The organism is Paenibacillus thiaminolyticus, assembly GCF_003591545.1.
GTDB lineage: Bacteria > Bacillota > Bacilli > Paenibacillales > Paenibacillaceae > Paenibacillus_B > Paenibacillus_B thiaminolyticus_A.
In genome coordinates, this window is the sequence record NZ_QYZD01000012.1 from 115,343 (window position 1) to 165,099 (window position 49,757).

The 49,757-nt window shown below is 56.3% G+C and carries 53 protein-coding genes and 1 pseudogene (1 of these 54 cut by a window edge); 38 read left to right on the plus strand and 16 right to left on the minus strand.

All coding sequences use genetic code 11. From position 1 onward, the window contains the following. The 3 genes from DQX05_RS14845 to arcC all read left to right on the plus strand — a co-directional run. Nucleotides 1-1,013, plus strand: the 3' portion of a protein-coding gene (locus tag DQX05_RS14845) for a YlbE family protein (RefSeq protein WP_119794346.1). The gene continues 247 nt to the left of window position 1, outside the view; only the last 1,013 of its 1,260 coding nucleotides appear in the window; its start codon lies beyond the left edge, outside the window; its stop codon occupies nt 1,011-1,013. A gap of 234 nt (nt 1,014-1,247) precedes the next feature. Next, complete coding sequence (locus DQX05_RS14850; RefSeq protein WP_182914759.1) at nt 1,248-1,901, plus strand: oxamate carbamoyltransferase subunit AllH family protein; 654 nt, start codon at nt 1,248-1,250, stop codon at nt 1,899-1,901. After that, nucleotides 1,901-2,848 (plus strand): carbamate kinase, encoded by a 948-nt coding sequence (gene arcC, locus DQX05_RS14855; protein WP_220483181.1) that lies wholly within the window; start codon nt 1,901-1,903, stop codon nt 2,846-2,848. Before DQX05_RS14850 ends, arcC begins: the two co-directional genes overlap by 1 nt. A 117-nt stretch (nt 2,849-2,965) precedes the next feature. Here the strand turns inward: arcC and pruA are convergent, their stop codons facing one another. Further along, nucleotides 2,966-4,513, minus strand: a complete 1,548-nt coding sequence (pruA, locus tag DQX05_RS14860) for an L-glutamate gamma-semialdehyde dehydrogenase (RefSeq protein ID WP_119794349.1) — start codon at nt 4,511-4,513, stop codon at nt 2,966-2,968. 40 nt (nt 4,514-4,553) lie between these two features. Continuing rightward, nucleotides 4,554-5,474 carry a proline dehydrogenase family protein gene (locus DQX05_RS14865; protein ID WP_119794350.1) on the minus strand — a complete coding sequence of 307 codons (921 nt, stop codon included), beginning with the start codon at nt 5,472-5,474 and terminating at the stop codon, nt 4,554-4,556. 219 nt (nt 5,475-5,693) lie between these two features. On the opposite strand from DQX05_RS14865, the gene DQX05_RS14870 reads away from it, so the two are divergent. From DQX05_RS14870 to DQX05_RS14985, 24 genes are all read left to right on the plus strand, one after another. Further along, nucleotides 5,694-6,980 carry a sigma 54-interacting transcriptional regulator gene (locus DQX05_RS14870; protein WP_259392003.1) on the plus strand — a complete coding sequence of 429 codons (1,287 nt, stop codon included), beginning with the start codon at nt 5,694-5,696 and terminating at the stop codon, nt 6,978-6,980. Nucleotides 6,981-7,034: 54 nt separating this feature from the next. After that, a complete protein-coding gene (locus DQX05_RS14875; RefSeq protein WP_119794352.1) occupies nt 7,035-7,562 on the plus strand; it encodes a DUF2569 domain-containing protein in 528 nt (175 codons plus the stop codon). 29 nt (nt 7,563-7,591) lie between these two features. Beyond that, nucleotides 7,592-8,764: a GNAT family N-acetyltransferase gene (locus DQX05_RS14880; protein ID WP_119794353.1), complete on the plus strand. Its 1,173-nt coding sequence runs from the start codon at nt 7,592-7,594 to the stop codon at nt 8,762-8,764. 159 nt (nt 8,765-8,923) lie between these two features. Next, entirely contained in the window at nt 8,924-9,301 is a 378-nt protein-coding gene (locus DQX05_RS14885) for a DUF2500 domain-containing protein (RefSeq protein WP_182914760.1), read from the plus strand. Nucleotides 9,302-9,365: 64 nt separating this feature from the next. Further along, the gene (locus DQX05_RS14890; RefSeq protein ID WP_119794355.1) at nt 9,366-10,331 is read left to right on the plus strand and encodes an alpha/beta hydrolase; all 966 of its coding nucleotides are present in this window, start codon (nt 9,366-9,368) and stop codon (nt 10,329-10,331) included. A gap of 181 nt (nt 10,332-10,512) precedes the next feature. Next, nucleotides 10,513-11,829 carry a GNAT family N-acetyltransferase gene (locus DQX05_RS32850; protein WP_310735670.1) on the plus strand — a complete coding sequence of 439 codons (1,317 nt, stop codon included), beginning with the start codon at nt 10,513-10,515 and terminating at the stop codon, nt 11,827-11,829. Nucleotides 11,830-11,933: 104 nt separating this feature from the next. Beyond that, entirely contained in the window at nt 11,934-12,533 is a 600-nt protein-coding gene (locus DQX05_RS14905) for an HD domain-containing protein (protein ID WP_119794356.1), read from the plus strand. 42 nt (nt 12,534-12,575) lie between these two features. After that, on the plus strand, nt 12,576-12,884 hold the full coding sequence (locus DQX05_RS32120) for a hypothetical protein (protein ID WP_259392004.1): 309 nt from the start codon (nt 12,576-12,578) through the stop codon (nt 12,882-12,884). Nucleotides 12,885-12,930: 46 nt separating this feature from the next. After that, nucleotides 12,931-13,578 carry a hypothetical protein gene (locus DQX05_RS32125; protein WP_259392005.1) on the plus strand — a complete coding sequence of 216 codons (648 nt, stop codon included), beginning with the start codon at nt 12,931-12,933 and terminating at the stop codon, nt 13,576-13,578. 90 nt (nt 13,579-13,668) lie between these two features. Continuing rightward, nucleotides 13,669-14,637: a phosphotransferase enzyme family protein gene (locus DQX05_RS14915; protein WP_182914761.1), complete on the plus strand. Its 969-nt coding sequence runs from the start codon at nt 13,669-13,671 to the stop codon at nt 14,635-14,637. A gap of 85 nt (nt 14,638-14,722) precedes the next feature. Further along, complete coding sequence (locus DQX05_RS32130; RefSeq protein WP_259392006.1) at nt 14,723-14,857, plus strand: hypothetical protein; 135 nt, start codon at nt 14,723-14,725, stop codon at nt 14,855-14,857. Further along, complete coding sequence (locus tag DQX05_RS14920; RefSeq protein WP_259392007.1) at nt 14,824-15,087, plus strand: DUF1992 domain-containing protein; 264 nt, start codon at nt 14,824-14,826, stop codon at nt 15,085-15,087. Before DQX05_RS32130 ends, DQX05_RS14920 begins: the two co-directional genes overlap by 34 nt. A 1,424-nt stretch (nt 15,088-16,511) precedes the next feature. Then, nucleotides 16,512-16,844 (plus strand): hypothetical protein, encoded by a 333-nt coding sequence (locus tag DQX05_RS14930; protein WP_119794359.1) that lies wholly within the window; start codon nt 16,512-16,514, stop codon nt 16,842-16,844. Between the two features lie 25 nt (nt 16,845-16,869). After that, a complete protein-coding gene (essC, locus tag DQX05_RS14935; protein ID WP_119794360.1) occupies nt 16,870-20,880 on the plus strand; it encodes a type VII secretion protein EssC in 4,011 nt (1,336 codons plus the stop codon). Between the two features lie 18 nt (nt 20,881-20,898). Then, entirely contained in the window at nt 20,899-21,744 is an 846-nt protein-coding gene (locus DQX05_RS14940) for a hypothetical protein (protein ID WP_119794361.1), read from the plus strand. Nucleotides 21,745-21,749: 5 nt separating this feature from the next. Continuing rightward, entirely contained in the window at nt 21,750-22,961 is a 1,212-nt protein-coding gene (locus DQX05_RS14945; protein ID WP_119794362.1) for a WXG100 family type VII secretion target, read from the plus strand. Between the two features lie 22 nt (nt 22,962-22,983). After that, on the plus strand, nt 22,984-23,286 hold the full coding sequence (locus DQX05_RS14950) for a DUF4176 domain-containing protein (RefSeq protein ID WP_119794363.1): 303 nt from the start codon (nt 22,984-22,986) through the stop codon (nt 23,284-23,286). Between the two features lie 107 nt (nt 23,287-23,393). Then, nucleotides 23,394-23,669 carry a WXG100 family type VII secretion target gene (locus tag DQX05_RS14955; RefSeq protein ID WP_119794364.1) on the plus strand — a complete coding sequence of 92 codons (276 nt, stop codon included), beginning with the start codon at nt 23,394-23,396 and terminating at the stop codon, nt 23,667-23,669. 127 nt (nt 23,670-23,796) lie between these two features. Next, complete coding sequence (locus tag DQX05_RS14960) at nt 23,797-25,752, plus strand: hypothetical protein (RefSeq protein WP_119794365.1); 1,956 nt, start codon at nt 23,797-23,799, stop codon at nt 25,750-25,752. 47 nt (nt 25,753-25,799) lie between these two features. Next, nucleotides 25,800-26,552 (plus strand): vWA domain-containing protein, encoded by a 753-nt coding sequence (locus DQX05_RS14965; RefSeq protein WP_119794366.1) that lies wholly within the window; start codon nt 25,800-25,802, stop codon nt 26,550-26,552. A 17-nt stretch (nt 26,553-26,569) separates the two neighbouring features. Then, nucleotides 26,570-27,394, plus strand: coding sequence for a hypothetical protein (locus tag DQX05_RS14970; protein ID WP_119794367.1), 825 nt, complete (start codon nt 26,570-26,572; stop codon nt 27,392-27,394). Between the two features lie 136 nt (nt 27,395-27,530). Beyond that, nucleotides 27,531-28,082, plus strand: a complete 552-nt coding sequence (locus tag DQX05_RS14975) for a ribonuclease FAU-1 family protein (protein ID WP_119794399.1) — start codon at nt 27,531-27,533, stop codon at nt 28,080-28,082. 75 nt (nt 28,083-28,157) lie between these two features. Beyond that, nucleotides 28,158-28,343, plus strand: coding sequence for a hypothetical protein (locus DQX05_RS14980; RefSeq protein ID WP_119794368.1), 186 nt, complete (start codon nt 28,158-28,160; stop codon nt 28,341-28,343). Between the two features lie 55 nt (nt 28,344-28,398). Continuing rightward, nucleotides 28,399-28,653 carry a DUF2164 domain-containing protein gene (locus tag DQX05_RS14985; protein WP_119794369.1) on the plus strand — a complete coding sequence of 85 codons (255 nt, stop codon included), beginning with the start codon at nt 28,399-28,401 and terminating at the stop codon, nt 28,651-28,653. 113 nt (nt 28,654-28,766) lie between these two features. On the opposite strand, the gene DQX05_RS14990 is transcribed toward DQX05_RS14985, so the two are convergent. Genes DQX05_RS14990 through DQX05_RS15005 form a run of 4 tightly spaced genes read right to left on the minus strand, consistent with a single transcriptional unit; the run spans nt 28,767 to nt 30,350 of the window. Beyond that, entirely contained in the window at nt 28,767-28,973 is a 207-nt protein-coding gene (locus DQX05_RS14990; protein WP_119794370.1) for a hypothetical protein, read from the minus strand. A 26-nt stretch (nt 28,974-28,999) separates the two neighbouring features. Beyond that, complete coding sequence (locus tag DQX05_RS14995) at nt 29,000-29,287, minus strand: hypothetical protein (protein WP_119794371.1); 288 nt, start codon at nt 29,285-29,287, stop codon at nt 29,000-29,002. A 32-nt stretch (nt 29,288-29,319) separates the two neighbouring features. Then, the gene (locus DQX05_RS15000) at nt 29,320-29,922 is read right to left on the minus strand and encodes a hypothetical protein (RefSeq protein ID WP_119794372.1); all 603 of its coding nucleotides are present in this window, start codon (nt 29,920-29,922) and stop codon (nt 29,320-29,322) included. Next, on the minus strand, nt 29,919-30,350 hold the full coding sequence (locus DQX05_RS15005; RefSeq protein WP_119794373.1) for a hypothetical protein: 432 nt from the start codon (nt 30,348-30,350) through the stop codon (nt 29,919-29,921). Before DQX05_RS15005 ends, DQX05_RS15000 begins: the two co-directional genes overlap by 4 nt. A gap of 528 nt (nt 30,351-30,878) precedes the next feature. Between DQX05_RS15005 and DQX05_RS15010 the strand changes: the two genes are divergently transcribed. Then, a complete protein-coding gene (locus DQX05_RS15010; RefSeq protein WP_259392012.1) occupies nt 30,879-31,490 on the plus strand; it encodes an HAD family hydrolase in 612 nt (203 codons plus the stop codon). Here the strand turns inward: DQX05_RS15010 and DQX05_RS30325 are convergent. The 7 genes from DQX05_RS30325 to DQX05_RS15040 form a co-directional block, all read right to left on the minus strand. Continuing rightward, nucleotides 31,472-31,684: a hypothetical protein gene (locus DQX05_RS30325; protein ID WP_147385191.1), complete on the minus strand. Its 213-nt coding sequence runs from the start codon at nt 31,682-31,684 to the stop codon at nt 31,472-31,474. The two genes, DQX05_RS15010 and DQX05_RS30325, sit on opposite strands and share 19 nt — an antisense overlap. 136 nt (nt 31,685-31,820) lie before the next feature. Then, nucleotides 31,821-32,780: an ABC transporter ATP-binding protein gene (locus tag DQX05_RS15015; protein WP_119794375.1), complete on the minus strand. Its 960-nt coding sequence runs from the start codon at nt 32,778-32,780 to the stop codon at nt 31,821-31,823. Then, nucleotides 32,777-33,769, minus strand: a complete 993-nt coding sequence (locus tag DQX05_RS15020) for an ABC transporter ATP-binding protein (RefSeq protein ID WP_119794376.1) — start codon at nt 33,767-33,769, stop codon at nt 32,777-32,779. The genes DQX05_RS15015 and DQX05_RS15020 overlap by 4 nt, the downstream gene beginning before the upstream one ends. Before the next feature lie 19 nt (nt 33,770-33,788). Further along, a complete protein-coding gene (locus tag DQX05_RS15025; protein WP_119794377.1) occupies nt 33,789-34,736 on the minus strand; it encodes an ABC transporter permease in 948 nt (315 codons plus the stop codon). Further along, the gene (locus tag DQX05_RS15030; RefSeq protein ID WP_119794378.1) at nt 34,733-35,671 is read right to left on the minus strand and encodes an ABC transporter permease; all 939 of its coding nucleotides are present in this window, start codon (nt 35,669-35,671) and stop codon (nt 34,733-34,735) included. Before DQX05_RS15030 ends, DQX05_RS15025 begins: the two co-directional genes overlap by 4 nt. Before the next feature lie 124 nt (nt 35,672-35,795). Further along, nucleotides 35,796-37,502 (minus strand): peptide ABC transporter substrate-binding protein, encoded by a 1,707-nt coding sequence (locus tag DQX05_RS15035; RefSeq protein WP_182914763.1) that lies wholly within the window; start codon nt 37,500-37,502, stop codon nt 35,796-35,798. 310 nt (nt 37,503-37,812) lie between these two features. Continuing rightward, the gene (locus DQX05_RS15040) at nt 37,813-38,310 is read right to left on the minus strand and encodes a stalk domain-containing protein (RefSeq protein ID WP_119794380.1); all 498 of its coding nucleotides are present in this window, start codon (nt 38,308-38,310) and stop codon (nt 37,813-37,815) included. Nucleotides 38,311-38,463: 153 nt separating this feature from the next. Here DQX05_RS15040 and DQX05_RS32135 point away from each other — a divergent pair, with 153 nt between their 5' ends. Next, the gene (locus DQX05_RS32135; RefSeq protein WP_259392008.1) at nt 38,464-38,595 is read left to right on the plus strand and encodes a hypothetical protein; all 132 of its coding nucleotides are present in this window, start codon (nt 38,464-38,466) and stop codon (nt 38,593-38,595) included. A 19-nt stretch (nt 38,596-38,614) separates the two neighbouring features. Continuing rightward, on the plus strand, nt 38,615-38,818 hold the full coding sequence (locus DQX05_RS15045; RefSeq protein ID WP_259392009.1) for an MFS transporter: 204 nt from the start codon (nt 38,615-38,617) through the stop codon (nt 38,816-38,818). Here the strand turns inward: DQX05_RS15045 and DQX05_RS33175 are convergent. Continuing rightward, complete coding sequence (locus tag DQX05_RS33175) at nt 38,804-38,998, minus strand: AraC family transcriptional regulator (protein WP_397335502.1); 195 nt, start codon at nt 38,996-38,998, stop codon at nt 38,804-38,806. The genes DQX05_RS15045 and DQX05_RS33175 overlap by 15 nt on opposite strands. Nucleotides 38,999-39,035: 37 nt before the next feature. Next, on the minus strand, nt 39,036-39,446 hold the full coding sequence (locus DQX05_RS33180; RefSeq protein ID WP_119794382.1) for an AraC family ligand binding domain-containing protein: 411 nt from the start codon (nt 39,444-39,446) through the stop codon (nt 39,036-39,038). A 267-nt stretch (nt 39,447-39,713) separates the two neighbouring features. Here DQX05_RS33180 and DQX05_RS15060 point away from each other — a divergent pair, with 267 nt between their 5' ends. Further along, entirely contained in the window at nt 39,714-41,357 is a 1,644-nt protein-coding gene (locus tag DQX05_RS15060) for a hydroxysqualene dehydroxylase (RefSeq protein ID WP_119794383.1), read from the plus strand. Nucleotides 41,358-41,412: 55 nt separating this feature from the next. Further along, nucleotides 41,413-42,675, plus strand: coding sequence for a sensor histidine kinase (locus DQX05_RS15065; protein WP_182914765.1), 1,263 nt, complete (start codon nt 41,413-41,415; stop codon nt 42,673-42,675). Nucleotides 42,676-42,847: 172 nt separating this feature from the next. Here DQX05_RS15065 and DQX05_RS15070 read toward each other — a convergent pair whose 3' ends face one another. Further along, nucleotides 42,848-45,022, minus strand: coding sequence for a HelD family protein (locus DQX05_RS15070; protein ID WP_119794384.1), 2,175 nt, complete (start codon nt 45,020-45,022; stop codon nt 42,848-42,850). Nucleotides 45,023-45,369: 347 nt separating this feature from the next. Between DQX05_RS15070 and DQX05_RS15075 the strand changes: the two genes are divergently transcribed. The 6 genes and pseudogenes from DQX05_RS15075 to DQX05_RS15100 all read left to right on the plus strand — a co-directional run. Beyond that, on the plus strand, nt 45,370-45,969 hold the full coding sequence (locus DQX05_RS15075; RefSeq protein ID WP_119794385.1) for a hypothetical protein: 600 nt from the start codon (nt 45,370-45,372) through the stop codon (nt 45,967-45,969). After that, a complete protein-coding gene (locus DQX05_RS15080) occupies nt 45,966-47,363 on the plus strand; it encodes a contractile injection system protein, VgrG/Pvc8 family (protein WP_119794386.1) in 1,398 nt (465 codons plus the stop codon). Before DQX05_RS15075 ends, DQX05_RS15080 begins: the two co-directional genes overlap by 4 nt. Beyond that, nucleotides 47,360-48,010 carry a hypothetical protein gene (locus DQX05_RS15085; RefSeq protein WP_119794387.1) on the plus strand — a complete coding sequence of 217 codons (651 nt, stop codon included), beginning with the start codon at nt 47,360-47,362 and terminating at the stop codon, nt 48,008-48,010. Before DQX05_RS15080 ends, DQX05_RS15085 begins: the two co-directional genes overlap by 4 nt. A 1-nt stretch (nt 48,011) precedes the next feature. Next, entirely contained in the window at nt 48,012-48,545 is a 534-nt protein-coding gene (locus DQX05_RS15090; protein ID WP_119794388.1) for a hypothetical protein, read from the plus strand. A gap of 23 nt (nt 48,546-48,568) precedes the next feature. Continuing rightward, a complete protein-coding gene (locus DQX05_RS15095) occupies nt 48,569-49,000 on the plus strand; it encodes a DUF4280 domain-containing protein (RefSeq protein WP_259392010.1) in 432 nt (143 codons plus the stop codon). Nucleotides 49,001-49,018: 18 nt separating this feature from the next. After that, a pseudogene (locus DQX05_RS15100) lies at nt 49,019-49,757 on the plus strand (contractile injection system protein, VgrG/Pvc8 family); the annotation flags it as partial.

The window sequence follows — 49,757 nt, forward strand, 5'->3', positions numbered from 1 at the left end:
GCGGGGAAATCCGATTCGTCCCCTGTCACCACGTCAACGCTGTCGGCCCGATGGGCGGAATTACATCGGCTAATATGCCTGTCCTCGTGGTAGAGAATCGCACGGAAGGCAACCGCGCCTATTGCAACCTGAACGAAGGGATCGGCAAGGTGCTGCGCTTCGGCGCCTATAGTGAAGAGGTGATCAGCCGTCTCCGCTGGATTCGCGACGTCCTTGGTCCTGGCATGTCACAAGCTTTGAAAGCTTCAGACGGAGGCATCAATCTGAATGTGCTCGTCGCCAAGGCGATTACGATGGGCGACGAATTTCATCAACGCAACATCGCTGCTTCGCTTCTGCTGCTCAAAGAACTGGCGCCGCTCTTATTGGCGACCGATGTGCCCGAGACGGACAAACGAACAATCATTAAATTTTTGGCGGATACCGACCAATTCTTTCTCAACGTGATGATGGCGTCCTGCAAGGCAATCATGGATGGCGCGCGCACCATTCAAGCCGGCACGATCGTCACCGCCATGACCCGCAACGGCAAAGATTTCGGCATACGGGTGAGCGGACTGGGCGATCAATGGTTTACCGCGCCGGTCAATACGCCGCAAGGATTGTTCTTTACCGGCTATTCGCAAGAGGATGCCAACCCGGATATCGGGGATAGCGCCATCACGGAGACGTTCGGGGTCGGCGCCATGGCTATGATTGCCGCACCGGGGGTCACCCGCTTCGTCGGCGCCGGCGGATTCGATGACGCATTGGCTATCAGCAACGAAATGGCGGAAATCTGCTTCGACCGGAACAGCAATCTCACTGTCCCTACATGGAATTTCCAAGGAATCTGCCTGGGCATCGACATCCGCAAAGTGATTGAGACGGGGATCACGCCGGTCATAAATACGGGCATCGCCCATAAAGAAGCAGGGATCGGTCAGGTTGGGGCCGGCACGGTCAACGCGCCGCTCGCCTGCTTCGAGAAGGCGCTGATCGCTCTGGCCGAAGCTATGGGCATTGCAGACTGACCTATGCTGGTCGTCCAAGGGGAGGCATACAGTTCGAATATCCCTGGGCTTGTCCGGGAGAGTCGATGCGGAACGGTACATAGCAGCTTTCGGAACGGAATGAACATTCGAATAGGACGGCGGCTTTTATTTATAGGTACCGCTCAGAATGGTTATTTGCCCTTTGCAGTTCATGTTGACCGCGAATCCGTCGAGCGAATCGGTTGCCGCATTCGTCCCGGAGACAGGATGGTTGTGGAGATACGCCCAGGCGCATTATGGCTAGGCGAACGGAATGCCGCAGTGCGTCTGGACAACGCCTCGGTGTTCTGCAGCTTGCTGAGCGGCTCTCCGGCCGGCTCTGGAATACTGTCCGCCAATTTCCGGCGGTTCGCTGCCTTGCTGCGCATGTATTCCGGGATCACGGGATTTGGCATGAGCGCCGTTGAGGTCATGGACATTTTGCGCAAAGAAACCGATCAGACTGAATTGGGGCGGGCATTGATTGCCTGCCGGACATATCCGTCTCTCCAGTGGCAGGCCGTCCGGCCCCTAATCGGTTACGGTTCGGGGCTGACGCCGGCAGGCGACGACTTTCTGATTGGGGCTTTAGGCGCCGGGATGTATACCGGCCAAGTATCTGCGCTCGTTCTGTCCAAGCTGGCTGAGCGCTTGGCGCAGCATCAAGATCTGACGACCGATGTTAGCCTGGAGTATCTTCATTACGCTGTGAGCGGACAATTCGGAAGCCGCATTCTGGAGGTGCTGAATGCACTCTGTTGCCAGATGCCAACCGATGTGGCCAGAGCCGTGTGGTCGCTAATCGGCACAGGCCGCACGTCGGGGATTGATACCGCTCTTGGCATATACTGCATGATTGCCGAACTAGAAAAGGAGGTATCGCCTTGATGAAGACCGTGCTGATTGCGCTCGGCGGCAACGCGATTTTGCAGGCTAATCAAACCGCAACTTACGAGACACAACTGCAAAATATCCGGATGTGCTGCACTACCATTTCGAATATCGTCAACAAAGGTTATCGTGTTTTACTTACTCACGGCAACGGTCCGCAAGTAGGGCATATTTTGCTGCAGAACGAAATGGCCAAGGATTCAGTGCCTATGCTGCCGCTGCATGTATGCAGCGCCGAGAGCCAGGGATTTATCGGCTATATGATTCAACAATCGTTACTGAACGAATTCACGAGGCAGGGGATCGAGCGGCAGGTCGTCTGTCTTGTGACATCCGTGGAGGTGTCCCCGGACGACGATGCTTTCGAGCGGCCTAGTAAGCCTATTGGTTCGTTCTACAATAAGGAAGAAGCCGAACGGCTCGCTGCAGAGAAGGGATGGAGCGTGAAGGAGGATTCCAACCGCGGCTGGCGCCGTGTCGTTCCCTCTCCTTCTCCGCGCCGCATTATCGGCAGTCAGGTTATGCGGCAATTGCTTGATGCGAACCACATCGTTATCGCGGCGGGCGGGGGAGGCATACCGGTTGTACGGACTGCGGACGGGACGCTGGAAGGCGTGGATGCGGTAATTGATAAGGATCGTACCGGCAGCCTGCTCGCCAAGGAGATCGGCGCGGATACGTTCATTATGTTAACCGATGTGGAACAGGTGTACATTAACTTCGGCGAACCGGAGCAGCAAGCCCTTGGCGTGGTTTCTATCGAGGACGCGACACGCTATTTGTCCGCGGGACAATTCGGCAAAGGCAGCATGGAACCTAAAATGAATGCAGCCGTCAATTTTGCCGAAAGCGGGGGGACGGCCATTATCGCGTCGCTTCGCAATGCCGATCTCGCCTTGGAAGGCAAGGCGGGAACCCGGATCAGCAAGGGAACTGGCGGATAACGTCCGCGCGGATGGTCCACTTTCATTGATTATTTGCCGACTGTCTATATACTAACTGCCGATATGCCAACGCAAAGCAACGGCTTTTCCGCAGAGGCGGAAAAGCCGTTGTTCATTTTACCATTTCTCCGATACGAGCTTCGCTTGCGTGAACAAGAGCAAATAATCGCGTCCGCCCGCCTTGGAGTCGGTGCCCGACATATTGAAGCCGCCGAACGGGTGCACCCCGACGAGCGCGCCGGTGCATTTGCGGTTGAAGTACAGATTGCCGCAGTGCATATGGCGGCGGGCATACTCCAGATGCTCGCGGTTCCGGCTGAATACCGAGCCGGTCAGCCCGTATTCGGTGTTGTTGAAAATATCGATTCCCTGCTTGAAATTTTCCGCCTTGCAGACGGCAAGCACCGGGCCGAATATCTCCTCGAGCATGATGCGGGCGTCCGGCATTACATCCGCGAATACCGTCGGCTGCAAATAATAGCCGTCTCCCTCGGCGATTTCTCCTCCGGCCACGAGGCGTCCTTCTGACGCGCCGATCGCCATATACTCCCGAATTTTGTTGTAGGCGTTCTCATCGATTACCGGTCCGATCGGGTCGTTCTCTTCCGGTAGGCCGACAGTCAACTGCTTCGTCTTCTCAATGATGTGGCCGAGCACTTCTTCATAGATATCCTGATGAATGATGGCACGGGAGCCGGCGGAGCATTTCTGCCCCTGGAAGCCGAAGGCGGACGCGACAATCGCATCTGCTGCCTCGGCCGGATCGGCGCTGTTGTCCACGACGATGCCGTCCTTGCCGCCCATCTCGGCGATGAGACGCTTCATCCAGATCTGTCCTGCCGCCGGACGCGCGATCCGCTCGTTAATCCGCAGGCCGACATCACGGGAGCCCGTGAACGAGATGAAGCGGGTGCGCGGATGATCGACGAGCAGGTCGCCGATCTCGCTGCCTGAGCCGGGTACGAAGTTGAGCACACCGGCCGGCAGTCCGGCTTCTTCCATTAGCTCGACGAATCGCGCGGCGATGACCGGTGAAGTCGATGCCGGCTTGAGCACGACCGTGTTGCCCGCGACGAGGGCAGCGCAGGTCATGCCGGCCATGATGGCGAACGGGAAGTTCCATGGCGGGATGACGACGCCGACGCCAAGCGGAATATACGTCAGCCGGTTGTCTTCGCCAGGCAGCGGAGTTAACGGCTGCGGTCCCGCGAGCCGGATCATTTCCCGGCCATAGAATTCAAGGAAGTCAATTGCCTCGGCGACATCGGCATCCGCTTCGGCCCAGTTCTTCCCGACTTCATAGACGAGCCAGGCGGAGAACTCGAACTTGCGCCGGCGGATAATGGCCGCCGCCTTGAACAGGTAGCCCGCCCGGACCTCGGGATCGACATGCTGCCAATCCCGGAAGGCGGCATCCGCAGCGGCAATCGCTTGATGGGCCAGATTGGCATCGGCCTGGGCGACGTAGCCGACAACCTGCTTCAGTTGCCCGGGATTTATAGAAGCGGAGCGCCTGTCGGTTGCGATCTCCTGACCGTTGATCTTGAGCGGGTAGGTGCGCCCCAGTTGGGCGCGGACGCGCTCCAGCGCGCCGAGCATCGCTTCTCGGTTATGCTCCTGCTTGAAATCGGTAAACGGCTCATTGCGGTAATCCACCATCGTCATAATAATGCCTCCTATATATGAATATGAAATGAGATAACTCCTACGACTTGAAAAGAGACTTCAGCACAAATCCGACGTTCGCTGGCCGTTCCGCCAGGCGGCGCATGAAGTAGCCGTACCAATCATTGCCGAACGGGACATAGATCCGCATCGTATAGCCTTCATGGGCCAGAGCGCGCTGCGCCTGGTTGCGAATGCCGTAGAGCATCTGGAATTCGAACTGGCTGCGCGGGATATTATGCTCGATTACGAATTGCTTGACATGCTGGATGATTTTATCGTCATGGGTGGCAATGGCGGCATAGTCGCCATTTCTGAGGTGTTGTTCGATGATGTGAAGGAAGTTGCGGTCCACGTCTTCCTTATTCGGGTAAGCGACGTCGGGCGATTCCTTGTAGGCGCCCTTCACGAGCCGCAGATTCGGCTGGAACCGGTGCAGGTTGTCGATATCGTCGGCGCTCTTGTACAGATAAGCTTGAATGACGAGGCCGACCGTATCGCCGTATTCCTCACGCAGCTCGCTGAAAATATCGAGGGAGGCTTCGTTGTGCGCATAATCCTCCATGTCGATGCGGACGAAATTGCCGCAAGCGGCGGCGGTGTCCAGGATGGCTCTCATGTTGCGCATGCACAGCTCACGGGATAGATCCAGTCCGAGCTGGGTCATCTTCAGCGAGAGATTCGAGCGGACGCCGCTCTTCTCTATCTCTTGAAGCGTGCGTATGCAGAATTGGGTTGATTCCTGGGCCTCTTCCTCGGTAAGAATGAATTCGCCCAGATGATCCAAGGTCGCCACGATGCCGGCTTCATTCAGTTCCCGGACGGCTGCGATGGCATCCGCAATCTGCTCGCCGGCGACGAAGCGGCGGGCGCCGAAGCGCAGTCCGTATTTCTTCGCGGCGCGGTTGGCCATGCGATTCTTCGACAGAAATAATAGACCATTTCTCATTAAGCTTTCCATCCGCGACTCTTCCCTTCTTCTGACGAAAAAGTGTTCAAAAAACAGACACATATTCTATTTATGATTAAATATAATCACAAAGGACTGGGAATGTAAACACTTTCTTTTCAATGGAATGGAAATTAGGCCGGACGGAAGCTTGGGAATGAATGCTTTTTCATTGCAATCTGATTGAGGTTTTGCCATAATCTAATAAAATTGATTGCTTGGAGATGAACGATGAGTCAGTCAGGAGTAATGGAAGCCGTGCTGAGCGTCCTGCTCGGCGCGATGAATGACGCCGTTACCGTCATTGACAACGAGGGAACGGTACTGTACTGGAATCGGGTGGCGGAAGAGACCTACGGAATCAACGGCGCCGATATAATCGGTCATAAAATAGGAGATTTTTTTCAGAGGGAATCGATTATGCTCTTTCAGGTGATGGACAGCGGCAGCGCGGTCCATCAGGTCTATCATGAGCCGCGGCCGGGGATGCACGTCATGATCAACGCGGCCCCGATCACGGATGAGGCGGGGAACCCGCTTGGCGCCTTGTCTATCGAGCGGGATGTATCGTCCTATGTGAAATTAAGCGCGGAGATGTATCATCATCCGGCAGGCCAGCCGCTGCTGCCAGCCGTCTTCCCTTCCGCCTTGCTTCAGCGGCTGCAGACGGCATTTTCCATCGGACAGCCGCTGTTGCTCGCAGGCGAGGGGGGAGTCGGCCGCACTTCGATGGCCGAATGGCTCCATCGGAGCGCCGACCGTTCCGGGCGGTTCGTGGTGGTCAGCTGCAGCACCATTCCGGAAGGGATGCTGGAAGCCGAATTATTCGGCTATCAGGGAGGAGAAGAGCGGCCAGGGAAGCTGGATCTGGCGGCCGACGGCACGCTCTATCTGAGAGATATCGACGCGCTTTCTCCGTCGATGCAGGCAAAGGTGGCGGCCATGCTGCGCCTGTCCCGCTTCGAACGGCTGGGCGGCACGGCATCCGTCCCGCTGCAGTGCCGAATCTGCGGCTCCGTCGGCCCCGAAGCCGCCGCAGAGGAGTCGGACCGCCTGCTGCCTTCCTTGCGGTACGCCTTCCAGCTCTATACGGTTCCGCCGCTGCGCGAGCGGAAGCAGGACCTGCCGGAGCTGTGCCGGGTCTTCCTGCACCAGGTGGCCGCCAAGGCAGGCATCACCGCTCCGGAGCTCGCGCCTGACGCGCTGGCGGCGGTATTTGCCTGCGATTGGCCGGGCAATCTGTCGCAGCTGAGGAACGCGATGGAATACGCCGCGGCGGCCGCGGCCGGATCCGGCGCGGTGACGTCCGCCCAACTGCCGGAATATGCTCGTTTAACCACCTTGAATGAATTAACCGAGCCGGATCTTCCCCTCAGCGTCCATTCTGGGGAGTGGGAGCGCGCCCGCATCGCCGAGACGCTCGAGCGGACGAACGGGAACAAGGCCAAGGCGGCCCGAATGCTGCGGATATCCCGCGGCGCGCTCTACTATAAAATGAAGCAGTACGGATTGGACTAGACAAGGCTGAACTGCTGGTCCAGCCCCTATTCAAGAACGAAAGGAAGGAATGGAATGAACGCAAATCCTCCCGCCGGGTCTCCCGGCGAACCGCCGCGCCCGCTTCAGCCGCTGGGGTCCTCCTATCAAGGGCTGTCGGGCTGGCTGATTGTCGTTCAGATCGGGCTGTGGTTGTTGTTCATCATGATTCTCAACTTGCTGTTTTCAGAAATTTTTCCAATCTACCAATCAAATACATGGAGTCTGCTCACGACGCCTGAATCGGAATACTATCACTCGATGTGGTCGGTGCTTATTATTTTCGAGACGGTAGCCAATCTATTGACATTGATGCTGCTGCTTATGGTGCTAACCCTGTTCTATCGGAAAAAGAAGCTGCTGCCGACGATGATTATCGTCTTATACATATGGAACATTTTATCGTCCTTTGCCGACTATTCTTTGGCCAGTCTGGTTCCGGGGGGACAGGACGCTGATAGCCTGGAAGCGCTCAAACCTCTGGTGCGGAGCTCCATCTTCAGCGTCATCTGGATCATCTATTTCATCCGATCGAAGCGCGTCAAGGCGACCTTCGTGAATTAAAACATGCTGCGGCTAAGGGGGGACGGACGATGCCTATCCTGATGGAGGAGCCTCTCCATATCGAAGCGCTAACGTTCAATCAACCGTTCTGCGCCGGTGTCATCCTCGTCCGGGAGGAGCGCGTCGTCATGACGCTCAATACGGACATGGATGCCGGGGATGGCCAGGCTGCGATGTCCGATCAGGTCCTGCGCATCGGGGGCATCGGAGGCGGTCAGGAGCCGGGCGAGACGATGCCCGCCTGCGCGCTGCGGGAAGCGAGGGAGGAGCTGGCAACCGACCGGGTGCGGTTGAGGTCCTCGCCAGTAACGTATTTTCATGACATGGACACTGGTGTAATACGCCCGGTGACAGTGCGCGACGAGTTGGCGCCGTTCCTGCTTCAGCGCGCAACGAATCCGGCGCCGGATCAGCCGTATAAGCCGGGTCTGCCTGTCGGTCCCTACATCTATTACGGCATCTATGCGGCCGAAGCGGATGAATCCGAGCCGCTCGCCCCTGGGGATGATGTCGCGGCGCTGCTGTCTATCCCGATCGGGAGCTGGGGTGAGATAGAGCAGGGAGTGACGCTGTCCGAAGCGCTGGCGCACGGCTGCACCATAACGGAAGCGATCCCGCTGCAGCGGGATACCCGACTGTATGTGCCAGACTCCGAATCGATGCGGATCATCATGCGGTTGTATCCTCAGTTCATGGAAGCTTCGGGCATTGTGCTCCGGCCGCTGGCGCTGACGGACGGCAGCGATATTTACGAGATGCTGCAGAAGATGGGGCCGGGGGAGAACGGATTCTCCAACAGCGGATACGGCATTCGCCCGACACAGTTCCGATCCTATCTGAAATCCTACCTACAGATGTCGCAAGGGCGCCGCCTCCCCGCGCATTTCGTTCCCCAGAACGTGTATTGGCTGTATGTCCAAGGCTGGCCGGTCGGCATCGGCAAGCTTCGGCATGCGCTGACTGATGCGCTGCGGGAGCGGGGCGGCCATATCGGGTACGCGATTCGTCCCGAAGCGCGCCGGCGGGGATACGGCACGGTCATGCTGCGTCTGCTGCTCGCCGAGGCGAGACGTATTGGCCTGAGGGAAGTGCTCCTTACCTGCGACGAAGACAATACGGCTTCGAGGCGAGTCATGGAGAAGAACGGCGGCCGCTTGGCCGGGACTGCAGACGGCATCTGCAAATATTGGATTGCACTCTAAAGAGAGATTAACCTGGCGTCGGCAAGGACGGTATTTTCCACTTTAACCTGGGCATAAGTGGAAAAACAGGTTGCTCATAGCCACCGTGCTCCGGTTATAATATGGAGTAAAGGTAATCCGTCATGAATGAGATTTACATTATGCAAGCGGGGGGAGAAGATGAACACCTTATCCCTAATTCCGGCCGATGGCTTCATCGGTCCCTTTTTCCGGCTGCTGCTGTTCCTGGCCGTCGGCATTATCGCTTACGCCGTGCTGCGGGGGACCGTGCAGTGGCTTCATCATTGCTGCCAGCCGGTTCGTTCGGCAGCTTCTGCCGTCGCGGGCAAGCGGATGGAGCTGCGCCACGAACGCATGCATCATGACGGGTATGTTCATCATCATTCGCTGGCTGTCCATTACGTCGCATTTCGCCTGGAAGACGGAGAGTGCGTAGAGTACAAGGTAAGCCGCGGTGAATTCCACCGGCTGGAGGAAGGGGAGGCCGGGCGGTTGTTGGTGCGGGGAGCCCGCTATGTCCGTTTCGAACGGCAGTAACGGCGCTCCGCATGGTATTGTAGCAAGTTCATCATGATATCGTTGCAGAAAAAGGGATGATTGTATGTGGAGTTATGTAGTAGCGGGATGCATCTTGTTCATCGTTATCGTAAGTGCGAATCTGCTGGGAAGCCATGTGTTCCGGCGCATGATCCTGGGCAAGCGCTCGCTTCCCGAAGATGCGTTCGCCATGGTGGAAGGCATGGGATTGATGTCAAGGGCCGACTTCGAAGCGCTGCCGAAGGAGGAAGCCTCCATCTTATCGAAGGACGGGTTCCGGCTGCGGGGATATTATATCGAGCCGCATCCCGGCGGCCGGAAGGTTGTCATTATCGTGCACGGGTATACGGCGAGCCACGGCTTTTCGTCCCAATTCATCCCGTTGTTCGCAGACGAAGGCTTCAATGTGCTGCTTATCGACCAGCGCAGTCACGGACGGAGCGAAGGGCGTTACGCAACCTATGGCTTCTATGAACGGGAAGATCTTGACGCCTGGATCGAATGGGTCCGGCACCGTGTAGGCGAGGACGCCTATATCGGCCTGCACGGGCAATCCATGGGCGGGGGCACCGTGCTGATGCATGCCGGGATGGACCCGGGAATCCGCTTCATCATTGCCGATTGTCCATACTCGGATCTGGAGAGGCTGATTAGATACCAACTGAAGGATTTGAACCGGGTGCCGATTTTTCCTTTTATGGGCATGCTAGAACGGAGGCTGCGGCGCAGGGCGGCCTTCTCCATGCGCGACGTCAAGCCTGTAGAACGGATTCGGGAGCAGGAAGTTCCGCTGCTGCTCATCCATGGCGGCAAGGACGATTTCGTGCCCACCTCGATGAGCGTAGAATTGTATCACGCGAAGACGAAGGGCATCCGGCGGCTGCATATCGTCGATGACGCGGTGCATGCGGGAGCCTATCCCACTGATCCGGAAGGGTATCGTGAGGCTGTGCGCGAATTCCTCGCCGAGGTGCGGGAGCAAGAGCGCCGGGAACGGCTGCCGGAAAGCGCGGCCGCGGTTGAGGGTTGAGATTGTCGGCCGCATGGATCCGTCCGGCAGCGGAGCGGCGATGACCATTCAGATGAGGAGAGGATAACGAATGGTTATTCAATACAAAGACACGAAGCGGGTCGCGGCGGCTGATGTCGAACGCGTGTTCTAGAACTCGGGAATTCGCAGACCGTTCCACGATCTCCCGCGGATACAGAGGATGATCGATCACAGCGGTCCGCTGATTACGGCCTGGGCGGGGCAGGAGATGGTCGGCGTCGCCAGAGCGGTGTCCGATTTCTCCTATTGCTGTTATTTGTCCGACCTGGCCGTTGACCGCTCGTACCAGAAGCAGGGCGTCGGGAAGACACTGCTGGAACGGCTGAAGCGGAAGCTGAGCGATGAAGTATCCCTTATTCTCATCTCTGTTCCCGAAGCCGAAGCCTTCTTCCTGAAGGCCGGATTCATCCCTTCAGATCGGCTATATCATTCCGCGCTTACGGTAAGGCCTAGCCTTGCCGCTCGAGTCTCGGCCCGGACTTCACCGCAGCGGCCGGCTCCGAACGGCCATCTGCCGCTTCAATCGCATTGGCTTGCGATGCGCCTTAGACCGCTGCCGCTTCCCGCTCATGCCTATCGGAGCGAGGAATCTACCCTTCTCATCTCTTCTCGTTCCCTGTTATCGCCTTGTTCCGCTTTGCCGCCGTTTGCCCTTTCCGACTCACCTCAGCGAACGGCAGCAGGGCGTCAGTTGACGCCGAGGGATGAAATATGCGATGCTTCTTGTCAAGAAAAGATACATTGTCCGTCGTACAGGTTGGGCGGCTGCTCCTTATCCGGCCATTATGGATCTATGCGAGGCGCAGCCGCCATTATTTTAATTAGAGGAGGACTGCATATGCCCTACAGAGCGATTCCCGAAGAATTGGAGCAATGGTGCGAGCAAGTGAAGTTGGATACCGAAACGGCTTATTTGTCATACGGTACGGATGAACCTTGGAAGCAATCGGGTATGTCAGGACCGGAACAGCGCTGGAAGGTGCTGCGCAAGCCGCTAGCCGATGCCGTCGAGCATTCCGGATCCTTCCTGGATATCGGGTGCGCCAACGGTTATTTGCTGGAGTCTGTCATCGAATGGACGAACGAGCGCGGCATTGCAATCGATCCTTACGGGCTCGATATTTCCGAGAAGCTGATTGAACTGGCGAAGGAACGTCTGCCCGCCTACGCGGATCATTTCTATGTCGGTAACGCCTTCGCCTGGATACCGGAGCGGCAGTTCGATTATGTGGCGACGATGCTCGATATTATACCGGAGAAATACGAAGAGGAGTATATTCATTTCCTGTTGGAGCATCATGTGGCACCGCAAGGCAAACTGCTTCTGCTGAAGACCGGAGCTTACGAAGAGCCGGAAGTGTGGCTGCATCGGCGTCTGGACCGATACGGCATCATTCATGGCCGCATACTGAACGGCTATGATCCGTTCAATAACCGCCAGACCAGCGTCGCTGTCATTCATCGGGAGGAACGGTAAGCGCGCTGCGGAGCACTGACGGGGGCTAACCGATCCCAAGGGGCGGATCGCGGACGTGAACCGCTCTTTAGGGGAAATACAGGCTGGAAGGAGACTGGACGATCATGGCATCCATGCAGGATAGACTGGAAATGCATATCGAGTTCATCAAAGAAGTGGATAAATTGAAATCGGTCTTCCGGCAATCGTATCTGCTGGATCGGAGCCGGCACGAGAATGACGCCGAGCACACGTGGCATCTGACAGTGATGGCGATACTGCTGCACGAGTACGCCAACGAACGGAATCTGAACCTGCTGCGCGTGCTCAAGATGCTTATCATTCACGATATCGTGGAGATTGATGCCGGAGACACGTTCGCCTATGATGCGCAGGGGCATGAAGACAAATTCGCCAGGGAGTCGAATGCTGCGAAGCGGCTGTTCGGCATGCTGCCGGAGGAACAGAAAAATGAGATGATGCAGCTCTGGATGGAATTCGAGCAGCGCCAGACGCCGGAGGCTCAATATGCGGCAGCGCTGGACCGGCTGCAGCCACTGATTCATAACTATACGACTGAAGGGAAATCATGGCAGGAGCATGGCGTCACCAGCGATCGGGTTGTGGCCCGCATCGGCGGAATCAAGGAAGGATCGCAGCAGTTGGGCAGGTTCGCGGAAAAGCTGGTCCAGCAGGCGGTCGAGCGTGGCTATTTGGCCAAATAAGCGGTCCTGCCGCTTCATCATTTGAATATGGGGGATGCATGAATGGGCAACATCGTCATCGGCATCGATGGTGGGGGAACGACGACGCGGGTTATGATGGCTTCCTTGGATGGCACGGTCATCGCTTATGCCGAGACCGGCTGCTGCAATCCGAACAAGGATGTCCAGGCGAAGCAGCATGTCAGAGATGCGCTGCAGGAGGCGGCGGCACGTTCCGGCCGCGCCCCGAATTGCCGCTCTGTGCGCCGGCCTGGCCGGTCTCGAATTGGAGCAAGATATGGCATGGGCCGAGGAATTCACCGACGCATTCGGCGCTGCAACCGCTTCAATCGTGTGACGGCATCTCAATGACGGGATGACAGCGCATGCGGGAGCTTTTCTCGGAGAGCCGGGAATTATGGCTGTGGCCGGAACCGGTTCCGTCGTGTTCGGGGTGAATGAGGCGGGCCGCATCGTGCGCAATCAGGATTTTCATCACTATGCGACGGCCGCCCGATTTTTATCCTATGAAGCGGTGTACAAAATCATTGCCGGCTACGCGTCTGAGGCGGATCAGGCTTGGGTAGGCGAGATCCTCCGTTACTGGGGTGCCGCGAGCGTTGATGAACTGAGCGAGATGGGAGCCCGCGGCTTCGTCCGCGACGAGCATGAACGAATGCGGCGCTTTGGCGAGATGGCGCCTTATGTTACGAGAGCAGCAGGGGCCGGTGTCCCGCTGGCCCGGCTCGTCTGCGACGAGGCTGCCTCAGCGCTCGAAGTAGGGATTCGCATCGTCGGCTCGCGCTTCAGCGAGGAAACCCTGTCCGTCGCGTTCGTAGGCAGTGTCATTCGGGATCCGTATATCCGCCGAATCGTCGCCGAACGACTGCAGCAGGCGGCCGCGTCCACGCCCGCGTGCGGTCGAAAGCGCTTCCGGGTCATCGAGCCGGCGCTGTCCCCCGTGGCTGGGGCAATCGTCTTGGCGCTGCAATCGATAGGCGTAGCCATTACGCCTGATATCCTTGCCCGATTACAGCGGCATCCGCGTTCAAAATCGTCGGATTAGCCGGATAGGTATCGTTGGATGCTCAGACTCGATGGGCGACGGGCGATTATTGACCATAAAATTGAGGTTGGGGGAAGGGAGAGTGGGGCGTTGATACAAAGTTTGCTGTCCGCTATTGAAGAGGCTTACGGCATCGATGCCCGAGGCTCAAGATTGCTCGGAGGGTACTATAACCATGTCTTCGAAACGTCAGACGGAGCTATGGTCATCAAATGCTGCCGGTTCGATCGCGAAGACCCGTCCTTCGTGGAGGCCGAGCTTGCCTGGATGAAGAAGGCGATGGAAGCCGGCCTGCTGGTGCCGGATCCGGTGCCGGCGAAGGACGGGGGACTGACGGCCAGGCTGGATGGGGAATGCTTCGCCGTCGTTACGAAGAAGCTGAATGGGGCTTCCATTCATCCGAGGGATCCGGAGCAGTGGAACGAACGGCTTTTCCGCCAATGGGGGGAAGCGATGGGAACGCTGCGCCGGGCGGCACGGCACTATACGGCCGCTTGGACCCCGCCGTTCCTGGATTGGACGGACGACCGGCTCGTCCGGGAAGCGATAGCTCCTGCCGGAACGCTGGCTCCTGCCGGAAGCGGACGCCTTGATGGAGATGCGCCCGTCTGGGATCTGTGGCTCGAGTGTGTGCAGGAGGCGCAGCGCTTCCCTAAGGATACCGAACGCTACGGCCTCATCCATCACGATCTTCATCCGGGCAACCTGTTGCGGGTTGGAGACAGGTTGGCGGTGTTGGACTTCGGTGACAGCATGCGCCACTGGTACGCGTATGATATCGCGATTGCCGCGCAAGCGGCGTCAATGAGTGTGTGGAACCGGGAGGAACGGCCAGCCTTCGTATCCCGTTTTTTGGACGCTTTTGGGGCCGGGTATGCGGAGGCGGACAAGCTGCCTGCTGAGGAATGGGGCCGGATTCCCTTTTTCCTCCGTTATCGAACCATCTATTCGTATCTGTACCACCGGACGAGCAAGCGGCCGGAGGAATGGAGCGATCAGGAGCAGGCCATTCTGGCACACATGCGGGAGGATATCCTGAGCGGAGCAGCATATGTATGAGATGCTTGTCTGGCTAGGCCCTTGGCTTCGGCAGTGAAGCCGGAGCGGCATAGCGGATCGGAAGCAGAGCAGTGGAGGAACGGGCATGAGTGAGCGGCATGGAGACTGGATGGATGAGATTTTCTCGAATTACGTGAAGTCGGGCGGCATGGACGAACTGCCCGGCAAGGGGAAGGGCCGCTGGATGTGGCAAGCGGGGATGCTCTCCAGAGCGTCATGAAGGAAGCGCATGTGCTCCCTTCCTGGCTAGAGCTTCAAAAAAAGATTCGAAGCCAGCTTGAACAGCTGCTGCATCAGATGGAGGAGCTTGGAAGCGAGCCCGTGGACCAGGCCCTCGAGGAACTGAACCGCAGCATCCGGACGTACAACTCGATGGTGCCGAATGCGCTGCTGCAAAAAGGCATCGGCACGAAAGAAAACAATCGGGCGCAATGGATGAAATGGGAATAATCGCTGCTTGGGCTTCCGCGAGGCGGGGGCTTTTTGAGCTTGTCCAATATCCCAACTCGTAAGGAAGAGTATGGAGCGGTAAGTTCTTTTGTCCAATCTCCCAACTCCTCAGGAGGAGTATGGAATGGTAGCTCCTTTTTTCCAATCTCCCAACCCGTCAGGAAGCGTATGGAGTAGTAACTCCTTTGTCCAATCTCCCAACTTGTCAGGAAGAGTATGGAGTGGTAACTCCTTTTGTCCAATCTGCCAACTCGTCAGGAAGAGTATGAATGGCAACTCCTTTGTCCAATATCCCAAAGCGTCAGAAGAGTAGGAATGGAAACTTCTTTTGCGCAGTCTCCCATCTAGTCAGTAAGCCGATGTTGCACTTTATTCATGCCCCGGTTCAAGGAGAAGGAAAGGACGAGACTCCTGTGCGATTTAGGAGGAAATCGAATGGTGGAATAGTAAATTGTTATATATTAGGGCTAATGAAGTGAGAAGCGTTCTGAACGACGGGGAGAGTGAAGAAGAAGGACTGCTGCTAAACTGACCGAATGGGATAGTAATGATAAGGTAGGAATGGACTGATTGATTGGGATAGTGAAGATAGGAAGTGGCCGACAAACCGATTGGGATAGCGGAACAAAAGAAGTGGCGAGCTGACCGATTGGGATACCGGAACAAAAGAAGTGGCGGACTGACGTACTGGGATAGCGGAACATAAGAAGTGACAGATTGACGGATTGGGATAGCGAACATAAGAAGTGACGTACTGATTCATTGGGATAGCGAAGATAAGAAGTGAAATACTGATTGATTGGGATAGTGAAGATAAGAAGTGATGAACTGATTGATCGGGAGAGCGAACATAAGAAGGAACGAACTGAGTTAGCGTGAGAAGGAATAAGAGATATGGAGGAGTCGATTGACCATTCCGGGGAATGAAAATAAGAAGTGATCCGGTTTAGTCAATTGGAAGGACGATGACAAGAAGCGGTCTGGCCTTGCAAGTCGAAGAGTCTGAACCAGAACAAAGAACCTGACTTGTTGGGATAGCGAACCTAAGCAGGCTTGGGCGGGAACCTGAAAGGATTGAGTAGGAACCCGGAATCTGCATAGGACCGGTTCCAGCCTAGTCAGTCAGATTATTCCAGAAATTAGCAAAGGTTAGACCCGGGTGGCGCTGGCATTCTTTTTGGAACTCTGGGACGAATTCCGTTCTTATGGCTCATTACAACTGGGCAATTCCAATATATACTAAGTACGGATATGGTATTATCATGTATACTAGTCTGTCGTAGAAGCAGTGCTGTCCGGTCCCCCGCAATCGGCGCCGCATCGTCCCGGATTGACCGCTCTCCCCCTGCGGGTGTAGAGTGAAATGAGACGACAGGTAGAGCCGGAGCGGCTCGAATCCGCATGGGAAGAGGAGGGCGCTTGCGATGATGCTGACCGTATCTTCAGGAAGGCAGGGCCAGGAGTGGTTCGACATTGATGTGTCGGAGGATTGCACGGGACTGCAGCTGAAAGCTATTCTCCGATTGAAATTGTTCGGCGAGCCGCCGCGCAATGATGTGCAATATATACTCGAAGCGAAGCAACCGGAAGGGTTGTGGTTCGTAGTACAGGAACAACATCGGCTTGCGGAAGCCGGGCTGCGCGAAGGCGCGCATATCCGCATCCAACGGGCTTACTCCACGACAACCGATTCGCTTCCTTCATACGGCAGACGAATGCTGTTTCAACCAGAGAAGGACAGGGTAGCGAATAAGTAGCGATTCAGACGAGGAGTTGTTCGCCGTGAACGTACTGTACCAGAGATCACCTAGAATCAAGCCGACGCTGCGCAGGGACAAGCTTGAGATTTTGCGCCCGCCAGCGGAACCGACCCGTCCTACATTTTCGATTATTACGATTATCATTCCGATTATTATGACGTTGGTCAGTGTCGGTTTTTACATATATATGTCAATGTCAGGCAAGATGGGCAACAGCAATTATATGATGTTCCAGATGTTGACCATTTTTATGATGCTGACGTCGTATACTCTTCCATTTTTTATGTATTTGAACAATAAGAAGGTGTACGAGCGCCGCAAGGTGGAACGCGATCGGATGTATCGCACCCAATTGGATAAGCATCGGGAAGAACTGCAGGAGAAGACAAGGGAGCAATTGGAGGCCATGCAGGCGATCCATGGCGATCCTGAAGTATGCTATCAGATCGTCAAGAACCGGAGCAGCAATCTGTGGGAGCGCGGTCCGGCGGATGACGATTTCATGCATGTGCGAATCGGCACCGGCATGGTGCCATTCTATATGGATATTGAAGTGCCGCGCGTGGACGGCTATGAGCGCGATCCGTTGATTGACGCTGCCCGCGAAGTCGCGGAAGAGTTCAAGCGGGTGGAGCATGCGCCTATCGCGCTCCCCTTGTACCCAGCCAAGGTCATCGGCATCGTCGGCGGCCGGGAAGCGGTAATGAATGCGATCCGCGTCATCACGGCGCAGCTGTCCACCCGGCATTCCCCGGATGAAGTGAAGCTGGCCGCCTTCTATGACGAGCGTGAAGCCGAGGAATGGAGCTGGCTGCGATGGCTGCCGCATACGTGGGATGACGAACGGACGCAGCGGTATTTGGCGGATCGACGCAGCGGTGCGCATCAGTTGGCGGACCAGCTGTTCAGCCTGCTGAACCGGAGGAAGAGCTTCCAGACATCCGGTCATAAGAAGCAGCATCTTCCTTGTTATGTCGTCCTGCTGTCCGATACGCAGCTGGTGGAAGAGGAGCCGCTGTATCCGCTTCTTTTGGAGGATGCTGGCCGAATCGACGCCTGCACGATTGTGCTCTCGGAGAGCAGGGAGCGCCTGCCGATGCAGTGCCAGCTTATCGTGGAAGTGGGCGAATCCCAAGAAACCTATACACATAAGACGGAAGAAGAAGGCATCGTTCGGCATGCCTTTTCCGCCGATCTTATGTCTCTGGAAGGGATGGACACGTTGGCCCGCTATATGGCGCCAATCCGCCTGAAGCGTTCGGCCGCGTCTGACATTCCTATCGTGCTGACGCTGTTCGAGATGCTGGGCGTGAAGGAGATCGGCCAACTGGACGCAGCTTCGCGCTGGCGGAAGAACCGCTATCCCGATACGCTGCCGGTTCCGGTCGGTGTACGCGCGGGAAGCAAGAAGATCATGCTCAATCTTCATGACAAGATCGAGCGTAAGGGACATGGGCCGCACGGCCTGATCGCGGGAACGACCGGTTCGGGGAAGAGCGAAGTCATCCAGTCGCTCATCGCTTCGCTTGCGGCCGAGTTCCATCCTCATGAGCTTGCGTTCATGCTGATTGACTACAAGGGTGGCGGCATGTCGAACACGTTCGTCGATCTGCCGCATGTCGTAGGCACGATAACGAATCTGGATGACAGCTTGATCGAGCGGGCCAAGGTGTCGCTCCGGGCGGAGCTGATCCGCCGGCAGCGCATCTTGAATGATGCCGGGAATCTGCAGCATATCGATGAATATTACCGATCGGACCGGCGGGCGGAGCATCCGCTTCCGCATTTGGTCATCATTATCGATGAATTCGCTCAATTGAAGAAGGATCAGCCGGAGTTCATGGATGAGCTGATCAGCATCGCCACGATCGGCCGGACACTCGGTGTCCACCTCATTCTGGCAACGCAGAAGCCGGCAGGCGTCGTTGACGAGAAAATATGGAGCAATACCCGCTTCCGCATCTGCCTGCGGGTTCAGAGTGAAGGGGACAGCCGGGATATGCTCAAAATACCGAATGCCGCCTGGATTACCAATCCCGGGAGAGGCTACTTCCAGGTTGGCAGTGATGAAGTGTTCGAGGAGATGCAGTTCGCCTGGAGCGGGGCGCCCTATCTGGAGAAGCGCCAGGATGAAGAGGCCTCGCCTGTCCAGATTTATGAGGTCCGGCTGAATGGCAAGCGGGAACCGCTGCTGACCGGAGAGGAACTCTCCTCCGCGCTGATGGAGAAGGAACCGCCGAAGCAGCTTCAAGTATTCATCGACCATGTGGCCAAGACGGCCCGCCGCGAGGGGATTGAGCGGCTTCCGGGCCCTTGGCTCCCGCCGCTCCCGGAGCATCTGGAATTGGATGAGGTTCTGGCGCTGCGCCGGGAAGAACCGGCAGGACCATGGCAAGGGGAGCAGCCGGAGACCGAACTCCGTGCTGCGATAGGCTTGGTCGATGATCTGATGCAGCAGCGGCAGGAGCCGCTCCATATGAGCATGGAGCAGGGACATCTTGCCGTATACGGCATGCCGGGCACAGGGAAGACGACCTTCGTCCAGTCCTTGCTGATGTCGCTTGCGAAGCAATTCACGCCGGAGCGGTGGCATGGCTATGTCGTGGATATGGGGCGGATGATGAAGAATGTCGCCCAATTGCCTCAGATCGGTTCGGTCATGCTGGCGGAGGAGGAAGACCGCATCGAGCGGCTGTTCCGTTACCTGGGGCAGCAGTTGGCCGAGCGCAAAGAAAGGATATCGGAAGCGGGAGTCAAGACGATCGCCTCCTACCGGAGAGCGGCCAACGAACAGGTGCCGCACATCGTCGTCGTCATTGACGGATACTTGAACTTCCGGACGACCTATCCGGAGGAGAATGAACTGCTGGAGTATTTGCTGCGCGAGGGCGGAAGTCTCGCCATCACTTTCGTGATAACGGCGAACCGCGTAACCGATATTTTCGAGAAGGTGCGCAGCAATATTCCGCAGGCGGTGTCGTTCGAGCTTGCCGATCCGAGCGACTACTATTTCGCGGTCGGACGGCCGACGAGGGCGCCGGCGCAGCTTCCGCCGGGGCGCGGGCTGGTAAAGGGGGCGGTGCCGCCGCTTGAATTCCAGACGGCGCTGCCGTCCAGCGGGTTGGACGAGACCGAGCGGAGCCTGCGGCTTCGCGTCGAGATGAAATCGATTAAGGAGGCGTGGAACGGGAAGGAAGCACCGCCGATCCGGCCGCTTCCGGAGCTGATCCGGCTGCCGGAGCTGCTCCAGGAGCCGGGAAGATGTGCTCAGGACGGCGGCGAAGGCTTGTACCGGGTGCCGGTCGGCCTCCGTTCGGACGATCTGGAGCCGTTCCTGATCGATTTGAAGGAAGGGCCTCATTTCTTGGTAGCCAGTCCGATGGAGTGCGGCAAGACGTCATTCCTGTCGAGCTGGATGCTGTCGTTGGCTTATCATGTCTCGCCGGAGCGGCTTCATATCTATACGGTCGATACCCGGTTCGGCGGGGAAGGAATCAGCCGATTGTTCGGTCTTCCTCATGTCAAAGGAGTCGCTGTGCGAGAAGAAGAGATTCCATTCCTCGTGCAGATGATATATGATCAAGTACAGAACCGGACGAAGGAAGCGCATGAACCGGCCCTCTTGCTCGTGATGGACGATGCCGATGATTTATGCAAACAGTTGACTGATTTTTCTGTAAAGGATCAGCTGTCTGCCATCGTGCGGCAGGGCCGGGACCGGAACGTCCATGTCGTGCTGGCGGGAGTTCCATCGGAATTCCCGACCTTCGGCGTCGATTGGTTCAACGATGTGAAGGCATCCCAATCGGGATTCCTGTTCGGAACGATTGACGCGAACGACCTGTCTTTCCTGCGCTTGCCGATCGCCGAATCGAACAGCGGCAGCTCCGGAACGAAGATGCTGCCGCCAGGACAAGGATATTTTATGCGACGCAAATTTACCAAACTGAAAGCCGCTTTTCCATATACCGAGTCGTGGACTCCAAATGAATGGTCAGAACGAATTCGCGAACGATGGAATGTACCGGTCTGATGGGGGGTGCATGAATTGATGACGACAGATGACGTTGACAAAGAAGAGAACAAGTTGAGAGATAGCATTACGCTGGATGCGAAGGAGTTGTACTTTCTGACCGGTATTATCGGTTCTGACCGTTTATTGGGCATCGAAGATCCGTTTCGCGGATATTTGACGGACGAGATTGCGGAAGAATGGGACCGGGCCAAGTCAGCTCTGCTGAAAAAGGGATATTTGATGGAAGAGCCGAACGGGGTGGAGCTGTCCATGCCCCCGCATGTGTTTTCGAGCGTTGCCGTTACCGGGCTGGCCAAGCGATCATGCTGGGTCAGGTACTCCCATGCGAGCGAAGCGTTCGAAGGGTACCTCCACATGACGGATGAGATGGTCATCCAGCGCGTGCGGTGCAATGAAGATCCGAATCGGTATACGCTCTATGAGATCGGATCGGTAGAAGAGGCATGCCGTGAGCTTATCGAGAGGATGCGCTGGGCCGACCAGCCGGAGACGGAGATGACCTCGGTGATCTTGTCCAAAAGGCATTTTCACAAGCTGTATGAGCAGGCGCACCAGTTGACGGTCGAGCAAATGACATGCCAATTGATGACGTTCGACGGAGAGGAAGAAGGGGCACTCGCCCTAGCCTGCTCGATGAAAAATAAGGTTGCGGAAGGAGAATTCCTATTCCTGGTCTGGAATGAGCAGGACTGGGACGTTCAGGGGCTGGCGTTCATCATTGGCGATTCATGCAACTGGCTGATCCGCAAAAGCTCTAAAGGTGACGAAGATTGGTTGACGGCCACGCCGACGACAAAGGAGCAATTTGCCCAAATGTTCGTGCAGTGGAACCGGCAGCTCGCAAAAGATGAGGGAAGGTGACAACGATGCGTATTCTCGTATATCCGGATGCGCTCCGTGATTTGGGCCGTCAGCTTCAAATTGCGGCGGAACAAATACAAACTATTCAATCGTCTCTTAGTCAGGCGCTGCATACGTTGACGTTGGAGTCTTCGATAAGGACATCCGTCATGGAAGAATGGCAGCAGGCATCGCGTCTGTCTTCCCAGATTCACGAGTTGTTGTTCGAGCTAGGCAAGCAAATCAGTACGAAAGCGGAGCAATTCCAGACGGCTGATCAGCAGACGAACAGCATTTTGCCGCCTGGGGCAAAGATCGGATCGGCAACGGCCATATTCAGCGGCATTATGATGGGGGGGACGTCTCTTATCCTTCCCGGAGTCGCACCGGGGCTCGGGACGATCTCGAATCCGAATTCAGCCGTTCGCGCGATGAACGGTGGGGGACCCAGCATCGGACTAAGCTGGAAGCCGACGGAGGCCCAGTTATATGGCTTCGGCAAGGGCGGCTATGATATGCTGCGCATGCACCGTGACAAATTCAACGTCAATGTGCGGGGAGACGGTTACGTCACCATTAGCGGGGCCCGCTCCGAGTACGCGCTGTCGGAAGGGATTCGCGGCACACGGTATGCCGCTTCGAACGGGTCCGATCACCGCAATGTATGGAAGTTCGTCGACCCGAGCATCGCGATGAAGGAAGCCTTCTCGCTCAATGGATGGAGCGCGAAGCTGGGATATGCCGGCCTCGCCTACGACACGGGAACGGCTGTGATGACGGATTATGAAGCAGGGGGAGCCAGCCGCGCGGTGGCAAGCGGCGTCGTGAACGGCTCGCTCGGCTTGGGCACGATGGCGGCCAGTGCTGCGGTCGGCGCATATGTCGGCTCCGTCGTTCCGGTAGGAGGGACCATCGTCGGGGCCGGCGTCGGATTGGCCGCGGGTGCCGTCATGTCCATGGCTTCGGAAGTCACGGTTAACGGCAAGTCATTGAAAACCTGCGCGGTGGACGCGGTAGACAGCGCCGTGGACGGCGTATCCGACTCGGTGACGGAAGGGACGAAGTCGCTCTCAACGAAAGTGCAATCCGTCTCGGACACGGTGGCTGATGGAGTAAAGGCGGTCAAGAGCGGAACGACGAAGACAGCGAAGCGCATCGCCGATTCCGTCTCGGACACGTCCGGGGGCTTGGAAAATGGTTCCCCTGGACTGGATCTTAACGGTCAGAGGCGTAATTGAACAGAGAAGGGAAGGGTGCGATTTGAAGAATCAAGCAGAACAACTCCGTCCTACACATGAAAAGACGTTACTTCCGCTGGGCTCGGTCGTATTGCTGCGCGACGGAAGTAAGAAATTGATGATATATGGCCGCAAGCAGCTTCAAATCAAGACAAATCGCCTGTTTGATTATTTGGGCGTCGTCTATCCGGAAGGATACATAGATGAGAACTTTTCCTTTTTATTCAATCATGAGGATATCGACGTTGTCGCCCATGTAGGTTTTTCGAACTATGAAGAAGAAGCCTTTCAAAAAGTTCTTCAAGAAGTTTCAATAGCTAAGTAAAAGGTTATATGGAAATTAGGACCAGGGCCTCTTACCGAGTAGGAATGGATTTCATGTACAATTGACCTAGCATTTATCCTATCCATTTCCAAAGGAGGAAGTTAATAATGGCAGGCCGTATTTTAATTACACCTGAACAAGTGGACCAGGTCGCGAATCAATTCAAGCAGGGTGGAGAGCAAAGCCAACAGGTGGTCTCCGGCCTGACGCAAGCGATTCAAGGCATGGAAGGACAATGGGAAGGGATGACGAAACAACGCTTTTTCCAGGAGTTCCAGGAAGCGAGCAGACAGATGCAGGCTTTCGTTCAGACGGTGAACGGCATCAGCGAAGAACTGCGCGCGATTGCGAACAAGTTCCGCACAATCGACCAACAGCGCTAATATCTGAATGCAGGGCTGTGCTGCCGCTGCGCATGAACCTGATAAGAAAACCGGGCGTTGTAGCGACTCCCGGTTTTCTTGCAGTATGCCGCATTAGGTAACCTGAATCACCACGGGGGGATGGGGAATGTCATTTCAGCCGAATCCGGGAGATTCGATCCGGCTGTATGGAGCCGATTATCTCATTGGAGAGCACCCGGCTGCTCCCGGTCTGGCTTACGCGCAGGCCGGAAGGCAAGGAATCGTATACCAATTGATCCCGCATGACGGCGACGTGCAGGAGATGAAGGCGCTCAAGGTGTTCTTTCCAAAATACCGCATACCGGCCATGGTCTACCAGTCGGATCAACTGGATGCGTACAGCGCCTTGCCCGGGCTTAGCGTATGCAAGCGGCACATCTTGACTCCTGAAAAAAACGGAGGAATCATCCAGGCGCATACCGACCTGTTATATGCGGTGCTGATGCCATGGGTACATGGCCCTACCTGGTTGGATATTATCGCAGCCCAGCGGGCTCTTACCCGTCGGGAAAGCCTCGAGCTGGCAACATCCCTTGCGCAGATCTGCTCGGGGATGGAGCAAAAAGGATTGGCTCACTGCGATTTGTCTGCGCCGAACGTATTGCTTCCGTTTTTTTCGGAAGTTAACAAGCATCGCAACGGATCCAAGATCGAGCTCGTCGACGTGGAGCAGATGTACAGTCCGAAGCTGGATCGGCCGGACGTGCTTCTCGCCGGTTCGCCGGGGTATGCGGCCCACCGCACCGTTCAAAGCGGATTATGGAGCGCGTATGCGGATCGGTTCGCCGGAGCGGTGATTCTAGCCGAGATGCTCGGCTGGTCCGATGACAGAGTCATCGGGCGCGCATGGGGCGAAAGTTATTTCGATCAGCATGAAATGCAGACCGCCTGCGAGCGGTACGGATTGATGAAGCGCTCGCTGGAGGAGCGCTGGGGGACGAAGATTGCCGAGCTGTTCGTCCGGGCATGGGAGAGCCAGGACTTGAGCAGCTGCCCGACCTTCGGCGAATGGCTCATTATTTTGTCTGGCGTGTCCGCTGACGAGCCGATCACGGTGCAGCCCCAGCCTGAGCCTGCTGGCGGGACGCCGGAGGGCAGGCTGGAGTCCGAACCGGCCGGGCAAGACCCGGTTACGCCGTCTGCCGCTTCCGGCGCGGCAGACCCTTCCGATCCGAGCGTGGTGGATCGTCTGTTCAACCAGGCCAGGGAGCTCGAGAAGAAGGGGCAATGGCAGAGCGCGCTTGATGTATACCGTTCGGCGCATCATTTCGTCTCTGCCGGAAGCCCGATGGAGGTTGAACTGGCGGCCGCTATCGCAGGCTTGCAGGAACGGCTGCGCGCGGAGAAGGCTCCGTCCGGGAAGCTCCCGTGGAGGCGCCGCAGAACTACCGCGCTGCTCGCGGCCGGCATCGTCGTGCTGCTGCTGCTGGGAGCGAGTCCGCTTGTGTATAATATGCTGCAAGCCGATGCGCTGAAGGCGAAGGAGCAGCAGGAGGCGTTGGCCGCGAAGCAGCGGGAAGAGGCGGAGCTGGCCCAGAAGCAGGCGGAGGAGGAAGCCCGCCGCAAGCAGGAAGAAGAGGCGCGGCTGGCGGCCCAGCGGGAGGAAGAAGCGAAGAAGGAGCAGGAGCGGAAGAAGCTGGAGCAGCAGAAGCTGGCTGAGCAGAAGCGGGCCGAACAGAAGAAGAAGGAAGAAGAGCGGAAGAAGCTTCAGGAGAAGTATGACAAGCAAGCGAAATACGAGAAGTACCTCCAGTGGAAGCAGCAGCAGGCCGAGGCGCAGAAGCGCAAGCAGGAGGAAGAGGCCCGCAAGCGGAAGGAGCAGGAGGAAGAACTGAAGCGGATTCGGGAGCGGGATGCGGTCCTGCTCGTGGCCTCCTATAACAAGGCCTACAATTCCGCCAAGCGGGATAACCATGACAACGCCCGCGAGAGTGCGCTGGAATTCGCCAAGCGCTATGAGAAGGATCCCGATTACTTCAATAAGAAGCCTGACATGTCCGCCCGGGCGGGACATATTTATAAATATTTGAAAGATCGGGAGCATGAGCTTCCCGATATTTAATCATTTAATCCGGAAAGCATGACAGAACTGAGGTGACACCGAAGCGGATGAATTATACCATTCAAGCTTCCCAACGGACGCCGGCGCTCATTATTTATCTCATTGACATCAGCGCTTCGATGAATATGCTGATGGACGGGAAGCGCCGGATAGACATTGTATACGAAGCGCTATCCTTGGCAATTCGGCAGATGGTGTTCCGGTCCACCAAGGGGAATCGGCTGATGCCCAGGTACCGCCTGGCTATACTGGCCTACAGTGACGATGTATACGATCTGCTGAACGGCATCAAGGGCATCGACGAGATCGCCAGTCTTGGCTCGCTGCCAGATCTGACGCCGGTCCGGTTCTCCGATTCGGCCAAGGCGTTCCGGCAGGCGGAACGGATCCTTGAGGCGGAGCTTCCGAATATGCAGGACTGCCCGGCTCCGCTTGTGTGCCATATGACCGATGGGGTCGCGACCGGGGAGGACCCGGAGCCGATCGCGAAGCGGATTATGCAAATGAGCGTGCCGGACGGCAATGTGCTGGTGGAGAATATTTTCATATCCGATCATATTATGGGGTCGCCGATCGCGGAGCCGCGCCGCTGGAAAGGGATTATGGCGGACACGCAATTCAAGGATGAGCATGCCGAGAAGCTGCGCAACATGTCCTCCATCTTGCCGGAGAGTTACCGGGAGATGCTGGTCGAGGCGGATTATCAGCTCGCTCCCGGCGCGCGCATGATGCTCCCCGGAAGCTGCGCGGAGCTCGTGTCCATCGGGTTCCAGATGTCGGCGGCGACGCCGGTTCGGTAGAGATGGGGAGATTGCGCATGCGAATTGGCCGAAAAAAGTCGTCCCGACATGATACGGCGGTACAGCGAATCCTGTGCTCCCAGCATATGGAGCATCCCGTAACGATCATTGACCACCCGTACCGGTGCAGGTACGGCTATGCACGGGCGGAGGAGACGGTCCAGCAGCGCGAGAACGGGCAGGACTTCCTCGGACTGCATTTGCAGGGCCAAGGCTGCAGCTTCGTGCTGTGCGACGGGGTAAGCATGAGCTATCAGGGCGACTTCGCTGCCCGGTTCCTCGGCGAGCGGCTGCTCGGCTGGCTGGCAGACCTGGGAGCGCCGCCAAGCGAGCAGGCCTTTCATGCCTATATCGGAGGACTGACCGGCCCGGCGACGAAGGCGGTAGAAGGTCTGCCGATACCTCATGGCACGCCGCGGCTGCTGAGGGAAGTACTCGAAGAGAAGCGGCGCCGCGGCAGCGAATCGATGTTCATCTGCGGCCGCATCGAACGCGCCAGCTGCAGCGTGCTTCGCAAGAGCAAGCTGTGGCTCGCGTGGCAGGGAGATTGCCGTCTGCGACTGTGGGTGAACGGCACGGAAGTGAAGGCGCCGTTCCAGGACAAAACACGCATCGGCGAGCGTTGGTCTACGTTAACCGGCCCGGTCGGCGGTGCGCCGCATCTGTTCACGATGGAGCTGCCCCGCTCCGGGATGTACCGGCTGCTCTGTTATACGGATGGGTTGCGCGAGCTGGACGGTTGCAGCGGAACGCCATCGGATGCGGAGCTGCAGCGGATGCTGGATCAGCTTCAGGGCGGGGCGCTGACGGATGACGCCTCATTTATTGAGGTGTCGTGGTGAGCATGCTGCTCTGATATTCATACGCCAAGATAGGACATCGGGAGCGATGTTCTTTTGCAGATTTTCCGGCTGATTAACGGTATAATGGAAGAGATTTACGGAGATCGTGTATTTGGAGAGAAGAAAGGTTGACTTCATGAAACGAAAAAATGCTGACCGCAGTGACTGGAAACGGATCGAATCGCGTGATTTTGCTATCATGCATCAGGAAACCGAAGATTTTTCAGGCTATGTGACGCTGCTCCATTTCCATGCCGTGCGTGCGCCGCTTATCAAAAAAATGGACGGACGGAAGCTCGTGCTGGCGGATACCGGCTACTATTGGATGCAGCATTTCCCGCAAGGGAAGCGTTATTCCGTGACGACGATGCTGAACGACAAGGAAGAAGTGGTCCAGTGGTATGTGGATGTCTGCGAGCCTCCCGTATTGGATGAGCGCGGAATTCCGTATTATGACGATCTGTACCTGGACGTCGTCCTGCTGCCGTCAGGGAAGAGTTTTTTGCTGGATGAAGTGGAATTAGACGAGGCGCTGCGCTTGGGGCGCATTTCGGAGGAACAATACCGGCTGGCGTCCGAGGAAGCGCATCATTTGATGGAACATATAACAGAGCTGCCTGCCGTGCGCAACGGGATGGATGATTTCCGCCAGCTGAAGCTGCTGCTGCGTCCTTACCCGAACGGATAGGGTTGTGGAGCAGCTTGCCGGCTGTGGCTGGCGGGGTAGGTGCAGTGCGAATCATGGCAGAGGGAGGCAGGTTCGATGGATATCATTTCATTTTTCGGATTTATCCCGCTTCTTATTTATACGATAGTGTTCGTCCTTGGGGTCTACATCTGTATTCTGGTCATCCGTGCGCTGCACAGGACAATTCGATGGCTGGACTTGTCTATTCATGAGAAGGAGAGCCGAATCGGACAGCACTCGGTCTATCCGCCGGAGTGCTGATGCGCTCCCTATGACTTTGATTGTAGTTCAACGTAAGCAACGAAGGAGGAACGGTATGAATCCGATTAAGCTGCCCAGAGAACGGAAGGAATATATTATGGAGCAGGTGAAGCAGTACTTTGCGGAAGAACGCGCGGAGGAGCTTGGTGATATCGGAGCGGAGCAGCTCATTGATTTTATGATCAAGGAATTAGGCCCGCATCTGTATAATCAGGCGGTTCAGGATGCAAGGAAGCTGCTTCTCGAGCGGATGGCCGCTCTGGAAGACGATCTGTACGCACTGGAGCGTCCCGTGCAAGGACATCGTTAAGCAACGGCTTGGCTCCGCACCCGGGGGCCGGGCAACCGCTGGGCTGGGGGGAATGGCCGAACGATTACCGGCAGTGCCGGGGCGTACGTTCCCTTCCGTACGCCCCAGCGCCATCATCCGTCTGCAGGAATGCGGACGAATTCGATCGCTTGCAGCGGAATCGCGGCGAGTTGCCCGGAAGGCCCGTCCAGAATTGGCGGAACTTTGATGGTGAGGGTGGAACTGCCGACGGATTGCAATCTGCCCGTCGTCAAGCCATGAGCGGTAATGATCTCGACCACCGTCCCGATATACCCCCGCAGCAGCTGGCGAAAGTTCATTGCGAAATCTCCTCTCTTCTTGCCGATTATTGGATATACGTCACTTTGGAAAACGGAATGATCGCGCGGGCGCCGGCAGTCTCCCTTAGCTGCAGCACGCCGGAGCCTACGCAGAGGAGCACGCCCCGTACTTCAGCGCTTGGGGTGTAGACCACGCTCTCTCTCCCCACCTTGAACTCCAGGAACCGTCTTAATTCTTGATTAGGCACGACGCCCGAAGCCGCTTCGTCTACTCCGCGAGCCAATTCCTCTATTTTTTCCTCCAGATGGCGAACCTTTCTGTCAAGCCGGCCGCACCCGAACCATAACCACATCTTTGCTTCCTCCTCTCCCATGATCATCATGTTCAGACAGCCATCAGCACCGGCGATGCTGCCGGCATTGCTGCTCTATATCCGTCTTCAGCCGGTGAAGCTGGCGAACGCTCTCGGGTTCGTACTGGCGAATGCGGGGCAGCGCCGCCTGCGCCTTGGTCTGGCCATATTCGAGGAAGTCCTCGATTTCGCGGCCAATAGACTTCCTCCGGCTCCTGATAGGAGCAGACATATTCCTCCATGCCGCACTGCCTAAGCAGACTGCGGACCTTGTTCATCATGCTGAAGGCGAATACGGGCTTCCCGGCGCGGAGCGCGGCGAGCGACGGATGCAGCTTATAGGAGATCAGCATATCGATGGACTGGATGATGCTGTAGGTGACATCCAGCTCCATGAGCAGCGGCAGCGATTCGACGGAGGCGCGGGGATCGCGTGCCTTCATGGCTTGATACAGCCGATTGCACATGCCGAACTCGGAGAAGCGGTTGGTCGGATGATTGATGACCGGGGTGAGGGCGAGATGGTAGCCTTGGCTCGACAACCGGAGGAAGAGACGGAGCATCGCTTCGAAAGGGAAGGAGGAATAGGCGAATATGACGATGCCGATCGTGCGCCTGTCGGAGAACCGCTTCACGGGGAAGCGGGGGCTTGATAGCCGAAAGCGATGTCCGGCGCATCGTCGGATACGGATGAAATTCGGCCCGGGAAGCGATAGCGAGCGAATGGGCATCGCGGAATATAGCCTTTTGGGCCCGCCGTATCCGTTCCCGGTACCGATTGACCTGATCCTCCGGCCAGGATTCTTCCGGACGCGCCGACAATGCCGACGCTGTACACCCAGGTCGAATGATGGCGCAGCGCCGCCGGGAAGTAATAAGGGTTGAAGGAATACGGCGTAATCAGATCCCCGCCGCCGATGATGACGGCATCGGTATCATCTGGGCTCATCTGCGGCAGCCAGGGGTAGACGGCATGTCCGTCCAACCGCTTCTGCAGCGTCCGCAAGTATACATCGTCGCCGAAGTTCCCCATTCCGTAATATCCGCATACCGCAATATGCATCCTTGCACCTCCTCTACTTCAAAATGAACCGGCCGGCTCAGCCCGGATAATGATCGCGGTTGAACTGGCTGTTGCTTGCCTCTTCCCTCTCTACCATATGCGCGATTACTAGAATCGAGGTTCCGCTTCCGCCTTTTGTTTCGCAAAATCATTATTTGTCATGCCGCTTGCTTGCCGCTCCTGCTCATCTTCACGGTGAGGCGGAAGGATCTGAATGAAGATCCGCCCCGCATTCCTAGTTCAGTCAGCCTATCCGGGAGGCCCCAAGTCCCTTTTTCAGGAAATGACTCTCTTCTTGCAAAACAGGTTTGTTATACTGAAGGTATTCTCGACACTTCTCGACGGGATTCTGCAGCGCAGGCAGCCCGGCCCGGAACATGCGGGAGGTACAGGCGAGGCGCATTCATACGGAATATCGGCCGGAAGTCATACGGATAAGGGGATGGGACGTTCCTGGCGAAGTACAAGGCCCTATTTATTAACTTCTATGGAACGTTGGCATGGGAAGATGAGAACATTTTGCAGATTGTGTTCCGCAATATCCAGGTGAATTCCCGCCGGGCATGCAGCCTGCAGGAGATTGGCACTTACTGGTGGCAGAGCTTGTCCAGGCTGCTTCTCGAGAGCTACGGCAGCGCTTACCAGAGCCAGCGCCAGCTTGCGTGGGAATGCCTGGCCGAGACGCTGATTTATTTCGATTCGTTCAGCCGGCCGGACGATCTGCTGGCGCTGCAATACGCTAACTGGGAGCAGCCGAACCTGTACGAGGATGCGAGACGGTTCGTGGAACAGGCGCGTCAAGCCTATCCGGTCTATATTTTGTCGAATACGGACCGGGCCGATATTGAGGCGGCTCTGCGCTTGCATGCTTTACAGGTGGACGGGGTCGTTACGAGCGAGGATGTCCGCGCCTACAAGCCGCGGCCGGAGATGTTCCGCTGCGCTCTAGAGCAGTTCGGCGTAAAGCGGGAAGAGGTGCTGCATATCGGAGATTCCTTGAGCGGCGATGTGGGGGGCGCAACGAATGTCGGAATCGATACAGTCTGGCTGAACCGGAAGAACAAGCTGGGCAGCTTCCCCCATACCCGGTTCATCTGCAGCGATCTGTTGCAGTTGACTTCTTATTTGTTCCAAGCATGAACGTGGCGGGCGGGGAGGAGGTCTGGTTCGACGAAGATGCCGATCATTGGCTTGTCCGCTGGACGCAGCGCGGAACGAAGCGTATCAGCCGATGATGGGCAGGGCGGAGCAGACGGCTTCGCAAGCCGGAACGGGATGATGCGGATCGCGCAGCAGGGGAGGCTGAACGGAACGCGTTCGGCCTCCTGTCGCATCTTCTGCTGTATCTTGTGTCGTATCCGTGTATCTTCTATCGCATCTTCTGTCGTAACTTGTGTCGTATCCGTGTCTTCTATTAATTTCTTCTACTTGTATCTTCTGCTCTGTCTCCTGCGGCGGCTCGCGCTCGGCTTAGGCCTGATGACAGGCGACAAAATGTCCCGGTTTCGCTTCCTGGAAGTCAGGCTTCCGCTCGGCGCAGGTCCCGTTAGCATATGGGCATCGCGTCCGGAAGGAGCAGCCGCTCGGCGGATGCAGCGGACTCGGCAGCTCGTCGCTCAGCACGATCCGCTCCTTGCCGGCCTCGATGTCGGGATCGGGGACGGGAATGGCGGACATGAGCGCACGCGTATACGGGTGAAGCGGCTCGGCGTACAGCGTCCCGCTGTCGGCCAGCTCCACGATCTGGCCCAAGTACATGACGGCCACCCGATCGCTGATATGCTTGATCATGGACAGATCATGCGCGATGAACAGATAAGTCAGGCCGAGACGCTTCTGCAGATCCTGCAGCAGATTGACGACCTGGGCCTGTATCGATACGTCCAGCGCCGAGATCGGCTCGTCGCAAATGATGAACTTCGGATCGACCGCCAGCGCGCGGGCGATTCCGATGCGCTGGCGCTGGCCACCCGAGAACTCATGTGGATATCGGGTGGCATGATCCGGATTGAGCCCGACCAGGTGAAGCAGCTCCTCGACCCGCTTCCTGCGGGCCGAACGGCTGTCGGCCAGCCGGTGAATATCCAGCGCCTCCCCGATAATGTCCATGATGGTCATGCGCGGATTCAGCGATGCGTACGGGTCCTGGAAGATCATCTGCATCTCGCGGCGGAACGCCTTCAGCTGCCGCGGCTTCAGCCGGTATATATTCGTCCCCCCGTACCAGGCTTCCCCGCCCGTCGGCTCGTACAAGCGGAGGATCGTCCGTCCCGCCGTCGATTTGCCGCACCCCGATTCGCCTACCATTCCGAGCGCCTCTCCTCTGCGAACGGTGAAGCTGATATTATGGACGGCCTTCAGCGTCTGGCCTCGCCCAAGGTGGAAATGCTTGCTCAGCCGGTTGATCCGGAGCAATGGCTCAGTGCTCATCTGGCCACCTCCCGTGCAAGCGGATGCAGCAGCCAGCAGCTCGCGCTGTGGGTTCCGCTGATGGCGGTCGCTTCTGGCTGCCGTTCCTGGCAGACGCGCATCGCGTCGTTGCAGCGGGCCCAGAACGGGCAACCGTCCGGCGGCTTGGCGAGATCGGGCGGAGTGCCGTAAATCGGCACGAGCGGCTCCTCCTTGCTCTGATCGATCCGCGGCAGGGAACGAAGCAGCCCTCGGGTATACGGATGCCGCGGCTGCTTGAATATGTCCCGCTTCGTGCCGGTCTCGACGATCTGTCCCGCATACATGACGATGACGCGATCGCACAGATCCGCCACGATGCCAAGATCATGCGTGATCAGAATGATCGATGTCCCGAAGTCGCGCTGGAGCTGCTTGAGCACGCGCAGAATCTGGGCCTGAATCGTTACGTCGAGCGCCGTCGTCGGCTCGTCTGCGATGAGCAGCGCCGGGCGGCAGGCCAAGGCAATGGCGATCATGGCCCGCTGCCTCATGCCGCCGGAGAACTCATGCGGATATTGGGAGAAGCGCGTAGCCGGGTGGGGGATGCCGACCATCTCCAGCATCTCTATGGCCCGCCGCTTGGCAGCCTGCGGTGCCATGCGCTGATGCTTCGTCAGCACTTCGGTAATCTGGCGTCCGATCGTCATCGTCGGATTGAGCGATGTCATCGGATCCTGGAAGATCATCCCGATATCTTTGCCCCGGATGGATTGCATTTCCCGCTCCTTCACGCGGAGCAGATCTTTCCCCTGGAACCGGATTACCCCTTGATGAATGCGGGCGGGGGGATGCGGCAGAAGACGCATGATCGCTTGGGCGGTCACGCTCTTGCCGCAGCCGGATTCGCCGACGATGGCGACGGCCTCGCCGGGCTGGACATGGAATCCGATGCCGCGCACGGCTTGCACCTCGCCGCCGCGGACATGGAAGGAGACATGGAGATCTTGGACTTCTAACAAGCGCTGCATGGGCGAACCCTCCTTGTCCTTATTTTTTCATCTTCGGATCGAGCGCATCGCGCAGCCCGTCGCCGAACAGATTGAAGCACAGCATCATCAAGCTGATGAACAGCGCAGGGAAGGCAAGGCGCCAAGGATGAATGATCATGGCCTTGAGCGCGTCATTAATCATCGTCCCCCATGATGCGGCCGGAGATTGCACGCCCAGCCCGAGGAAGCTCAGTACCGCTTCGCTGAAGATCGCTGCCGGCACCGCCAAGGTCAAGGTGACGATAATCGGGCCCATGGCGTTCGGCAGGAGGTGCCGGAATAGAATGCGCATGCCCGATGAGCCCAAGGAACGGGAGGCGAGGGCATATTCCTGGTTTTTGAGCTGCATCATCTGCCCGCGTACAATCCAGGACATATTGATCCAACCGGTCACGCACAGCGCCAAAATAATGGTGCTCAGGCTCGGTTCGAAGACGACAACGAGCAGAATCGCAACCAGCAGATCCGGGATGGAATAAATGATTTCGGAAATTTTGTTCATCACCTCGTCGAGCCGGCCGCCGATATATCCCATAATGCCGCCGTAGATGACGCCGATGACGAGATTGATAGCCGCGGCGGAGAAGCCGACGGTAAGAGAGATGCGGGCCCCCATCCACGTGCGGGCGAACATGTCGCGGCCGAGATCGTCCGTGCCGAACCAATGCTCGGCGGAAGGCGGCAGGTTCGTCTTCTCCAGATTATTGGAATAGTAATCGTAAGGCGTAAGCACAGGACCGATGATGGCCATGAGGATGATGAGCAGCAAGAAGACAAGGCCCGTCATGGCAACCCGGTTGCTGCGCAGGCGCAGCCAGGCGTCGCGCCATGCGGATATGCTCTCCTGTTCGATCGCTTCCGCCGCATGTTCGCTGACGTCCGCCTTCCGGAAGTCTTCCGGGGCGAGAGGTCGTTCATCGGCAGAGGAGGAATGGAACGTGATCATGCGGCCTTCTCCTTTCTCGTGGCAAGAGTGATGCGGGGATCGATCAATCCGTACGCGATGTCGGTGATGAAGCGGGCGCACATCAGAATAAGTCCGTAGAATAGGGTAATGCCCATAATGAGCGAGTAGTCGCGGTTGCTGATGCTCGTGACGAATATTTTGCCGAGTCCCCCGATTCCGAAAATTTGTTCAATGATAAAGGAGCCCGTCACGACGTTGGCTGTGAGCGGTCCGAGATAGGTGACGACGGGCAGAATGCCGTTGCGCAGCACATGCCGGCGGATGATGGCGCCGCGGGACAAGCCTTTGGCCTTGGCGGTCTTAATATAATCGGCCGTCAAGACTTCCAGCATGTTCGAGCGCGTCAGGCGCGCAATGAAGGCGATAGGCAGGGCGGAGAGCGCCAGGGTCGGCATGATGTAGTCAAGCGGAGTGTTCAGGCCGACGACGTGCAGCCATTTCAGCTTCACGCCGAAAATATATTGGAAGAAGGAGGCCAGCACGAAGCTGGGGACCGATACGCCCAGAATGGCGATGACCATCGAGGCGGAGTCGAGCAGCTTGCGATGCCGCAGCGCCGCTATCATGCCCAGGCTGACGCCGAGGACGACGGAGACGATAATCGAGACAACGCCAAGCTTCAGGGAGTAGGGGAAGGCATCGCGGATCGTTTGGACGACTTCGCGGTCCTGCATTTTCATCGAAATCCCCAGATCGCCTTTCGCCAAGTTGGACAAGTATACGAAATATTGCTCATACAGCGGTTTATCCAGTCCGTATTGGGCCATCAGACGGGCGCGAATTTCCGGAGGAACCGCTTTTTCCGACATAAATGGATCGCCGGGAATGGCCTTCATGAGCAAAAATGTGACGGATGCCAGCACCCACAGCGATAGGATGAGATAGAACAGCTTGGTCAGGGAGTACCGAGTCATGGATGCATCCTCCTCCTTGTCAGGTTCATTCATTCCGCACGGGATATGAAGAAGCGGGACGCACCGGCAATTGGCCAAGTGCATCCCGGACGGACTTCATACCGGGTGAGCGCGAGCGGCGCCGTTATTCGAAATAACCCCGGCTGTAGTTGATCATTCCTTGATAGTCGATAAACACGTTTTTGAGGTACGGCTTCTTTAACCCGACGCTCGTGTAGTAGTACAGCGGAAGAATGGCCTGATCCTGCTCGATCATCATGCGCTCCGCCTTCGCCATCAATTCCATCCGTTCCTTGTTATCCAATGATTGCTTCGCCTCCCGGACGAGCTTGTCGAATTCCGGATTGCTGTAACCAATGTCGTTGTTGCCGCTTCCGGTCATGTAGAGATCGATAAAGGACATCGGATCGTTGTAGTCGGTCGACCATCCGGACCGGGCCATCTGATAGTTGAGCGCGGTGCGGTTCTTCAGGAAGACGCCCCATTCCTGATTCTCGATTTTCACTTTGACGCCGAGATTTTTGCTCCACATGTCAGCGACCGCCTCGGCCACCTTTTTGTGGTTCTCATCGGTATTGTAAGCGAGCGTAAATTCAGGCATGGAGGACAATCCCAGCTCGCTGAGTCCCTTTTGCAGCAACGCCTTCGCTTCCTCAATATTTTCTGTGAAATAATCGTCCTTGTGCTCGTTGCGGAATTCGTCCTTCAAGCCGGTGATACCGGGAGGTACGATGCCAAACGCGGGCAGCTCTCCGCCGAGAGTCACCTTATCGACAATCAACTGGCGGTCGATCGCCATTGACAGCGCTTTGCGGATGTTGACGTTGTTGAACGGCTCTTGTTGGTTATTGAACAAGTAGTAGTAGGTGGAGGCGATGCCCTTGATCCCCAGTTCGTCCGGCTTCGTTTCCTTCAGGAACGGAATTTGTTCATTCGGAACGCGTCCGGTCGGCATGCCGGCATAATCAATCTGGTCGGTCTCGTACATGTTCAGCTCCGAGCCCGAATCAGCGACTATGGACATCTGCACCTTGGTGAATTTGATATCGTCCTTATCGTAGTAATGTTCATTTTTCACCATCTCCAGCGAGCTTTGCTGCTTCCATTCGCTGATTTTGAACGGGCCGTTCGACACAATGGTGCTCGCCTCAGATGCCCATTTCGGATTGTCTTTGACAGAGGAATGAACCGGCAAATAGGTCTGGAATGAAAGAAGACTTAAAAAGTACGGAGTGGAGTGCTCCAAGTCGACCTCGAGCGTATTGGCATCGACAGCCTTGATGCCAACAGAGCTCGGGTCGGCGCTCTGTCCGGCGTTGTATGCTTCCGCGCCCTTGATATAGTACAGCTGGTAGGCGTACGGCGGCGCCGGCTCGGTCTTCGGATCAAGCACCCGCTTCCAGGCAAACTCGAAGTCTTCCGCAGTCACGGGATCTCCGTTCGACCATTTCGCGTCCTTCCGCAAATGGAAAGTGTACTTGGTACCGTCCGGGGATATTTCCCACTTCTCGGCGGTGCCCGGGACGGCTTCTCCGTTCTTGCTGCTCCGTGTTAACCCTTCGAACAGTCCGTTGAGCACGGCGTGCGCCACCGTGTCCTGCGACAGTCCGGGATCGAGCGTCGGCGGGTTCGAATGCAGATTGAAGCGGAAGACTTGCTCCTTCGGCGCTTCGGTTTTGCCGCCGCCAGGTGCCGGCTCTGCGGGCTTTTCGTTGTTCGTCGCCGGAGGCGAGGAAGAGTCGGTGCCTTGCCCGCTGCTTCCGCAAGCACTCATAAAAGCGCTTACAGCGAGTAATAGTGTCAACACGGCCAGCATAGATTTACGTCTCATTCGCATAGCGTACCCCTCTCTTGGTATGAAGTGGTCCACCAGGCCGGCGGCAAGACGATGAAGCGGAAGCGTTGCGGCCATCGGTGTATACCCTATCATTCTATAAACATGCCAACTCGTCTCTCTTTATTCCCATTTGTGATAAATTTTCATGATGAAAGTCATGGGGCCGCGGTTCTCTCGCCAAGTGCCGAGGCAGAAGGGGGGGGATTTCGGTTCATGTCAGGCGAAGCGCATGCCAAAAAACGGGACCGGTGAGCCCGGTCCCGTTCAGCGTCCGCCGTTCAGTGTGACGGCACGGCATATGTAATTATTCGGTATTATAAGTCTGCGGATCAAGCCAGAGCGTAACGGTTCTCGACTTGCCTTCCCAGGTGAAGTCGAACAGAAATACGTCGTGCAGCAGCTGAATCGGCACATAGGTCTTGCCTTTGATTACTTTAGGAAGCGTGGTCAGCTTCGTATCCTTGCCGTTGACTTTCATCTTATTGGTAAGTGAGTTCCAGGCGATGTCATCCTCGGGACCATCGATATACACGGTGTGGCTGATGGCTTCCCACCGGACCTTGAACTGGAACGCTTCACTGATGTCTATGATGGGCACATAGGTCTTGCTATCGATAAGAAGTCCGTTCTCTGTTATCGGTTCGCCGTCCTTATCGACGACCAGAACGCTGACAGGATCGCGCGTGAGCTTCACGGCCCGAGACTGGTCTTCCTCCTTGGCGGCCGATGCCGGAAGGCTGATCGACGCCACCAGAGCTCCTATTAACATAATCATGCCCAATGTACGAAGAGTAGCTTGCATAGAACCGATAACCTCCTTTACTACTAGTTTATAACGTGGATAACCCGAAAAAGTTACATGTTTCTTCAATTTTCTTGCCTTTCTCCAAAAAAAATGTCGAAGCTGCAGCATCAAGTGACACATTTTACTCTGAATTACCCGGAACGGAGACCTGTGAGTCACACATCAGCGCTTAATCTGGAGGGGACTGACCGGCTGCGCCTCCAACAAGGTGAAGGCTTGGCGCTATCCAAGCTGGGCGGGATCGCGGTCTTCCTCCCGGCGCGTAAAAGTTATAAAGAATAACAGGAATGTTCTACTTTACTTGCTGGGAGCAGGGGCTTCTAATTTAGGCAATGTGATTTCGGGGCTGGCATTCTTATTTTTAGCCTATGAGATGACGGAATCAAGTATTTATACGACGGGTGTTGCCTTTTCACAAGTTTTGCCGTATCTTTTTTTCGGCTTAATTGGAGGCGTGATTGCGGATTGGGTGAACAAAAAAAGAATATTGTTAGCCGATCTTTAATACGGTTATATTTGTGTTTATCAGCATGTCTTGGCTGCGAATGACTCGATAAATTTGTAGCCATGAGTATGGAGATATCCCGACAATTTCCTTAAAATAGGGAGCAAATTGAAATTTACTGAAGTATGAAAGATCCGCCATTTCATCTAACGTCCATGGGTGCTGAAAATTTTCTTTCATGGCCTGAATCGTTTTATAGAGTTGTGGATGAATCGTTTTATAAGCCTGCAAGTGGATATCGTGTGATTGTGTATTGACTAAAACTATGTTCTAAAAAAAGTCCCATGGATTCTGAATTTTCGTCTTCTTCAAGCTGCACATAGTCCAACACAAATTGAACCCATTTCGTCAACGAAGGGTGGCTTTGTGTACAGAAAGCAAATTGAACATCAAAGTGAAGAGACGATATCGCTCTGGCTGCCCGGTTTAAAAAAGATGGTTCTATTTCAATTAGAAACTTGGTGTTCTCCAAAGCTAATTGTTTATGTTCATCATGTGGATTCAACAATAGAAATTGCTGCTCATTAAGAGAAATCAGGTTCCTATTCGTTTGATAGGTCATCGATCCATTTGTGGAATATATAAATTTATAACAGATTGACCTCCTGCTTGAATAAAAAAAGTCCATTCGCCGTCTCCAGTACTACTTTCTTTGCGCTCACCGAATGGCCTCCTTTCGATCATGCGTTTTACAAAAAATTATACCATATGGGAATCCTAAGAAGTTGCCGGCAATTCCATCTTTTATCTATGGCGGCCGGATGGCGTGCAAGGCGTTGCACGCTATTTTTTTGCATGAGAATGTGGAAATATGTTGAAAAATAAGCTTTCTATAGTAAGATGATATTAGTTGTTTTTCCTAAACTTCATAGAGAACAGGAGTGCAGGCGCCGAGATGGTAGCATCAGTACATCCTTCAGTTGTCGTGCTGGGCGGCGGGATCGCCGGCATGAGTGCCGCGCAGGAGCTGATGGAGCGCGGATTTCACGTTACGGTATTGGAGTCGCGTCGCATTCCCGGAGGGAAGGCGCGCAGCATGCCCGTGCCGGGAACGGGAACAGAGGGACGCCGGGATTTGCCGGCTGAACACGGATTCCGCTTCTTCCCCAAGTTCTACAAGCATGTCACGGACACGATGAAGCGCATCCCTTATCAGGGGGGGCGCCGCAGCGTCTATGATAACCTCATCGAAGGAACGAATCTGGGACTTGCGTTTTTCGACCGGCCAATGCAGCCTTTTCTGACCGAATTCCCCCATTCCATCAGCGGATGGAGAACTTTACTCAAATCTCTCTTCAGGAACAATCTCAGACTCAGCGAGCATGATATCGACCACTATGTGTCTGCGCTATGGAAGGTGTTGACCAGCTGTGACGAGCGCAGATTGCTCGATTATCAACGTGTCTCCTGGTGGGATTTCCTGCAGGCGGAGAAGCAGTCCCCGGAATTCCGGCACATCTTTACCGGCTTGACGCGCATTCTGGTCGCAGCGAGATCCAGAGAAGTAAACGCTTGCACCGTCGGCACAGTCGGAGCGACGGTTATGCTGGACATGGTGCTGCCGGGAGGCAGTGCCGATCGGCTCTTGAACGGGCCGACGAATGATGTATGGATTACCCCGTGGCTGGACTATTTGCGTCAGGGGGGCGTCGATTACCGCTTCGGCGCCCAGGTGGAGCATATTCACTGCGAAGACAGCAGGATCCAGGGAGTCACGGTCACCGAGAACGGCCAGTCCAGACGGGTGAGCGCGGATTATTACATTGCCGCGCTGCCGGTGGAAGTGATGGCCGGACTGCTGAATGAAGGGCTGCTTGCCGGCGATCCGCTTCTGGGCGGATTAATCGAGCTGGCCACGCATGTGGAATGGATGAACGGTGTCCAATTCTATCTCAAGGAAGATGTTCCGATCATTCACGGCCATGTCATCTACATGGACAGCCCTTGGGCGCTGACCTCGGTCTCGCAGGCCCAGTTCTGGCCCGAATTCAGGTTAAGCGATTATGGAAACGGTCAGGTGCGGGGGATTATCTCGATCGATGTGTCCGATTGGAAGGTCCCGGGCATCCTGTACGGGAAGCCGGCGATGGAATGCACGCGGGAGGAGATCAAGGCCGAGGTGTGGGAACAGATCAAGCGCAGTCTGAATCAGGACAAGATCGTGCTGTCCGACAATATGCTCGTGGAGTGGAATCTGGATGAAGACATTCAATTTGAAGAAGGGCGGGCGACCAATGCAGAGCCGCTGCTCGTGAACCACGTGAACACCTGGAATCTGCGGCCGAACGCCTACACGGCGATTCCGAATTTGTTCCTGGCCTCCGACTATGTCCGGACGAATACGGATCTGGCTACGATGGAAAGCGCGAACGAAGCCGCCCGCCGGGCCGTCAACTGCGTTTTGGAGCGCGCCGGCTCCGATGCGCCCCCCTGCAAAATATGGGACATGTATGACTACCCGATTCTGTCGGCTTGGCGTTCCAACGATCGAGCCCGCTTCCACAAAGGCTTGCCCTGGAACGGGAAAATAATCGGTTAAGTCGCTTTCGCGTGTACGGCGAATGGCTAATACGTTCGGAAAGGAACGGTTAACTGTGATCGATTCGATACTATCCCAGGAATTCAAGGGACTGCTGTATATTATGTCCGCCTGTCTGATGTTTTTGCTGATCACGCCGCAGTTCATGTTCGCCAATTACCGGAGAAAGATGCTGTTTATCGGCATCCTTCTGGTGCTTACGTATTTCTATATTCGCTATGAAAAGATACATCCGTTCGTGTACGGCATTCATCTGACGCCGATCTCGCTGACGCTGGCGGCGCTGTTCGAAGGTTTTTTGCCCGGGATCGTCACCTGGCTTGCCTTCAATGTGATCACCGTACTGCTGCTGGGCGAGAATGTGCTGGCGACCGCTGTCGGCTCGACGCTGCTGCTCGTTATGGGCCTTTTTTTCCATTACCGGCATATGCTTCAGAGCACCTATTGGCAGATTTGCCTGTTGGCCGTTACGTTGACGACGACCTATTTGCTCGGGTATTTGCTGTGCTTCACCCAGTGGCAGCACCTGACCGGCATCGATGCGGGAGTGGCCGTCGTCGGCACGTATTTGTCGGCGATGTACGTCAGCTATATTTATCATCATGTCAAAAACCAGGAAAAAATGCGGGAGGAGCTGTTCCGTGCCGAGAAGTACCAGGTCGTGGGCCAACTGGCCGCTTCCATCTCCCATGAGATTCGCAACCCCCTCACCACATCCCAAGGCTTTCTCCAACTGATGACGAAGGAGAATCTCACCCCCGAGCAATTCGAGAACTATCACCGCCATGCCGTAGCGGGAATCGAGCAGGCAAATGCAATCATCACCGATTATCTGAACTATGCCAAGCCTGTCGTCGAGCTGGCGCGGCCGCTTCACGTTCAAAAGGAAGTGGATGATGTCGTCGCCATGATCGCGCCGCTGTGCGCCTTGTCCGAGGTGAAGGTGAACACCCAGCATCTGACCAAATGTCCGCGCTACGTGTCGGGGGAGTCGAAGAAGCTGCAGCAATGTCTGTTGAACATTATGAAGAACGCCGTCGAATCGATGCCAAGCGGCGGCGAACTGACCGTGACGACATGGTCCGATAACGAAGGCGTCCATATCCATATCAAGGATACCGGGGTCGGCATGAGCGAGAATCAGATCAAGCGCATCGGCATGCCGTTCTACACGACGAAGGAGAAGGGGACCGGCTTGGGCCTGATGGTCGTCATCGGATTGATGAAGGCGATGAACGGCAAGGTATCCTACTACAGCCGGCCGGAGAAAGGGACGACCTGCGTGCTGCAGTTCAAACAGGTGCGGCTGTTCCGGTAGCCGCTGATTATGCCTGGATTCCCCTTGAGTGTATGCCCGGAAAGAATGGTCTTGTTCATAATTAACGCCTCCGTAATTCTGGCTTGCCTCTGATTAGACTGAAAAATGCTGTAACAAAAAAGGGCCGCCCCGATGAGAGAATCTGCCTTCTTTCGGGACGGCCTTTTGCTACTTACGAATGCTCGTGCACGGTCCATTCATCATCCGACTGCGGGAGCAGCGGGCTGATGGCGCCGTCTACGCATAGGGTCAGTTGATGAAGCGCGCGCGTGCAGCCGACATACATCAGCCGCGCTTCCAGCGGGCTCATGCCGTAATGCGTGTCATTGGCATGGAGCAGAATGACGGCGTCGAACTCTAGCCCTTTCGACAGATAGACCGGAAGGACCGAGATGCCGCCCGAATATTGCTGCTGCCGGCCGTCGATGAGATGCGCTTCGGCGCCCAGCGCTCGCAGCCGCTCATGCCATTCGCGCGCTTCCTCTGTCGTGCGGGTCAGAATCGCCGTCGTCTGATAGCCCTGCTCCCGGTGGCGCTCCAGTTCGCTGGCGACCCAGGAAGCGGCCTGCTCAGGGGCTTCCTGGCGTATGCGGACCTTGTTCCCGCTGCGGAATACCGGCTCGGCGAGCATGGTCGTCTTCACGCCGCGCTTCAGGATCGCGTTGGCGAAGTGGATAATCTCCATCGTCGAACGGTAGCTTCGCGTCAAGGCGTGATATGCTGTCTCTTCGCCGGCGAAGGCGTCGCGCATCTCCTGCCAGTCTTCGATGCCAGCATAGGCATGAATGCCTTGCGACAGGTCGCCCAATATCGTGAACGAGTGGCTCTTCGCGAGCCGATCGAGCAGGGCGACTTGAAGCGGGGAGAAGTCCTGCGCTTCGTCGATGACGACGTGATCGAACCGCTGGGCGGAAGCTACGCCATGAAGCAGCAGGTGCAGATAGGCAAGCGTGGCCACATCCTCCTGCTTCACGATGCCGCGCTTCAAGCTCGCCAATGTCTGCTTCCTAACGGATACCGGGAGGTGCCCGGCATAGGCATCGTCCTGCAACAGCTGCTTGTAGACTTCCATGACCTCGGCTTTGGACCAGCGCTTCAGATACGATTTCAATTTGGCGGAGCCTTTGCGCTTCTTCTCCTGCAGGCGGGACTTGCTCAGCTCCTGCTTCAGCTCCATCTCCAGCCAGCGCTGCATGCGGGCGGCCACGCGCTCCAGTCGCTTGGCCGGCTCATACGAGCGGTATTCCTGCTGGAACCAGTGCGCGATCGTCGCGTGCGGCAGCAAGCTGCCGTCCCAAGGGACGAAATCTTCTTCCGGTATCGCACGCTCCACCCAATGCTGGACGAACTCATCCAGCAGCCGCATCCATTCCAGCGAGCCCTTGAAGCGTCCCGGGCTGCCGCTGCTGTCGAGCGGCCGCTCCGCGAGGGAGCCGTACCATTGCTCGATCTCGTCCATCGGCGAGGCGAGCTGTACTCGCTCCTCCAGCCCGGTCAGCTCCAGCGCCCAATCGGCGAAGGTGCGCTGCTGGATGTTGCCGACGCCCAGCTCGGGCAGCACTTCCCCGATATAGTCAAGGAACATGCGGTTCGGCGCAAAAATAATCATGCGCTCGGCATGGATTTGATCTTGATATTGATAGAGCAAGTAGGCGAGGCGATGCAGGGCGACGGTCGTCTTGCCGCTGCCGGCGACCCCTTGTATGAATAGCGCCTTGTTCTTCGGCGCGCGGATGATCGCATCCTGCTCGGATTGGATGGTCGAGACAATGTCGCGCAGCTTGTTGTCCTTGTTCTCCCCTAAGCGATAGACGAGGAATTCGTCTGTCACGCTCTCCTCTCCCTGCTCGCGGTCGAACGTATCAACCACCCTCAGCAGCTGCTCATTGCGGATCACGAGGTTCCGCTTCAAGTGGACCTCCGCTGTCAGCGTCCCCTCCGGCGCGTCGTAGGCGGCGGGCTCCAATCCGCCCGTGAAGGAGTAGAACAGGCTGGCGACGGGAGCGCGCCAATCGATGACGAGCGGGTAAGGATCCGCGCCCGGCTTGGAGGCTTGCTGCTCCCGCCTCTCGCTGGCATCGACCCCTTGCTTCCCGATGTAGAGCGGGATCACCTGTTCATGGTGTCCTTCCTGGACATCGAGGCGGCCGAAATACGGCTCTCTCGACGCCCGCTGCAGACGCTGCCGGCGCTGCTCGCGAGCATCTTCCAACACTTGCTCGGTAAAATCATCTCCCGTATAGACGGGAATTTGCCGCAGTGCTTCATACTGCTTCCGGATATCCCGGAGTGTCGCATCAAGATGGTGCTGCTCTTCTTGATAGGCACTTTGAAACGTGTCAGTCACTTTCAGTTACCTCCTAAGAATGATGGTATTGCTGGAAAATGGGAACCTAGCATACCATACGCTAGGAGCAAAAGCAATGACAGAAGGAATGCTTCCGAAGCGGCAGAGGGATCGGCTCCGCGGATGCCCACCGGTCTCTTAGCGATGACGGGATCTGAAGCAAGAGGAGAAATATTGTGTGGGAATATATGGTTGTAATTCGACATATTTTGCTATCATCTGCCTATAATTCGGTGCAATAGACCTGTGGAGAAGACTCATTGACGCCTGATAGGCATTTTTTTATGATGTAGACAAAAAACGGGATCTTCGGGCTGTTTTATTCGAGGGAAGGGATGGTGAGTGGAATGGAATTTATGGATGAGAAAATTCAGGCGCTGCTGAACGAAGCGGAGAAAGCGAAGCAGCCGCACGATATTCGTACGGGACCGGTACGGGTTGGAAAGCGCTACTACACGTTCGAGGAGCAACCGTTCTTCGACGGCAAGCTGACGATGTATATCCCGCAGGAGTTTACGGATATGCCGGAGCAAGTGCGGAAAGTGAAATACCCGTATGAAGCGCGTCCGCCGATCGTGAAAGCCGATGAGACGGGCAGTATCGCGTTCACCTTAAACCGGATTGACCACGACCTGCAGGAGGAATGGGTCGAGGAATTAACCAGCGGCATGAGAGCCGGCATCCGGCGGACGAACCCGGCGCATCTGTTCTTTACTGACGGGACGGAAGAGGCGAACGGCAAGAAGGTTGGGTATTTCGAATTCAAGAGCTCCGCATTGGACGGATTTATGTATCAGCTTTTCTTTTTCTTCGTCTTCCACGGCAAAACCGGGATGGGGACCTTCAGTTGCCGCTATGCAGATTACGAGCTGTGGAGGGACATCGCGTTCCAAGTCATGCGAACCGTACACGTGTTGCCGCTGGATGAGGGAGAGGAGCAAGAATGAGCCAGAAGCAGACGGTTTATACAAGTGCCAACGTTGTCATTGCCCCTTACCACTTTGAACGGCTGCTCGACTTGAGTCTGATCAAGCAACTGAACGAGCACGTCAAGTTGTCCGTAAGCGGGGTTGTACCGGAAGAGAAGCTCGATCAATACGTCGATGAGGCCGATGATCAAGAGCAGCTGGAAGTGTATGTGCAAGACGGCGAACGCAAAATCGTCTTGTTTCAAGGCGTCGTTACCCACATGGCCGTACAGGCGAACCGCAACGTGCGCACGTTAACGATCGAGGCCACAAGCGCCACCATCTTGATGGACCTTCGGAAAAAGAACCGCTCTTTTCAAAACACCGGTGTGGCTTACCGCGATCTGTTCGCGCAACTGACCAAGGCTTATGCGAACGGCGATGTCATCGATGGGGCTTCCGGGGGCAAAAGCATCGGAGAGTTTATCGTGCAGTACCAGGAAACCGACTGGCAGTTCGCCAAGCGGCTCGCTTCCCATTTTCACGCTCCGCTCACGCCGATAGGCGCGCATAAGGGGCCGCACTATTATGTAGGGCTCCCCGATGTGGGCGAGCCGCTCAAGCTGGACGAATATAATTATACCATTCGCAAGAATCTGAAGGACACCAGGCTGTCGGGAGCGGACGGCGAGAGCGGTATCTGCTATGAAGTGACAAGCCACAAGCTGATGGAGCTCGGCTTCCCTGTCGCGTTCCGGCAGCGGACGCTCTTTGTGGCGCGCGCGGAGACGAAGCTCGAAGGCGGCATTCTGGTCAGCCATTACGAGCTGCGGGAAAAGGAAGGCGTAAGCTGCCTCACCACCTACGCGCATGCCTTATCAGGGGCTTCCCTGTTCGGCAAGGTGCTGGACGTGTCCAAGGACCAAGTGAAGGTAAGCCTGCATATCGACAGCGGACACGATGCCGGGGCCATGTGGTTTCCCTACTCGACCGTCTATTCTTCCCCGGACGGAAGCGGCTGGTATTGCATGCCGGAAGCCGGCGACGAGGTTCGGCTCTATTTTCCTGATGAGCGGGAACCTAACGCATTTGCTGCAAGCTCGGTCGACTTGGCTTCCTCCGACCCGGTGAAGCGCAGCGACCCGTCGGTCAAAAGCATCAGTACCAAATACGGCAAGCAAGTCGTATTCCAACCGGGGGCGATTGAAATTATCGGCAACGGCAATCTGCTGATGCGCCTGACGGATGACGGCGGTATTGAGATTAACAGCGACAAAAAAATCGTGCTGTCCGCCGAGGATGACATCGAAATTACCGGAGGAGCGCGCATCTTGCTGCAAGGTGAAGCCGGGATCGACTTGAAGCAAGCGGACGCGAATTTGAACATTGCCGACCACGTTACGTTAAGCGGCGGAAAGGTCAATATCGAATGATCCGGGTGATGAGCAAAGAGGAAGCGCTGCAAGACTTGCTGGAGCTGCATGTGTTCGACCGCTGGCAGTCCGATCTCCCGGAGATCGACGAACGGTATCGGCAGGAGAAGGAGCACATCGAATGCCGTTTTCTGGAGGCCTTTGAAGCGGTATGCAAGCAAGCCGGTAAGCTGCAGGAAGAAGGGCGCAAGGGGAGCATTCATTACGTGTACATCTCCTTTTTGCGGACAAGCATCATGGCGAACACGGCTCAATATCGTATCGACGCCTACGACGCTAATTGGTTTCTCGATTTAGAGGAATGCGCGTCTTTATGGTCTGCTGATTTTATTTTCGCCCCGCTGTTCCGCCGGATGGGGGAGTTGGAGGAGAAGCGCAAAGCGTATGCAAGAAAGATCACCCCGATGGATATCGAGAAGATCAAGCTGATCGAAGCCTATAAGTACCACCTGTTAACGGTGGAATGGATACGAGGCTTCGTCCCGTCGCTCATCGAAAATGAGACTTACCGCCAGATGGACAAGTCTGCGAAGCTGCAATTATTCGTCGGCGAATATAAGGATCAATGTGAGCTGCTGTATGAAACACCTGGCGGAGGGGACGGTGGGAGAGCCGTAGAAGCGACTAACGATGGGGCGGTACAGTAACATGGACTATTTTTGGTTGAAGCAAGATGATCGTCATACGGACGTGCCGGTGCTGGAGCAGGTGCGAAGCAAAGTCGACAGGAGAGACATTCGGTGGGGGAGCGCGCACAAGATTCCAGACCCGATTGTGTTCTACGTGACGGCGGGGCCGGAGAGCGAGTTCCTCGATGTGATGGACCGGCAGCTGTATCTCGTGTCAGAGGAGCTGAAACGACTGCTTGCGATATATGAGCCGGATGCATGGTTCATATTTACGCCGCTGCTCGACCTGAAAGGGCAGCGGCAGAAACGCTATTTCCTTCCGATCTTGCCGGAGGATATGGTACTCAGTCCGAGCAGCGAATGGTCTCCCGACAAAAGGTTCGTCAACAAGCCGGTGTTATGGGGAGAGAAGCTGCAGGGCAAAAAGATCGTCCGCGTCCAAGAAAGCGACGCGCCTCTTGTGGCGGTTCGTCTGGACGTGGCGGAGAGCATCTTGCGCCGGGGCTTTACAGGAGTACGGCTGGAGAAAGCGATTGTGGAATATAGCAGTTAATCAGATGGGATAGGGGGGGATTCATGTTGGATGATATGGAGATGACGATGCCGGAAGGCGACAAGACTCCGCCGAGGTATGTGGTCAGAGGGGCGCGCATGCAATGCATCTGCGGCAGCAACCCCCGGCGGATCAACTTGCCAAGGAGCCACGGGTCGTTCGTCAACGGTAAGCCGATGATGAATGAGACGGATTGTAAGCCGCTTGAGAATATCCCGCATTTTGGAGCCTGTCAAGGAGAACGCAATCCAAGCGGAGAAACCGTGTATTTTATTGCCGAGAACGGCGACACGATCACGGGTAAACCGTGTATGCCCGAATTTTTGGAGACGTGGGTCTATGCGAAGGAGAACACGAAAGTGGAAGGCCAGCCTGCGCTGACGACCGATTCCTTACTCGTGTGCAACTGGGGCGGTGTGATTTACTTTCTAAGCGACGGGCAGCATGACGAGTAATCCAAGCGGAGGCTGACGATGATGATAGGTTTCGATCAAATCCGGATTCAATCGCCGTATCGGCTGCAACGAATCAGGGATGTGCGGCTTGCATGGAAGCCGAACGAGCACGGACGGCTTGTCGTACGGGGCTATGTCGAGGACAGCGACCATGTGAAAGCGGTCTTGGGCGCTTCGTCGCACGACGAAATTCATTTGTACGAGAAACAGGGACAAAGCGAGACCGCGATTTTTAAAGGTTCGGTCACTGACGTTCGGATAACCCATACGAACGGGGTCTACGCGATTCAAATGGAGGGAACGTCATGCAGCCATCTGATGGACTTGAAGCGCAAGCGCCGTTCCTTCCAGGATGCGGGGATGACCTATGCCCAACTCGTGGGAGACATCATTCAGACATATCCCGGCTACGATGTCATCCATTACGCGGGCGAATCGACGAGCATCGGGGAGCCGGTCTTCCAATACGACGAGACGGACTGGGAGCTGTTGACACGGCTCGCCAGCCATTTTCATGCCGTTCTCGTGTGTGATATATTAGAGGCAAAACCAAGATTTTCATTCGGGATGCCAGAAGGAAGAAGCCACGAGCTGCCCGACGATCTCCCGTACATCGCCCGCCGGGACTTGGCGGCATTCCAACGGGCGGGCGGCTACGAAGCCGGTCTGCATCCGGCGGATTTCTACCATTGCGAGATTGAGAGCGGAGCGCGTTACGCGATCGGGGACGATGTGATGTTCCGCAACAAGCGGCTTG

Bases quoted from the DNA above. Each gene is read 5' to 3' on its own strand.
- DQX05_RS15020 (WP_119794376.1), bottom strand. From the start codon at position 33,769: ATGCAGCGCTTGTTAGAAGTCCAAGATCTCCATGTCTCCTTCCATGTC.
- DQX05_RS14880 (WP_119794353.1), top strand. From the start codon at position 7,592: ATGCCTATCCTGATGGAGGAGCCTCTCCATATCGAAGCGCTAACGTTC.
- DQX05_RS15090 (WP_119794388.1), top strand. From the start codon at position 48,012: ATGGACTATTTTTGGTTGAAGCAAGATGATCGTCATACGGACGTGCCG.
- DQX05_RS32120 (WP_259392004.1), top strand. From the start codon at position 12,576: ATGGGCAACATCGTCATCGGCATCGATGGTGGGGGAACGACGACGCGG.
- DQX05_RS15080 (WP_119794386.1), top strand. From the start codon at position 45,966: ATGAGCCAGAAGCAGACGGTTTATACAAGTGCCAACGTTGTCATTGCC.
- DQX05_RS14965 (WP_119794366.1), top strand. From the start codon at position 25,800: ATGAATTATACCATTCAAGCTTCCCAACGGACGCCGGCGCTCATTATT.
- DQX05_RS14940 (WP_119794361.1), top strand. From the start codon at position 20,899: ATGACGACAGATGACGTTGACAAAGAAGAGAACAAGTTGAGAGATAGC.
- pruA (WP_119794349.1), bottom strand. From the start codon at position 4,513: ATGACGATGGTGGATTACCGCAATGAGCCGTTTACCGATTTCAAGCAG.
- DQX05_RS14865 (WP_119794350.1), bottom strand. From the start codon at position 5,474: ATGGAAAGCTTAATGAGAAATGGTCTATTATTTCTGTCGAAGAATCGC.
- DQX05_RS15040 (WP_119794380.1), bottom strand. From the start codon at position 38,310: ATGCAAGCTACTCTTCGTACATTGGGCATGATTATGTTAATAGGAGCT.
- DQX05_RS14980 (WP_119794368.1), top strand. From the start codon at position 28,158: ATGGATATCATTTCATTTTTCGGATTTATCCCGCTTCTTATTTATACG.
- DQX05_RS15025 (WP_119794377.1), bottom strand. From the start codon at position 34,736: ATGATCACGTTCCATTCCTCCTCTGCCGATGAACGACCTCTCGCCCCG.
- DQX05_RS32850 (WP_310735670.1), top strand. From the start codon at position 10,513: ATGATCGATCACAGCGGTCCGCTGATTACGGCCTGGGCGGGGCAGGAG.
- DQX05_RS15075 (WP_119794385.1), top strand. From the start codon at position 45,370: ATGGAATTTATGGATGAGAAAATTCAGGCGCTGCTGAACGAAGCGGAG.
- DQX05_RS15030 (WP_119794378.1), bottom strand. From the start codon at position 35,671: ATGACTCGGTACTCCCTGACCAAGCTGTTCTATCTCATCCTATCGCTG.
- DQX05_RS14945 (WP_119794362.1), top strand. From the start codon at position 21,750: ATGCGTATTCTCGTATATCCGGATGCGCTCCGTGATTTGGGCCGTCAG.
- DQX05_RS32130 (WP_259392006.1), top strand. From the start codon at position 14,723: ATGAGTGAGCGGCATGGAGACTGGATGGATGAGATTTTCTCGAATTAC.
- DQX05_RS14990 (WP_119794370.1), bottom strand. From the start codon at position 28,973: ATGAACTTTCGCCAGCTGCTGCGGGGGTATATCGGGACGGTGGTCGAG.
- DQX05_RS15060 (WP_119794383.1), top strand. From the start codon at position 39,714: ATGGTAGCATCAGTACATCCTTCAGTTGTCGTGCTGGGCGGCGGGATC.
- DQX05_RS15015 (WP_119794375.1), bottom strand. From the start codon at position 32,780: ATGAGCACTGAGCCATTGCTCCGGATCAACCGGCTGAGCAAGCATTTC.
- DQX05_RS14995 (WP_119794371.1), bottom strand. From the start codon at position 29,287: ATGTGGTTATGGTTCGGGTGCGGCCGGCTTGACAGAAAGGTTCGCCAT.
- DQX05_RS30325 (WP_147385191.1), bottom strand. From the start codon at position 31,684: ATGCGACAGGAGGCCGAACGCGTTCCGTTCAGCCTCCCCTGCTGCGCG.
- DQX05_RS14970 (WP_119794367.1), top strand. From the start codon at position 26,570: ATGCGAATTGGCCGAAAAAAGTCGTCCCGACATGATACGGCGGTACAG.
- DQX05_RS15005 (WP_119794373.1), bottom strand. From the start codon at position 30,350: ATGCATATTGCGGTATGCGGATATTACGGAATGGGGAACTTCGGCGAC.
- DQX05_RS14960 (WP_119794365.1), top strand. From the start codon at position 23,797: ATGTCATTTCAGCCGAATCCGGGAGATTCGATCCGGCTGTATGGAGCC.
- arcC (WP_220483181.1), top strand. From the start codon at position 1,901: ATGAAGACCGTGCTGATTGCGCTCGGCGGCAACGCGATTTTGCAGGCT.
- DQX05_RS14870 (WP_259392003.1), top strand. From the start codon at position 5,694: ATGAGTCAGTCAGGAGTAATGGAAGCCGTGCTGAGCGTCCTGCTCGGC.
- DQX05_RS33180 (WP_119794382.1), bottom strand. From the start codon at position 39,446: ATGGACTTTTTTTATTCAAGCAGGAGGTCAATCTGTTATAAATTTATA.
- DQX05_RS15035 (WP_182914763.1), bottom strand. From the start codon at position 37,502: ATGAGACGTAAATCTATGCTGGCCGTGTTGACACTATTACTCGCTGTA.
- DQX05_RS15085 (WP_119794387.1), top strand. From the start codon at position 47,360: ATGATCCGGGTGATGAGCAAAGAGGAAGCGCTGCAAGACTTGCTGGAG.
- DQX05_RS14885 (WP_182914760.1), top strand. From the start codon at position 8,924: ATGAACACCTTATCCCTAATTCCGGCCGATGGCTTCATCGGTCCCTTT.
- DQX05_RS15095 (WP_259392010.1), top strand. From the start codon at position 48,569: ATGTTGGATGATATGGAGATGACGATGCCGGAAGGCGACAAGACTCCG.
- DQX05_RS14890 (WP_119794355.1), top strand. From the start codon at position 9,366: ATGTGGAGTTATGTAGTAGCGGGATGCATCTTGTTCATCGTTATCGTA.
- DQX05_RS14905 (WP_119794356.1), top strand. From the start codon at position 11,934: ATGGCATCCATGCAGGATAGACTGGAAATGCATATCGAGTTCATCAAA.
- DQX05_RS14955 (WP_119794364.1), top strand. From the start codon at position 23,394: ATGGCAGGCCGTATTTTAATTACACCTGAACAAGTGGACCAGGTCGCG.
- DQX05_RS33175 (WP_397335502.1), bottom strand. From the start codon at position 38,998: ATGAAAGAAAATTTTCAGCACCCATGGACGTTAGATGAAATGGCGGAT.
- DQX05_RS14975 (WP_119794399.1), top strand. From the start codon at position 27,531: ATGAAACGAAAAAATGCTGACCGCAGTGACTGGAAACGGATCGAATCG.
- DQX05_RS14985 (WP_119794369.1), top strand. From the start codon at position 28,399: ATGAATCCGATTAAGCTGCCCAGAGAACGGAAGGAATATATTATGGAG.
- DQX05_RS14930 (WP_119794359.1), top strand. From the start codon at position 16,512: ATGATGCTGACCGTATCTTCAGGAAGGCAGGGCCAGGAGTGGTTCGAC.
- DQX05_RS32125 (WP_259392005.1), top strand. From the start codon at position 12,931: ATGGCTGTGGCCGGAACCGGTTCCGTCGTGTTCGGGGTGAATGAGGCG.
- DQX05_RS14875 (WP_119794352.1), top strand. From the start codon at position 7,035: ATGAACGCAAATCCTCCCGCCGGGTCTCCCGGCGAACCGCCGCGCCCG.